Below are 57,120 nucleotides of genomic sequence, written 5' to 3'. Positions count from 1 at the left end.
CCAGTGTTACGAGTTTAGCTCGTACCCACGCTGCCCGTGCACCGCTGTGTCCAAGCCTTCCAATTCAGTCGCTTCATCGACGCGGATGCCCGTCACGCCCTTGCAAAAGAACACAACGACCAGCGTCATAGCGATGGTGTACACGCCGATGATGGCGATGCCACCCAATTGAACCCCCCAAGACGCGGCGCCTACAGCTGCCATCATCAACGATCCAAATATACCCCCTGCCCCATGCACGGCAAAGACATCCAGTGAATCGTCGACATTCAGCTTGTCGCGCAAGAAGTACACTGTTTCCTGGCACAAGATACCGGCGACAAACCCAATCATCAAAGCATATCCCGGTCCGACATATCCGGATGCAGGTGTGATCGCGGCCAGTCCCGAAATGGTGCCTGTGACCATCCCCACTAGCGTGAATTTCCCGAACTTCCACGTCTCCCAGAACATCCATGTCAGCGACGCCGCAGCAGCAGACATCACGGTCACTGTCATCGCCATGGCCGCACTTGAATCGGCAGCCAAACGTGATCCACCGTTGAACCCAAGCCAACCCACCCAAAGCATCGCAGCCCCGATCATCACCATTCCGGGGTTGTGTGGTCCACGCGTGCGGTCAAGGCGTGGGCCAATGATGATGGCAATGATCAAAGCCGCAATCCCGGCTGTTTCGTGCACCACCAGTCCGCCTGCAAAGTCCCGGACACCAACCGCGCCAAATATGCCGCCGTCCGACAAAAAGCCGCCGCCCCAGACCCAATGAGCCACTGGCGCGTAAACCAGAATCATCCAAAGGCCGGAAAACATGATCACAAACCCGAATTTCACCCGTTCCGCATAAGCCCCGATAATCAAAGCCGGTGTGATGATGGCAAACATCATCTGGAACGCAAAGAACAGGATTTCAGGCAGCGTGCCAACGTTACTGTCCAGTGTCACACCAGACAAAAGGGCTTTGCCAACGCCTCCCCACACGGCGTTTGCATCGCCATAAGCGATTGAATACCCAATGAGATACCACAAAATCGCCATAACGCAGGCCACCGCATAGCATTGCATAAAGACACTGATCACATTGCGTGACCGCACCATGCCGCCATAAAACAATGCCAGCCCCGGCAATGACATGAAGAACACCAGCACCGTCGCGACCAGTACCCAAGCTGTATCCGCTTGTTCCATTGAACCCCCCAGTTCCATTTTTATCCCTTTAATTGGCCGGACCCTATCCCTGCGCAAGCTGCATGAAAAGAGATATTGCGCCGCGAATGGCGTGAAACACATCATATAGGGGACGGACCCTTAGTTTTGGGGGATTTGCGCATGACTGCGCCCCGCACCTGTCTTTCACAGTTACAGGACCGTTTTTCATGCATGTTTGACGCAACACACGACACCTCTTTTTGGTTGTGCCGCCCATTTATACGCCAACCCGTGTTCCCGCCTTGGTTTATCAGCTTGCGCCTTTTGCCCGCCCCGTCCTATGAAGGGCCGTCCTATAAGTCTGGAAGCCACGAAAAGGAGACTGCTCATGCGCCGTGTTGTTGTGACAGGATTGGGCATTGTTTCATCGATCGGAAACAATGCGACAGAAGTCCTCGCCTCTTTGAAAGCCGGAACCAGTGGGATTGAAGCCGCACCCTCTATGACAGAGCATGGTTTCCGGAGCCAAATTGCAGGCACCCTCAAGATAGATGTTACCGAACATGTCGACAAACGCACGTTGCGGTTCATGGGCGCGGGTGCCGCATATGCCCATATCGCCATGGGGCAAGCCATTGCGGATGCGGGTCTGACCGAAGATCAGGTTGTCAATGAACGCACCGGGCTTGTTGCCGGATCTGGCGGACCATCCACATCTGCAATGCTGACGGCACACAACGTGGTTGAAAAGACCGGTGCCACAAAACGTATCGGCCCATTCGCTGTGCCGAAATGCATGTCGTCCACAATTTCAGCGAATCTGTCGACGGCCTATAAGATCAAAGGCATCAACTATTCCATCACGTCCGCCTGTTCCACATCGCTGCATTGCATCGGCAACGCGGCAGAACAGATCATGATGGGCAAACAGGACGTGATGTTTGCCGGCGGCGGGGAAGAGCTGGATTGGACATTGTCATGCCTGTTCGACGCGATGGGCGCGATGAGCAGCAAATACAATGATACACCCGCCGAAGCCTCACGCGCGTTTGACGCAGACCGCGACGGGTTTGTGATTTCAGGCGGCGGCGGCATGGTTGTGTTGGAAGATCTTGACCACGCCTTGGCGCGGGGCGCCAAAATCTATGCCGAAGTTACCGGTTACGCTGCCACATCCGATGGCCACGATATGGTGGCCCCTTCGGGCGAAGGCGGCGAACGCGCAATGCGCCTTGCGCTGCAAACCCTGCCAGAGGGCCGCAAAGTGGGCTATATCAACGCGCATGGCACATCGACACCCGTGGGCGACGTCGGCGAAATCGAAGCGGTACGGCGTGTCTTCGGGCAAGGCAGCACACCGCCTGTGTCCTCGACCAAATCAATGACCGGTCACGCCCAAGGGGCCGCTGGTGCGCTGGAAGCCATCTTTAGCCTGTTGATGTTGGACAATGACTTTATTGCAGGCTCCATCAACGTCAAAACGCTCGATCCCGCGCTGGACGCGTCCGAGATTGCAACTGAAACCGTCCTGGACGCGGGCCTTGATTCTGTGATGACGAACTCCTTCGGGTTCGGCGGCACGAACGGGTCCATGATCTTGTCGAAATATCACGGGTAAGAGAACACAACATGTCGAACCAACTTGCAGGAAAACGCGGCCTGATTATGGGCGTCGCCAATGACCGGTCCATCGCTTGGGGCATTGCAAAAGCTATGGCCGAAGCGGGTGCGGAACTGGCGTTCACATATCAAGGCGAAGCGTTTGGCAAACGGCTTGAACCGCTGGCGGCCTCGGTTGGATCTGACTTTATGGTTGATGTCGATGTGACAGACGACGCATCGCTGGATGCTGCGTTTGACGCTTTGGGCGCGCGGTGGCCGACGATCGATTTTGTAGTACATGCCATTGCGTTTTCAGACAAATCTGAGCTGACGGGCCGTTTCTTGAACACCAGCCGCGCGAATTTCAAACATTCGATGGACATCTCGGCTTATTCCTTCATCGAAGTGGCGCGCCGCGCCCATCCTTTGATGATCGACAATGGCGGCACGCTGATGACGCTGACGTATCTGGGGTCAAACCGCGTTGTGCCAAACTACAACGTCATGGGTGTGGCCAAAGCCGCGCTTGAAAGCGCCACACGTTATTTGGCCAATGATCTGGGACCAGAGGGTATTCGCGTCAACGCCATTTCCCCCGGCCCGATGAAAACACTGGCGGGTGCGGCGATCGGTGGTGCGCGCAAAACCTACAAACATACCGACCAGAACGCCCCCATGCGCGGCAACGCAACCCTTGAGGCAGTGGGTGGCACGGCTGTCTATCTCGCGTCTGATGCAGGGGCCTGCACAACGGGCGAAATCATTCGCGTGGATGGCGGGTTTCACGTGCTTGGCATGCCGCAGCAAGAGCATCTCTGAGCCACTCGACGCAACGGACCAACCGTTGGCCCTGCCGTTAACCTTGTCAAAAAGTTGTCATGATCCCTTCATGCTCAGGCCCAAAAGCCGGTGCAAAGTGTCTACATGTTTGGTTCTGATGATTATAAAAACAAAGTGTTGGCCCGCCGCGCCGCGCGTGCCAGACGGTCGCGTTGGCTGTCAAAAGTTACGCTTTTTGCATTGGGCTTAGGGGCTGCGTTCTTCATACGCACGCAACCTGAAGCGACGGCAGAAATCATGGCGTGGGTGCAACAAAGTTCGACGCAGTACACCCGCCATGCTGACCTGACCGTGCCAAAAGTGCGCGCGATGCCGCTGGACAAGGTAACGGTGAACCGCGGTGGCGCCCTAAACCCTCAAACCTCGTCACAGGGAGAGACAGCTCAAGGGCAAGCCGACGCGCTTGGCCGCGCCTTGAAGCAGATGAAGGTGGGTGGATGAAGCCGTGCCAAGGCACAGCTTACACTTAGTCTAAACCCTTCTTGACGCGAACAGCGCCCAGACGCCCTAGTTAACGCTGACGATTTCAATATCGAAGGTCAAATCCTTGCCCGCCAAAGGATGATTGGCGTCCAGCGTCACGGTCGCCTCGTCCATCGCGACCACTGTCACGGGCATCGGCTGACCGTTTGGCGTTTGCATATGCAGCTGTAGACCCAGTTCCAGCGGAATATCATCAGGAATACCTTCGCGTGGTACGGCCTGCTGCATTTCAGGGTTGATCGGCCCATACGCTTTTTCGACCGGTATTTGCACCTTCTTGGTGTCGCCAATGTCCATACCAGGCAAGGCTTCGTCCAGACCAGGGATGATCTGGCCTGACCCTACAGCAAATTCCAGCGGATCACGCCCTTCGGAGCTGTCGAACACAGACCCGTCCAACAATGTGCCTGTATAGTGAATGCGCACTGTGTCGCCGTCTTTGATAGCTGCCATGGTTCCCGTGTCCCCGTTTCTTTCCGCCCACCGTCTACGATGCCGCTGGTCATTGCGCGCAGTTTGCCTGTTCGCGCAGGCGGGGTAAACCCCACCTTACCCCTTTTCGCCAGCCTCGCCCCATGCAACTGTGTTCGCAAACAGGAGCATGACGATGGCAATCACAACATGCGTCTTCGACGCCTACGGCACCCTTTTCGACGTGGCAGCCGCAGCCCGCCAAGCCGCAATCGAACCGGATTTTTCCCAAATCAAAGACAGTTGGCCGCAGTTGGCTGACCATTGGCGCCAGAAGCAGTTGCAATACACATGGTTGCGCGCGATTTCTAATGCCCACGCCGATTTCTGGGAGGTCACCCAAGACGGTCTGGATTGGGCTTTGGAAAAGATGGGCGTCGCTGATGACCCTGCTTTGCGCACGCGTTTGCTGAACCTCTATTGGGAATTGCAGGCCTATGCAGAGGTTCCCACCATGTTAACCGTCCTGAAAGCCGGCGGCATGAACACCGCCATTTTGTCCAACGGGTCGCCCAAAATGCTTGAGGGCGCGGTGCAATCGGCAGGTATCGGAAACGTTCTGGACATTTGTTTGTCTGTTGAAAGCGTCGGTATTTTCAAGCCTGATACGCGGGTGTACGACCTTGTTGGCGCCCATTTCGGCTGCGCAAAAGACGAAGTTTTGTTTGTGTCTTCAAACGGTTGGGACGCGGCTGGTGCGGCGGGATACGGATTTACCACCGCGTGGGTCAACCGCGCAGGCGAACCTATGGACCGGCTGCCATGGACACCGCAACATGTGCTGCCTGACCTGACCACAATTCCAAAGCTGAGTGGTCTGTAGATGGCAAAATTCACCACCTCCGATGGCCTGTCGTTGCATTACACGGATGAAGGCGCAGGCCTGCCGCTGCTGTGTTTGGCGGGGCTGACCCGCACCGGTGCCGACTTTGACTATGTCGCACCGCACTTGAAGTCTGTGCGCCTGATCCGGATGGACTATCGTGGGCGCGGCCAGTCTGATTGGGACCCGAACTGGCAGAACTATGTTTTGCCTGTGGAATGCCGCGATGTGATCGAATTGCTGGATCATCTGGGCTTGGACGCTGTGGCGATACTGGGCACCTCACGGGGGGGATTAAACGCCATGGGATTGGCCGCAACTGCACCCGATCGGTTGCTGGGTGTGGCGTTAAATGACGTAGGCCCCGAACTGGACCCCGACGGCCTAAGTGGCATCATGGACTATTTGGGTCGCAACCCGGTCGGCGCCACATTTGACAGCATCGCCAAAGCTTTGCCCCATGTTCTCAAAGGCTTTGAGAATGTGCCTGAAAGCCGCTGGCAACAAGAAGCGCAAAAGCACTACGTCATGCGCGACGGCCAACTGCACATCACCTACGATCCGAAACTGCGTGATGCGGTGGAGGCTGGCGGCGACGTCCCCGATCTGTGGCCTTTCTTTGATGCATTGGCAGGCAAACCGCTGTTGTGCCTGCGCGGCAGCGGCTCGGACCTGTTAAGTGCGCAGACCTTTGACAAGATGCAGGCCCGCAATCCCGCGATGATGGCACATACTGTGCCCGGACGTGGGCATATCCCGTTTCTGGACGAACCCGAAAGCGTCACAGCGTTGAACGCATGGTTGGAGACTTTACAATGAATATCGAGATGATCCGCGCCGCCGCCAAACGTCTGGAGGGCAAGGCGCGACGCACCCCGTTGCTGAATTCCCCGTTTCTGGACGACATTGCGGGACGTCGCGTTTGGGTGAAGCCCGAATGTCTGCAACATACTGGCAGTTTCAAATTTCGCGGCGGATGGTCGGCCATTTCGGCGCTTGATCCGGATGTGCGCAAACGCGGTGTCATCGCGTTTTCCAGCGGCAACCACGCCCAAGGCGTGGCGTTGGCAGCCCGCGAACATGGCATTTCATCCGTTATTGTGATGCCTGCGGATGCCCCCGCCCAGAAGATCGAAAACACCAAAGCGCTGGGGGCTGAAGTGGTCTTGTATGACCGCGCCACAGAGGACCGCGATGAAATCGGGGCGCGCCTGTCCAAAGAACGCGGCCTGACATTGATCAAACCCTTTGATGAGCCGCAAGTCATCGCAGGCCAAGGCACTTGCGGCCTAGAGATCGCCGCCCAAGCCGCGCAAGTTGGTGTGGAACAAGCAGACGTTATCGTATGTTGCGGCGGCGGGGGCCTGACCAGCGGCATCGCTTTGGCGCTAGAGGCAGACGCCCCACAGATGCGTGTCCGCCCGGCCGAACCCGAAGGATTTGACGATGTGGCGCGATCCCTGAACACAGGTGCCATCCAACGCAACGCCGCAATGTCCGGCAATATTTGCGACGCCATCATCACGCCACAACCGGGCGACATCACCTTTCCGATCATGCAGCGTTTGTGTGGTCCGGGCCTTGTCATCAGTGAAGACGAAGCGCGTCACGCAATGGCCTTGGCCTTTTCCCGTTTGAAGGTTGTGGCGGAACCCGGGGGCGCAGCCGCCCTTGCTGCGGCCCTCTTTCGCAAAGACCAAATTGCAGGCGATGACGTGATCGTCACCATCTCGGGCGGCAACGTCGATGCGGCTATGTTCCAGTCTGCCCTTACCAAGTTCGGATCCTGAAATGACCCAATTCACCATCGCCAGCTTCAACGTAAAAAATCTGATCGGGCCGGATCAGGAATATTACCGCTTTCAAAAATACACGCCCGAAGAATACGCTTGGAAAGCAGACTGGCTGGCTGAGCAACTTCAGACGATGGACGCCGACATTGTGGGCTTTCAGGAAATCTTCGACGAGCCGTCCCTGCGCGATGTGATCGCCGAGGCCGACGCCGAAGGGATCGAAGGCAACGCGGCCCATATTCCGGGGCGCAACAAACGCTATCGCCGCAAAGCTATTTTTCGCAAGCTGGCCTATACCCCCTACACCGATGCAGCTTTGGCTGTGGCCCCCAATTTGAACGATGGCGGCCCTGGCGCGCGCCGCCCCGGCGTCGCGATCCTGTCGCGTTTCGGGTTTGTTGGAGAACCCCAGATCATTCAGGACTTGTCAGATGCGCCGATCACTTGGGCGGGGTCGTCTCAGGAAGGGTCCTATGTGTTGCGCCGCTTGTCACGCCCCATCCTGAAGGTGCGCGTGCCTGTGGGTGGTCAGGTGATTACGGTGTTCAACTGCCATCTGAAATCCAAGCTGGGTGAATTTGATCGCCCCGAAGGCGCATCTTTCCCGCCCGAAGCGGACTTGACGCAATACGATCCTGTCGGCCGCGCCATGGGGGCGATGCGCGCAGCCATGCGCCGCATGGCAGAGGCTTGCGTTTTGCGGCGTTTGATCGTCGAAGAACTACACGCAGGCAATCCCGTCATGGTTATGGGCGACTTCAATGATGGCGAACATGCCGTCAGCTCGGAAATTATCAGCGGCGAGGTGCCATTCAAGAACTACGCATGGATGCTGCGCCATGATGCGCAGACCCCGCGTGACCGTTATTCTGACGCCGAGAACCTGCAAATCACAGAAGATATCGAACGTGTGCGCCTGCATTCGGCCGAAAAGCAATTCGTGCGCAAATCCGCACGGGATATGGTGTATACCTCTGCCTTTGGCGGCACGTTCGAAAGTATCGACCAGCTTTATATGTCGCGCCACTTTATGGCGGACGCCCCGGGCAGCATCGGCGAGATGGAGTATTTCAGCGTCTTGAACGACCACCTGACCGACGGCAGCCACCCAGAGGCACCCTACAACAAACTGGCCTCGGATCACGGCCAGATCATCGCTCATATGCGCATTGGACCTGCGGAGGATGCGCGTGGCTAAGCCACGCCCCGCCCTTGTTAATCCTGCGCTTTTACGGCGGTTCCGTCTGAAAAATCCGATGTTTGTCACGGAAACAGGTATTGCCAAAATTTGGCGCGTGACACGGGCCAACGGCGATCAGGCTGCTTTGAAAGTCTATCATCAGGGCCGCATGGGCAACGAGACCCACGGGGTTGCGTTTTTGCGTCATCTGAACGGCACCGGTGCCGCCATGATCTACGATGAGGCGCCCGGTATCATCCTGTCAGAATGGTTAAGCGGGCCACATCTGGGGGATTTAACCCGGTCCGGACAAGACGCCGTCGCAGCACATCATCTGGTGGATGTTGCACGGCGTTTGCATGGTGCACCCGGCATGTCCCCCAAAGGGCTGCCCTTGGTGTCAGACTGGCTTGATGCGCTGTTTCAACTGAAATTTGCCCCCGATTGCCCCGCACCGTTGAAAATCGACATGCTGAAATGCCAATCCATCGCCAGAACCTTACTGTCGGCGCCCCGCGATACATGCGTTTTGCACGGCGATCTGCATCATGACAACATACGCGGAACATCACGCGGCTATTGTGCGTTTGATGCCAAAGGCGTCGTCGGCGACAAGGCCTATGAGCTGGCCAACGGCTTTCGCAATCCAAAAGGTGCCGCGGCCATTCAACGCGATCCCCAGCGCATCGTATTTTTGGCACAGACTTGGGCCAGTGCTTTTGGCGTAGCCGAAGACCATCTACGCGCATGGGCCGCAGTCAAATGTGCATTGTCCATCGCATGGCGCAGCAAAGGCCATTTACGCGACGACTTGGAAAGCGACCTGCTTTCGTTGCTCTTGAAAGACGTATAACTGGTTAGCAACGGGATGCGATAAGACCACGGAAAGGAACAGACTATGGAACTGGCAGACTTGGGCGATGTGCGCCTGCACTACCGCATTGATGGACCTGCAGACGGTGCACCGGTGGTCTTTGCCAATTCTCTGGGCACTGACATGCGCCTGTGGGATCCTATTCTGCCTTTGCTGCCCGAAGGGCTGCGGATTTTGCGCTTTGACAAGCCCGGCCATGGGCTAAGTTCCTGCCCCCCCGCGCCCTACACGATGGGATCGCTTGTGCGGCACACCGAAGCCCTGATGGATCTGCATGGCTTTAAAGACGCGCTGTTCGTCGGATTGTCTATCGGGGGCATGATCGCGCAGGGTCTGGCCGTGAAACGGTTGGACCTGATGCGTGCCATGGTGCTGTCCAATACGGCTGCGAAGATCGGCACCAAAGATATGTGGGCAGACCGCATTGATGCCGTGAAAAAAGGCGGGATCGAAAGCCTTGCCGATGCCGTGATCGAACGCTGGTTCAGCCGTGCTTTTTGTGCAGGCCCACAAGTTGAGTTGTGGCGCAACATGCTGGCCCAGCAAAGTGATACCGGATACGCCGGTTGCTCTGCTGCGATTTCCGGCACTGACTTTTTCACCCCGACTTCCGGTTTGCGCCTGCCCACCTTGGGCATCGCAGGGGACGAAGATGGATCGACGCCCCCGGATATGGTGCGCGAGACCGTGAATTTGATCCCCGGCAGCCAGTTCCACCTGATCCGCGGCACCGGCCACTTGCCTTGTGTCGAAAAGCCCGAAGAATTCGCCAAGGTGTTGACCGACTTTATGCGTGCCACAGGGCATATCTGAACAATGGCTGCTTCAGTTTTCGACAGCCCGCTTTACGCGCAGCTTTTCCCAAGCGCGGACGCAGGCCGCCTGTTCACCGACAGCGCCGAAGTGCGCGCCATGGTTCTGGTTGAGGGCGCATTGGCCAAGGTTCAAGGGGCCATGGGTGTCATTCCGGAAATGAGCGGCGCTGCCATTCACCGCGCCAGTCTGGAAGTCCAACTGGATCCCGGTGCTTTGGCGCAGGCCACGGGCCAGAACGGCGTCAGTATTCCCGGGCTGGTCGCCTTGTTGCGCAGCGAAATGCAGGCCCCCGAACACAGTGCTTACGTTCACTGGGGCGCTACCAGTCAGGATATCATCGACACAAGCTTGATGTTGCGACTGCGTCAGGCACTTACCGTGATTGAAACTGACATACGCGCCATTTTGTCCGCTTTGGCGGAACACGCAGAGACCCATGCCCGCACGCCAATGCCGGCACGCACCTATGGTCAACACGCGACGCCAACCAGTTGGGGCGCTGTGGTTGCCGCGTTCGGCCATCCGCTTCTGGACGCCTTGGCAGAGTTGGACAATTTGCGCGGAACGTCGCTTTGGGTGTCGTTAAGCGGTGCGGCGGGCACAGCCAGCGCCTTGGGGTCGGACGCGGCGCAAATGCGGGCTGATCTTGCCAAAGCGCTTGGGTTGCAAGACCCGCGTCGCAGTTGGCACACGGACCGCACCCCAATTTTGCGTATCATGGACTGGATGGTGCGGGTTGTGGCAGCGTTGGGGGCAATGGGACAGACGTTGCTGGGATTGACCGCCACAGACGTGGGCGAGGTGCGCTTGGGCGGCGCCGGATCGTCCTCAACCATGCCGCAAAAACAGAACCCTGTTGTGCCGTCTGTGCTGGTGGCCTTGTCGCACCATATCACAGGGTTGCGGGCCACCATGCAAACCGCAGCCCAACACCAGCATCAACGCGATGGGGCAGCCTGGTTTGCAGAATGGCTTGCTTTGCCGCAAATCGTTCTCAGCACAGCTTCGGCTGCAACACAGGCAAAAGGAATGGTGCAAGGATTTGAACCCGATGTCGCAGCGATGGCGTCACATTTTGATCCCATCGGGCTGATTCATGCAGAGGCCCTGAGCTTTGCGTTGGCGGCCCACATGTCACGACCCGAAGCCCAAACCGCAACCAAAGAGCTATGTGCCGCAGCGCGTGCGCAAAACATACCGTTGCGGGACTTGGCAATCAAAGCCCACCCGCAGCTGGACAAAGCATTGTTCACGCCACACGAGAATTTGGGGCTTGCCCCGACGGATGCCGTGACTTTTGCACGTGCTGTGAGAGATTTGTAAGATATGCGCCTGCCCCTTGTTTTCATCATGATCACCGTTGTCATCGACGCCATGGGTATCGGATTGATCATGCCGGTCATGCCGGATCTTCTGACTGAAGTGCAAGGCGGATCGCTGGCCAATGCCGCGATCTGGGGGGGTGTTTTGTCCACATCATTTGCCGTGATGCAGTTCTTGTTTGGACCGGTCATCGGCGGGTTGTCCGACCGTTTCGGGCGGCGGCCTGTTTTGCTGGTGTCGTTGGTGGTGATGGCCGCGGACTACATTGTCATGGCAGTGGCCGGATCAATCTGGTTGCTGTTGGTCGGGCGAATTGTGGGCGGAATTACAGCCGCGACACATTCCACAGCAAATGCCTATATTGCCGACATCTCGAAGCCTGAAGACAAGGCTGCCAATTTTGGTTTGATTGGTGCAGCCTTCGGCATCGGTTTTGTGTTGGGACCGATCGTCGGCGGCCTGCTGGCAGAATTTGGCACGCGGGCACCGTTTTACGCAGCCGCAGCTTTGGCGGCTTTGAATGCTGCATTCGGGTATTTTGTGCTGAAGGAAACGGTCACGGATAAGATCAGACGCCCTTTTCGCTGGGCGCGTGCCAATCCGTTCGGCGCATTCAAAGCGTTGGGGCAGTTCCCGGGCATTCGAAAGCTGTTGTTTGTCTATTTCATCTATCAAGTTGCCTTTGGCGTCTACCCCGCAATCTGGAGCTATTTCGGCAAAGCCCGCTTTGATTGGGATCCTGCCATGATCGGCCTGTCGCTGGCCTTATTCGGGATCATGCTGGCCATTGTTCAAGGCGGTTTGATCCGACCGATTCTGCGGATTTTCGGAGAGCGGGGCACCGTCATTTACGGCCATATCTTCGACGTCATGGCCTTTACCGCGCTGGCTTTCGTGACCTCCGGCACACTGACACTGATCCTGATACCCTTGGCGTCGATTGCGGGGGTGATCACTCCGGCCTTGCAGGGCATCATGTCCAAAGCCGTCGGCGACGACCAGCAAGGTGAGTTGCAAGGGGCGCTGACGTCTGCCTCAGCGGTTGCAATGATTTTGTCCTATTCGGTCATGAGCGGGACGTTCGCCTTTTTCACCCGCGATGGCGCGCCCGTGTATATGCCTGGCGCCCCCTTCTTGTTGTCGGCTGTGTTGATGGTGCTGGCTTTGATTGTTTTCATGCGCTCAAACATGGCACGCCGCGTCACGGACGATTAACGGCACATCCTGTCGCATTTCATCTTGCAGATCACACTCAGTACGGCCAGCCTAAGTCTAACGCAGACAAAGGACCTGACATGCAAAAGATCAAAGCCGCCGTGTGCCACGCATTTGGCGAAGCGCTGACCGTAGAAGACATCCACATTCGCGCGCCCCAAATGGGTGAAGTCGAAGTCACTTTGGATGCTGTGGCCATTTGCCATTCCGATATCTCCTTTGCGGGCGGTGCGTGGGGGGGATCGTTGCCCGCCGTTTATGGCCATGAGGCCGCGGGCATTGTCACAGGCTTGGGTGATGGCATCAGCGGGCTTTCAGAAGGCGACAGCGTCGTCGTCACCTTGATCCGCGCCTGCGGCACTTGCCCCAGCTGTGCAGGTGGTGCCCCCACCAATTGCGAAACGCCTTATGATGGTGACCATGGGCCCATTCAAACCGTTGAGGGCGGCAAACTGCATCAGGCTATGGCCACCGGTGGCTTTGCGGAAAAAGTTGTGGTGGATCAAAGACAAGTTGTCAAAATCTCGCCTGACATTCCCAAAGACACTGCCAGCCTGATTGCCTGCGGTGTCATCACAGGCGTAGGTGCTGTCGTCAATTCTGCGGGCCTGCGGGCTGGTCAGGATGTGGTTGTCATTGGTGCAGGCGGCGTAGGACTGAACGCCATCCAAGGTGCGCGCATTGCCGGTGCGCGGCGCATCATTGCCGTTGATATGTCCGAAGAGAAACTGGACGTTGCCACGGAATTCGGGGCAACCCATGGCATCTTGGCGACCTCAAGCAAGCCGTGGCGTGCGTCCTACAAAGCCCTCGGCGGGCGTGGCGCGGATGCTGTGATTGTGACCGTGGGCGCAATACCGGCCTATAATGACGCGCCCAAATATTTGGGCAGAGGCGGCAAAGTCATTATGGTTGGCATGCCCCATTCCGGTGCGACAGCCGAATTTGAACCCGTCATGCTGGCCGCTGTTGGCCAGGGTATGATCGGATCAAAAATGGGAGACGTCGTTATTCAACGCGACATTCCATGGATGGTTGACCTGTATTTGCAGGGGCGCCTGAAGTTGGATGAACTTATTTCGGGACGGTGGTCTTTGGATCAGATCAACGAAGCAATCGCTGACACAAAGACCGGTGCTGCGCGGCGCAACGTCATTGTGTTCGACCGCTGACGCGTCCGATCCGCGGGGGCAAGCCCCCACACTATTTTTATCATGGGGGCTCTGCCCCCAAACCCCCGAGGTTTATCCAGCGAGATGAAAAGGGATGTGTTTTGAAGCTTGTTGATCTGGACGTGATTGTAACAGCCCCCCCTGCCCCCGGTTGGGGCGGGCGGTATTGGATATTGGTCAAGGTGACGACAAACACCGGTATTGTTGGTTGGGGTGAATGTTACGCATCCACCATTGGGCCTGTTGCGATGACAGCTGTCATAGAAGATGTATTTGACCGTCATATGCGTGGCGAAAATCCAGAAAACATCGAACTGATGTTTCGCCGGGCATATTCCTCCGGTTTCACACAACGTCCCGATTTGACCGTTATGGGTGCGTTTTCAGGTCTTGAAATCGCTTGTTGGGACATATTGGGCAAGGCCCGTGACCGTCCGGTCTATGCCCTGCTAGGCGGGCGCATGAACGACCGGATACGGGCCTACACTTACCTTTATCCACTACCACATCATGATCTGGCAGAGTTTTGGTCCTCCCCTGAAATAGCTGCTGAATCCGCCGCCCATTGCGTGGCTCGAGGCTTTACCGCCATCAAATTTGACCCCGCAGGCCCCTACACCCTGCGCGGTGGTCATATGCCTGCCATGTCTGACATTTCCCAGTCTGTGGCTTTTTGCGCGGCCATTCGTGGCACAGTCGGCGACAAAGCCGATTTGCTGTTTGGCACCCATGGTCAATTCTCCACCGCAGGCGCAATCCGCTTGGGCAAAGCGCTAGAACCTTATGCGCCGCTTTGGTATGAAGAACCCATTCCTCCGGACAATGTCGCCGAGATGGCAAAGGTTGCGGGCGCAGTGTCCATTCCCATCGCCACTGGTGAACGTTTGACCACCAAGGCAGAATTCGCTCCGGTCTTGCGCTCTGGCGCCGCCACAATTCTGCAACCCGCTTTAGGTCGGGCTGGCGGCATTTGGGAGATGAAAAAAGTAGCGGCCATGGCCGAGGTGTATAACGCCCAAATGGCGCCGCATCTTTATGCAGGTCCCGTTGAGTGGGCTGCAAATGTCCATTTGGCCGCATCCATTCCCAATATTTTGATGTGCGAGACCATCGAAACGGACTTTCATGATCAACTGATAAAAGGAACCATTCGTGTGGAAGACGGGTACATTACCCCGCCACAGACGCCAGGGTTGGGGATTGATGTGGACGAAGATCTGGCGCGTGCACATCCCTATACTGGCGATCATCTTCATCTGGAGATGCGTGAGGACCCCTGTGATTACACCAACGGGAACAATTTCGAGGGCGGTGCCCCCGCGCCGCGCGACTAGCGATAAAAGCGGATCTGCGACACCGCTACATCCGCTTTGAAGTCGCGCCCGTAAGCCAGCACACCGATCCGGCGCAATCGTGCCGGATCAAAAGTTGCATCCGTTTTGTTGGCTTCAAACGAAGTGAATGGCACCTGCACAGTCGTCCATTGCCGTGGTGCGTTAAAAGTGGCGCGAAACGACTGCCATGGCCGCGTCAATTGATCCGTACGCAAGCGTATGTCGTAGACTTCATCGTTTCCGAAAACGTCGATTTCTATTCCAGTCCAAGAGCTTGCATCGAACACCTCCGCATCTCCGAGGTCAAAAGCCATCTGAATGAAGCCACCGTTGTTTTGTGTCGATACGTCCCCTGCTAAACGGTGCGCACGGCGGCCACCCACATCATCAACCTGCAAAGCCCCTGCGCTGACCCCGCCCATCACACGGTCAGCCACATATTCCCAATCTGCGTCGATGTTCATCGTGGCCTCCTGTCCTGTGACCCATGTTGCGCTGGCAGCCAGACTTAGTGACAACAGTGCGCGACGCGTTATGTGCATGGCTTCAGCCCCAAAGCATTACGTGCGTGCAGCTTCAAATGCAGCCCAAGCGGTCTCAAACTCTGCGAATGTGATTTGTTTGCCTTTGACGGCATCGAATACAATCTTTTCCGCCCGCATCATAGACGCAATTGCATCGGCCAGCTTTGGGATCACATCTGTTGGCACCACTACACCACCGTGGCGATCAGCATGGACCAGATCGCCGGGGGCCACATCCATGCCGTGGATGCGCACCGGTGCATCAAAATCCACCACATACACAAACCCGTGGCTTGGTCCGATGGACCCCGCCACTACAGGATAACCTTCGGCCACATCGCCAAGGTCACGCATGACACCGTCTGTCAATGTGCCCGACAGCCCGAACGCTTTGTGCACGTTGGTATTGACCTCGCCCCAATAGGCGCCGATGGCCGCGGGCACGTCCAGATCCTGCACAACACACACACCGGGGCGTGGTCCTTCGGACATGTATTTGTAATAGGCCATGCGCCGCGCCCGGATGACATCCGGTGCTTCTTGCGGTGGGGCCAAAGCGCGAATGCGGGCAGTGCGGGCGTACCCGACCATGACGCCGGCAGGATCAGACGCCAGCATTGTGCCCCGTGTGAACGCGTTGAACCCGCGCTGGCCTTGGGCCGTTTCAATTGCATTGCAAACCGTCGGCGTATCGACAGAGCGCAAAAGCTCAACCAGCGCGGCATCCATCAGCGGGCTGCGGCCAAAGCCGCCCCTTCGGACAATGAATTCAACTTGGCATAGGCGATTTCGGGATCAACCGCACCGTACCCTGCAAATGTGCCAAAACCGCAGTCAGAGCCTGCAATCACACGGTCCTTGCCAACAATCCCTGTAAAGCGCTCGATGCGCTGGGCCACGACTTCTGGGTGTTCAACAAAGTTGGTGGTGGTGTCGACGACGCCTGGCACCAGCACCTTGCCATCGGGAATATCGCCCTTGCGATCGCGGAACACAGTCCATTCGTGGGCATGGCGCGGGTTCGACGTTTCAAACAACACATAGCGTGCCTTGGCGGACATCAGGGTATTGAACACCTTGTCCATGCCAATGTCGCAGACATGCGGCCCTTCATAGTTGCCCCAGCAGATATGGATACGCACTTTTTCTTCCGGCACGTCTTGTAGGGCGTGGTTCAGGGCCTCGACATGGCCGTTGGCGATTTTCAAGAACTCCGCGTCCGACAGGTCGTTGAACAGCATGTGGCGTGACAAGGCCAGATCGGGACAATCCAACTGCAAATCAAGGCCCGCCGCCACGATCGTTTCGTATTCCTGTTTCATCGCATCGGCCAAGGCGGCCAAATACGCATCGCGCGTTTTGTAGTGATCGTTTTGCAAAAACAGCGAAATAACACCGGGGCTGGCTGCGTTCATAAATCCGCGCTGCGCCCCGTGCTCTGCCATAGCAGCTTTCAGGTTTGCGATGTCCTTATTCAGCTCGTCCTGCCCCTTGGACACGACATCCCCCGTGCACATGGGGCGTGCATATTGGGGGGTGCCGCCATCATCGGCCAGACGTTTCAGAAAGGTCGGAAATTGTTTGAGGTCGGCTGGCGCGTTGCGGGGGCTGTCCCCGGAAAAACCTGTGTAGCGGTCCTTGACGTAGGTCGCATAAGAGATCTTGGACGTTTCGCCATCGCTCACGATATCGACGCCAGACGCCACTTGGCGACCCACGGTTGCCGACACGTTGCGCGTCATACAGGCGTCAAATGCGCCTTGATCAAAGGTTGTGCCATTTTCGCGGGCGAAGATGAAATCCACCACCTCTTGCGCGCGTGGCATGGACCCTACGGAAGTTGTAAGAATTGTCATGGTGTGTCCTTCAAGTCTTGCGTGCCATCAATACAGTGTGGCGGTTCGTTTCTGGGTCTTCTGCCAAAAATCCGGTTAATCTGAGGCCATTGTCTTCCAGACAAGTCGCGTAACCTGCCGGGGACAACGACGCGTGGTAGACGGTTTCGCCCCCCACCGTTCCTGACGCTTCGCCGACATCGGGTCCCACAGTCAGCATCAACGTCCCGCCCGGTTTCAAATGTCGGGCCATACGCGCGATGCAGGCAATTTGGTCGTCTGCCGTCAGGTGGAAAAAGCTGTCCCACGCCACGATACCATCAAAGCGTTCCACCAATTCAAAGCTGCGCAAATCGCCAATGCGCCAGTCGCCGTCGGGCCAACGTTTTTTGGCGATGTCCAGCATGGCGTTGGAAAAATCCACGCCGGTGACATCAAACCCTTCAGCCATAAACCAGCGGGCAATCGGCTCGCCCGTGCCGCTCCCAAGGTCCAGAACCTGCCCACCAGCGGGCAAAGCCGCGGTAAATCGCGCCAGCCAGCGCGCCTCGAACAGCGCCTTTGAGCGCTGCGCATCATAAAGCGCCGCCTGCCGTTCGTAGACGCCGTGGGTGTCGTTCGGATCCGCGTCTAACCCTGCCATGTCAGCCCCGCAGGATCACCGGTGGCCACAATGTGATACAAGGATGCTTCGCCCGTCATGGACGGCACAGCCGAATGTGCCACGTTTTCTGGAACACTCATCGTGTCGCCGGGGGCCAAGGTCGCACTGCCACCGTCCCAGTCCACACGCCAGTGCCCGCGCATGGGCATCAACACGGATGGCACTTTATGCGTGTGCTTTGCCGCTGTCGCGGAGCCGCGCGTGATGAAATCTACCTCAAAGCCCGGCTTGTCACGCAGCAGCCCGTGTTCTCCGATCACTTTGACCGGTTTGCGGTCTGCCAGCGCCATCATGTCCAGATAGCGCGCCACATGATTGGGCAAGACATCGCGTGTTGTGGGTTCGGGCCGCTTGGCCAATTCCGCGTCCGACATCACCGCCATTGGGCCAACACCTGCTGGCAGTTTCTGTTGGCGCTTGGTGTCGTAAAGTTTACCGTCTTCCCCCAAAACCAGACCGTGTTCAGCCGCATCCTGTATGACCTGAGGCGCCCACATGACCCCGCCACCTGCGTCATCACCGCCAAGGATGGCCATGATCATGCCGTAGTCGGTGCCGATGTTTTCAAAGCCGCGAAAAATACCCGTCGGGATATTAAAAATGTCGCCTTCTTCCAGCGTCACCTCACCTGCATCGCCGTACCGGCCCCAAAAGAAACGCCACCGGCCTTTTAGCACAAAAAACGCTTCGGCAGTGTGGTGGTCATGCAAGGAATTGCGGCATTTGGGTGGTTGGCCTGCAGCACCGATGTTGAAGCCGTGCGGGATGCCGATGTGCACATGCTGGTCCGGCGATTCCGACACCCCACCGCCAATGATCGTGAAGTTTTCCTTTTGATCGGACCCGGGCGTATGCGCATCAATAAAGGCGGTTTTGCAAGGTTGCAGATCGCCGTAACGCACGATGCGGGTTTCCATTTCGGCTGGGGTCATTTTTGGGGTCCTTCATTGCGCAAAGCAGCGTTTTCCGCCTCAAGCTCTGCGATACGGGTTTCAAGGCGGCTGATTTCGGGGCCGATCAATTGTGTCATCTCGCCTGTGTCAAAACGGGGCGTGATGTATTTGGGGCAATTCCAGTCGTAAGAGGCGATGTCGATCACCATCAGGCGTTCGGGCGCAGGGTGATCCATCAAAGTCAGCTGCGCGGCCAGTTCGGGGTTGTCTTCAACACTCAGCATCTGCGCATGCCCTTGCAGCTTCAGGCGGTTTTTACGGGCATAGTCCATAGCAAAAATCGACACGCGATCATCCTTGTCGAGATTGCCCGCCGAAATCAGCTGGCGATTGCCGCGGTAATCGGCAAAGCCCACCTGTGTATCACCCAATTGCTTGATGAACCCCAACGGCCCGCCACGATGCTGAATATAGGGCCACCCCGTTTCTGAGACCGTGGCGATGTAAAGCGTGGTGCGTGACAACAGAAAATCCATTTCATCCGCGCCGACATTAAGGCGTTCAGGCTGTCCGTAACGCGATGCAAACTTGCCTTTTGCGCCAATACCGGCTTGGCGCGCTTCCACGGCAGGGGTGAACATCATTTCGTCGTAGCGTGACATTCCAGCTTACCCTGTGTGCATCAGGATCTGTTTCCAGATCGAGATTTCATCATAAAGGGCCGTCTCGCGCCGCAATCCCCATGGGCCAAATTCTGCATGGCTTAAGCCCATGACATGCACCGGCGCCCCTGTTGGTTTGCCAAATGCCCCCCAACCGGAATGGGTGCCTGTCAACGACCAGCGCAATGCAGCACGCGGTGACATCATCGGATCTTCGCGGCCTATCTGGTGATGAATTTCAAATTTGGCATCCGGAAAAGAGGACCGCAGCCCCATCCACATCGCCTCAACCCCGCCCGTGCCGCGCACTGTCGTGGCCCCTGGGTATTCCGCCAGAACCGCACGGTCGTATTCGTCGCGGATCACATTGAAATCAAACGCCATGATACGCGTCAAAAGGTCGGCATATCGTGCCCCATAAGCGTTGTCGTTCCCGCGCCCATGATAGCCGCCGTCAATGTCCTGATCCGGCGTGAAGGGTTTAACGCAATCCTCTGCCCCTCCTTCATCCTCGATGCTTTGACGTGCAAATTCCTTTTGATCAAATCCAAGCTGTTTGACCAAACCGCCGTAGTCGCGGATCAACCATTCGTCGAAAATGGTGTTTTCCTTGGCAGCGCAATCCGCAATGACCGAAATGGCAAAGCGTTTTCCCGTTGGCGCACCAAAGACGCCGTGGCCTGTATGTGTACCTGTGGTCACGATGCGATGCGAGCTCAGATATCCTGTGTCCGCGTCCCCCGACCAGATCACATCCTCGCCCAGCAATTCACGGTCGGGAAATTCCACCAACGTGGCCATCGTGCCTGACATCACCGCCGCGTTCCCTGTGACCAACGCGTTGGGAAAGCGCATCACCACATCTTTTGCGTAATAGTCGTGCAAAGTGCCTATCCCGCGCCCTTCCCAGATTTCCGAGGTGATCCCCAGAATATAGTCAGGAAAATCTGCCCAGCGCTGGGAAAACCCGTCAAAACTTTCAGTCATCATGCAATCCTGTGTGCAAGTGGATCTGCTTCCAGATCGCGGTGTCATCTATCAGTGTATGTTCTTGCCGGATGGTCAAATCGGCGGCCCCCAGACTGCCAAAATCCGCATGGCTGATCCCCATAACGTGGACCTGCGCCCCCGTTGGCGCACCATAAGCCCCCCATCCTGAATGGGTTCCATTCAAGCTCCAACGCAGCGCCGCACGCGGCGGCATGGACGGATCATGCCGCCCGATGGCGTGGTCGATTTTGAATGTGGCGTCTGGAAAACTGGCACGAAGAGACATCCAGAATTGATCCACAGGATCGCGGCCATACCCCACATCCCCACCGGGATAAAATGACATCACGGCGCGGTCGTATTCGCGCGAAACCGCCGCCATATCCGCCCCCATTATGCGCGTCAAAACATCCGCGTAGCGCCGCCCCAATGCATCATCGTTTCCCGCGCCCTGATAGGGTCCGGCCACATCATTGGCCGCAGTATAGGGTTCCACACATGATTTTGCGCCCCCCTCTTTGGCAATCAACCTGCGTGCAAAGCTTGGGGCATCCGTGCCCAATTGGCGCACAATCGCTGCTTGATCACGTACCAGCCATTCATCATCAATGACCCCATCGCGCACATGGCAATCCGCCAAAATACGGTAGCGTATGGTTTTACCCGTGGCCGTGCCATAGACGCCGTCTGCTGTGTGACGCGCTGTTGAAATCAAACGGTGAGACGACAAATAGCCGTCAGCGCCATCCCCGCACCAGATGACATCTTCCCCCAACAAAGCACGGTCCGGAAACTCTGCCAACGTGGCCATGGTTGCGGCGATCACATCCGCGTTGCCCACCACCACAGACGCAGGGGACCGCACCACAATGTCCGCCCCGTAGTAGTCGCGTAGCGTGTGGATGCGGCGGTCTTCCCAGATCTCTTTGGTGACGCCCAGAATATAGTCCGGTACATCCGCCCATTTCCCACCAAACAAACTCATGCTTTTGATCCTTTTGGTACGCGCGCAGACCCGCGCACCTGCAATGGTCCGTCCAAAACAATTTGCCGCGCAGTGTCCGAATGGCCCTGCAGCCGGTCCATCAAAATTTCCACTGCGGCTTCGGCCATTCGTGTTGCGGGTTGGCGCACCGTGGTCAGCGCATAGCTGGGCCATGCAGCCAGCGTCACATCATCATAGCCCACCACAGATACATCTTCCGGCACACGCAATCCCAGTTCAAAACGCAACACATCCATCACCGCAAATGCCATATGATCGTTGGCTACAAACACTGCATCTGGAATTATGTCTTGGGTGAACATATCGCGGGCGCAGGTTTTCGCCTGTTCAAAGTTGAAACCGCCAACACTGCGGGCAAACAGTTTTTGCCCTGCCTCCTGAAGCCCTGCCAAAAATCCGGCTTCGCGATCGCGTTGTGTGGATGCCTCTTCCCAGCCTGCGATATGGGCGATGCGGGTGTGCCCACCGGCAACAAGAAATTCGGCCAAACGCCGCCCGCCTGCATGGTTGTCCGACGTCACCGAAGACAAACGTGCATCGTTTTGATCCCGGTTAAATAGCACAATCGGAATGCCTGCGGCCTCGCAGCGGCGCGTCAGATCATTGGACATGCCAACTGACGCCACGATTATGCCATCCACCTGATAATCAAGGATTTCTTCCATCACCTCATCGGTTTCCGCGCCCGAGTTTGCAGCCATAAAGACCAACACATGATAGCCGCGTTCCTGCAAAGCGCGGCTTAGGCGTTCGATGGCATCAGGGTAGAACTGGTTTTCAAGATAGGCCACCACCAGCCCGATGATCCGCGACCGCCCCGTAATCAGGGACCGCGCCAGAACATTCGGACGATACCCCAGTTCACGGGCTGCCAGACGCACCTTCTCCGCCGTTGTTTTGGACACCGAAGCACCCGGCGTAAAGACACGGCTGACAGCCGACCGTGACACGCCCGCTTTAGCCGCAACATCGAATGAGGTGACTTTTTCAGGCATCAGTCGGCTGTCCAACCCCCGTCAATCAACATCGAGGTGCCTGTCACCATGGCAGAGGCGTCAGACGCCAGAAACAACGCAGCCCCCATTATGTCCGACACCTCACCGACGCGGGGCAATTTGATCTTCGACATAACCCACGCCAACCGGTCCGGATCATCAAAGGTGGGGGCTGTCAGGGGCGTTCTTATAAAGGTCGGGCAGATTGAATTGATGCGTATGCCTTTTTTGCCCCACTCGATCGCCATCGATTTGATCATGCCCTCGATGGCATGTTTTGAGGCGCAATAGACGGCGCGTTCCGGCCCGCCCACATGTCCCATCTGGCTTGAGATATGGATGATAGACCCCGAACGACCCGCCGCGATCATGGCACGGGCGGCATAGCTGGATAGAAAATAAGCAGCCTTTACGTTCACATCCATCACGGCATCGTAGTCGTCTGGCGTGGTGTCCACAGCCGCCGAATGACGCGCCAGTCCGGCAGAGTTCAAAACGACATCAAAGGGGTCTTCCATCGCCGCGCTCAACGACGCGAGATCGACCTGATCCAGGGCAACAGCGTCCGCAGACCAACCTTGCGTGCGCATCGCATCAACAGAGGCTTGCAAGACATCAGCGCGCCGCGCCGCACACACAACATGTGCACCCGCCTCGGCCAGCGCCACAGCGCATCCAAGTCCAATGCCAGAGGATGCGCCCGTGACCAAGGCACGCTTGCCGGACAAATCAAACGAAGGGGTACGGGGAAGCTCGGTCATAGGCTGCGTCCTGTCTGCGGATCAAATCCAATCCGCGCTTTGTTGAATTCCCGCATGCGGGCAAAAACATCTACACCGATCTGATCATACAGGCTTAGCAAATCAACCAAGACCCAGTTTTCACGGATCAATCCCCTCTCGATACGCCAAAAATCAAGACTGCGCAGAGATATCTTGGCGCCCGCAGGCGCAATTCCCATCCAACCGTCGCCAGTCAGGGTCTGCACCATGTTCGGCCACCCGGTCACCGCCACGTAAGGGCCATCACCGAAAAAGTGAAAATGCGCCTCATCAGGGTATTGTCCGCGATCCGGCATGGCGGCCAGAAAGGGGATCTGGTGCCAATTGCGAAAGGCTTCAAAGCCCCGTGAGGACCCAATGCCAGCAGGCCCGTACCAGTTCATATTTGGATGCCAGAAGCGATCAGCTTGCATAACTTCCGGCCCACCCTCACTGGGGTGCTTCACCAGAAACTCAAGCATTTCAAGAACATGGCGGCAGCTGTCTTGCGACGTTTCAGAGACATAAGGCCCAGGTCTTAATCCATCTTGCGTGGCAGGACCCGGCACATGCCAATGACGCCCCAAACCCGGGGCCATGGGCCATGCCTGCGCTTGCATCATCAATTCGGGAAGGTCCCAAAGCGCTTGCACCTCAACCACTTTACCACCTTCGAAGCGGTAGAATTCATGATACCGCATATGGGCCAAATGCCTTGTGGCGGGAATATCAAGCCAAGGCTGACAAAACCGCCCCATGATAGACCCCGCACACCCGACCCAGTGTGCGCCTTCGTCTGTTGGGCCGCCCACACGAATATAATCCCGGGCTTCCAGCCCTTCAAATGCTGCAGCCAACGGAACAAACACACGATCGAAAAAGGCATCAACACCGTGGATCGTCTCAAAAGGAAAAGACAGATTGAACACGACATCAGCATCACAAAGCCTGTGCAAAGCTGCACGTGCACCCACCAAGTCAAAATCATAAAGAGCCGCCCGCCAAGGCGCGATAAGATCTTTATGAAGTGTCACAGTATCCATGTTTTCTTCTTGCCTAAAATATCCCGGGGGAAAGAGGGCCACAGGCCCGACTGGGGGCAGAGCCCCCTTGGGGCATCATTCCGCAGCATCACGCGCAGGGGCACCTTCACCGTATGGAACATTCACACCACCATACCGACGCACACGCACGTTGCATTGCTCTGCATGACCCACAAAACCCTCCAACATGCACAATCGCGATCCATAGGCTCCGATTTCAGCCGCAGCCTCATCCGTTGTGATCTTTTGATAGCTGTGCGTTTTCAGATATTTACCAACCCAAAGGCCACCTGTATAGCGCCCTGCCTTTTTGGTGGGCAATGTGTGGTTGGTGCCAATCACTTTATCACCATTGGACACGTTCGTGCGTGGCCCGAGAAACAATGCCCCGTAACAGGTCATATGTTCTAAAAACCAATCATCGCGGTCTGTCATGACTTGAACATGCTCGGATGCGATATCGTCGGCCACGGCCAACATCTCGTCGTAGGTGTCGCACAGGATCACTTCGCCGTATTCATCCCAAGACACGCGGGCCGTATCGGCGGTGGGAAGAATTTTCAAAATTCTTTCGATCTCCAGCAGCGTTTCATCTGCCAGTTTGCGCGAATTGGTCAACAAAACCGCAGGTGAATTGTAGCCGTGTTCGGCCTGCCCCAATAAATCTGTAGCACATAGTTCGGCATCGACCGTGTCATCGGCAATCACCATCGTTTCTGTTGGGCCTGCAAACAAATCGATGCCGACGCGCCCAAACAACTGTCGTTTGGCTTCGGCCACAAAGGCGTTGCCCGGCCCGACGAGCATATGCACGGGATCAATGGTTTGCGTGCCCAAAGCCATAGCACCGATCGCCTGAATGCCACCCATCACGTAAATCTCATGAGCACCGCCCATGTGCATGGCGGCGATCACGGCAGGGTTTGGTTTGCCTTTGAACGGAGGTGTGCAGGCAATGATGCGCGGCACCTTGGCCACGGACGCCGTGGCAACGGACATATGTGCAGACGCGACCATCGGGAATTTACCGCCAGGCACATAACAGCCCACGGATTGAACCGGAATATTCTTGTGCCCCAAAATCACGCCCGGCATCGTTTCCACTTCGATATCAAGCATGGAATCGCGTTGAGCTTGCGCAAAGTTTCGCACCTGAGCTTGGGCAAACTTGATATCCGCAAGTTCGCGTGGTGTCAGTTGCGCAATCAGATCATCGATCTCTGCTTGGGACAATTTGAACGATGCTGGCGAATAATTGTCGAATTTCTCAGACAGCTCACGCACAGCCACGTCGCCTCGCGCCTCGATATCGGCCAATGTCGCCTCTACAGTTGCGCGCGTTTTGGCATCGTCTTGTGCCCGCTCGGCATCCGATTTCGCCGTTTTTAAATGTTGAATTGTCATCTCACACCTCCTCGGGGCGGGGCGGTGTTTTTTCACCGCGATCATAGGCTTCCCAGCCCATCCCGTTGAATACATCGACGCCAAGCTGCGCCATCACATGTGGAAAATCGACCATCACGTAGTTGTCCGTGATGCGCCCGTCTTCCACTTTCCAAAAGTCCATGTAGCGGATTTCGATGCGCTTACCCGAAGCTTTCACCCCCATAAAGTCACCACCATGGGTTGCCTCCTGCCGCCCGAAGGCCGCAGCCCATTCACCCATGTATAGTCGTGCCTCATCGACACAAACCTTGTCTTTGAAGGCGGCCTGAAACGGGCGTTGCCAATTGTCTTGAAACTCCTGCAGACCCGTTTTAGACCCGCAGCCTGTGTTCCCCATCCAACGAAACGTTTCTGCAAAGAATTGCCCAATGTCGTCGATACGGTGATCGTTCAGACCATCCACCATGCCTTCGATCACAGCGCGGGTTTCGTCCGTTTTGGACATGTCAGTGTCGCGCGTCAGCACGGCTTGTTCGGGTCTTGTGCCTTTCATGCGGCATCCTCGCTTATGTATTTGGCACCTTTCCAGCCGATCATCATCGACGGTGCATTTGTGTTGGCGGATGTGACTTGCGGCATCACGGATGCATCAGCGACCCATAATCCGCGCGTGCCATGCACCGCCAATCGGTTTGAAACCGGACCACCAAGGCGCACAGTGCCAACAGGGTGATACGCGGTTCCCACGGAATTACGGACGTGTTCACGCAGCGCATCGCCCGTCATATCGACACCCGGATGCACCTCGCGGCCACGTCTTGACCCAAAATCAGCAAGCGCCAGCAAAGCCCGCAAGCGTGTCAGGCCCGCCACCAGCGTATCGAGGTCACGCGGATCGGACAAAAGCCCAAGATCGATAAACGGCGCAGCTTTGGGATCTTTGGACGTCAGGCGAAGCTGCCCGCGCGACTTTGGCCGACACACACATACATCTGCAAAATAGCCAGATTTTAACGCATAGCGTTTGCCGCGACTGTCCAGATGAAACGGGATGAAATGGCTTTGCACATCCGGCATCGCCCCCGTGCCACGCGCGTTGAAAAACGCACCGCCTTCGCAGGTCGGGGACGCAAGGCGTCCACCGTTTCCGTTGTAGTATCGCCAAGGGGCCACAGCCCAACTGAGCCATTGGCGCGGTTCAAGCCCGTAGCCTGTGCCAGCCCCTTCAAAGTGCAGCCCAACGCCCGGATGGTCATGCAGGTTTTGGCCAATCTCTGGCGCATCGACGCGTGTGTCGATGTCATGCTGGTTCAGCTCATCTTGTGGCCCGACACCGGACCGCATCAGGATTGCGGGTGTCGCCAATGACCCTGCACACATAACCACACCTTTGCGGGCGCGGATTTCCGTGCCATCCACCAAAAGGACGCCAACAGCATGATCGCCGTCCCAAATCAGACGATCCACTTCGACGCCGGTGACAATCTCAACGCCGGAGGGTCGCAAATAGGCATCGGCCGCCGAATGGCGTCGCGTGTGCAGCATGTTGTGGGCCAGAACGCCTGCGCTTTCGTATTCCGGGGTGGGTACAGCGTCGCGATTAGAGCCAAGCATCGGGGCCAGCCCTTCCGCCAACGGATGTGCGCCTTGCATGCGCGTGGGTTGCAGACGTGCTTCAACCGCTTCAAACGCGTGTTCCACATCGGCAAAGGACCAGCCCGAAATGTCCCAATTGTCGAAGTCGCTTTTGCGCCCTCTGAACCAAACCATCGAATTGATCGACCCGGATCCACCCACTATTTTTCCCCGTGGAATGTTGATCTGGCGTCCCCCTGCATCGGACAGCCGCGCGGATTTATACCGCCAGTCACGCGCGCCCCCCATCAGCCAGACCAAACCAAAAGGCATCGACACCAGCGGATGACGCTCGGACGGGCCCGCCTCTAGCACAGCCACCGACCCTGCCCCGCGCCGCGCAAGCTCAGCCGCAAGGACACAGCCGGCGGAACCGGCACCTATGACCAAAAAGTCTTTCATTACCCTTTGACAGCGCCAGCCGTCAGACCAGACACAATCTGGCGCTGGAAAAACATGACAAGAATGAACAATGGCACCGTCGCCGACACAACAGCCGCAACCGCAAACATCACGTTGCCTTCGGTTTGGGTGGTTCCCAGAAAGCTTGCGATTTTCGGCACCATTGTTTGGTTTTCTTTGCTTAATAGCATCGTTGTCACCGCAAAGTCGTTGTAGGCCAGCAGAAAGCTGAACAGCCCCGTGGTGATCACTCCGGGCCACATCACCGGCATGATGGCATGGCGGAAGGCTTGGAATTGCGTGCAGCCGTCGACTTTGGCGGATTCGTCCAAATCTTTCGGGATTTTCTGGAAGAAGGAATGCAGCATCCACAATGTGAAGGGCTGGTTGATGGCCACCAGCACAATGATGGATGTGGGCAGATACCCCCAAAGGTTCCATTCAAAGAACGGCAGAAGGTAGCCCGAAACCAGCGTGATCTGTGGCATCGCACGTGCAATCAATGCCGCCATCAGCAGCCAGAACGTATAGTTGTGGCCCGATCGCGACAGCGCGTAGCCACCCAATGTGCCAAACGTCAGCGAAATCGTCACCACAAAGAAGCACACGATAAAGGTGTTCAGAACCGCTTTCCAAAATCTTTCTTGCACCCACGCGCCCTCATAGCCGTCGCCGGTGAAGGCAGACCCATGAACCTCTTGCGTGCGTTCCCCTGTCAGCGCGTTTGTCCAATCCGCAATCGAAAAGAAGTCCAGCTCGACCTTGAAGGACCCCCAAAGCGTCCAAAGGAAGGGAAACGCCGCAATGATCAGCCAGAACGCCACAAAGGCATAGACCAGAACACGCATGTATGTCGGTTGTTGTGTGGCTTTGGATGACATTTATTCAGCCTTCGAATGAAAGTCGCGCCATGTGCGCACAAGAACGGGTGACAGCAGGATCGACACCCCGATGATCGTCAAAACAGATGTCGCGGCGGCAGAAGACAAAAGACGTGTTTCGCCACCAAGATCGTTCAGGATAATCCAACTCAGCGAGGTGGCATGGGCCTCTGCGCTGAACCCCACGATGGGTTCAAGCACACGGAAGTTGTCCATCAACTGGATCAGCATCACAAAAGTGACAAGCGGCATCAGATGTGGGATCACAACATAGCGGATTTGTTCCCAACGCGACGCCCCGTCGATCATGGCGGATTCCAGCGTGTCTTTGGGCAACGTTTGCAGACCTGCGTAAAAGACAACAAAGGCAAAGGGCGCTGAATGCCACACACCGTAAACGATCAGCATCGCCCATGTCAGTCCCGTTGAGGCCTTAAGCGAAAGCGTCGGATCGTCGGCAAGCCATTGGATGGCAGATCCTAAAATACCCCGGCTGTCGATCATCCAGAACAGGATCAGTGACCCGATCAGCGGCGTCACAATCATTGGCAGCAACGAAAAGAAGATCACAAGGCCTTTAAGGTGGCGGTGTAGGGAATTCACACCAACGGCGATGGCAAATCCAAGCATGATCAGCAATGGCGTCACCGTGAACGTATAAACCAGCGTGAAGGACATCGCGCGGTAGAATGGCAGATTGTTGATCGTGGCCAGAAAACTGCCAAGACCCGAACGCGTGCGCCATGCGTCCGCGACTTCGGCGGTGGCAAGGTGGCCGCGATTGAAATAGATATCCAACCCTGCAAATTGCCCCAGCGGGCTGGCCGCGCGCAAAGCTTCGGTTGCGGATTGATCAATTGTTGTTTCCTGCTTGCACCCGAACGGGCCGCAATTCTCGACCACGGCCAATACGGCTTCGTGTTCCACAAACAGCGATTGCAGGACCACCGACACAATGGGAAGGGCGATAAACAATAGCATCGCAAGGCCCGTGGGCAGGAAGAACCAAAAGAATGTCTTGTGCTTCATGTGCCTTGTTCCATCAAAGGTCGGTTGAAATCATAGTGAGGGAACGGAGGGCCGTTACAGCCCTCCGCGTAAGGCGTCTTACTTCAAGAAGCCCTGTTCTTTTGCTGCCGCCGCATAGGCCGCTTCAACATCAGCCAAAGTTTTGGCCGCGTCTTCTTTGCCTGTCAGGAAGTCAGGCAATTCCGCCCCCAAAGCAGTGTGCAACAAGCCTTGGTATGGCAACATCGGGTAAGGCACAGAACCGGACTGTGCGGCTGCGAAGACGCCTGCCGCTTGGTCTGTTGGCTCGTAACCGTCCAACAACCAAACCGCCTGAGATGACGTTTCTTCGTTCAGGATGCTTGGGTCAATTGCGGCTGTCAGCGCCTGAAATGTTGCGGACGCATCTGCATCAGAGATGTTTTTGGACACTGTCCAGCCGTCCCACCACAGTGTTGTTGCCGGTGTCGATCCACCTGCTACTGTCATTGGGCCTGCGACTTTTGTTGTGTTTGCAACACCGTCTGCGGCACCCTCAGGATCTTGCAAAGGACCAACACGTGATCCCCACATGTTCATCATCGCCACATTGCCAGCTTTCCATTCCGCGCTTGTCGCGTTGGAATCATGTGTCAGATAGTCGGGGTTCATGTAAGCCGTCAGCGACTTGAGCATTTCCAGCGTGGCGATGCCTTTGTCGTTATTGATTGTGACTTCGGCAGACCCTGCTTTGAAAAACTCACCATCGTGACCGATGTACATGTTCGTGAATTCTTGCGCCAGGTTCCAGCCTGCTTTGTACGCGCCACCCAACGGGTTTTCCATCAACCCCATGGATTTGATTTTTTCAGCGCCTGCCAGCATTTCTTCATATGTGGTTGGCACAGCAACGCCGGCTTTTTCCAGAACGTCTGCGCGATATACAAGGTGCTGCGCGTTCGCCATGAAGGCCACAGCCATCACTTGACCGTTTACCGTGATCAGCTGGTTTTTCTTCAGGTTTTGGCCGTATTTTTCGACCAGATCATCCAATGGGCGCACAACATCTTCGTTCATCAACGCCACAATGGACGAATTCGCAACGATCGCAGACGTGTATTCAGCAGGTGTTGTGGACATGCCCGCCAGATTAATCTTTTGGTGATCCGCTGTGAGGTTTGTTTTCACTTCGACGTTGTCGTTTGCACAAGCAACCGCACCCGCACCAACAGTCTGGATGGCTGGGAATTCGTTGCCCACGATGCTGACGCGGCCTTCGGCGATGTCACATTTCGCGTGACCGTCCGCCATTGCAGCCGACGCTGCGATTGAGAGTGCGACACCAGCCGCAACTTTTTTCAGAAACATTCAAGTCTCTCCCTGATTTAAGTGATGTGTCTTGCAAGGCCACATCGTTTTTGACCCGCTGTTACGGGCCGTTGATTTGGGGTTAGTCCCCGATCCGCTCACCTGATGTTGCATCGAACAGGTGGCAAATTTCTGATGGAACGCTGTAGGACACAGCATCGCCGATTTCAGACCGGTACTCCTTGTGGGCTTTGACACTGAGCATAGCACCCCCTGCCCGGATCGTGACCATGGTCGCATCGCCCAGCAGTTCCATCGAGTACACATTGGCGTTCACTTGCGCGGGTCCGTCGCTGACGCTGGCGTCTTCGGCGCGGAACCCCAAAGTCACGGGGCCGTCAGGGCCTGTGAGCCCGCTGATTTCAATGTCTTTGGCCGTAAATGTGCCACCCGACAGCGTGCCATCCACAAGGTTCATAGCGGGTGAGCCGATGAAGCTGGCCACAAAGGTGTTTGCCGGCATGTCGTAGATGTCGGTTGGGGTGCCAACCTGCTGCACGATGCCTTTTGACATAACCACCACGCGATCGGCCAGTGTCATGGCTTCGATCTGGTCATGGGTCACATAGACAGTTGTGACCTTCAATTCGTGGCTCAGGTTCTTGATCTGTGCGCGGGTCGACACGCGCAGCTTGGCATCCAGATTGGACAGCGGTTCATCCATCAAGAACACATTGGGTTCACGCACGATCGCACGGGCCAATGCCACCCGCTGACGTTGACCGCCGGACAGTTCTGCAGGCTTGCGGTGCAAAAATTCGTCCAGCTCCACCATAGCAGAGGCCCGGCGCACCCGTTCGTCATGGGTGGCAGGATCTACTTTGCGCACCTTCAACGGAAATCGGATATTTTCATAGACGTTCATATGCGGGTAGAGGCCGTAGGATTGGAACACCATGGCCACGTCACGGTCCTTGGGCTCCAGATCGTTCACAACTTTACCGTCGATGATAATCTCGCCTTCGGTGATGTCTTCCAGCCCCGCAATCATACGCATGGTAGTGGTCTTGCCACAGCCCGAAGGCCCAAGCAGCACCAGAAACTCTTCGTTGCCGATGGTCAGATCAAAGTTTTGAACACCAACAAAACTGCCCCAGCGTTTGGACAGATTGCGCAATTGGATCTCGGCCATGATTCCCCCACAGTTAACTTGAAAGTTAGGCTAAACGGCGCTGCGACAATCTGGCAAGACATTTTTGCACACGTTTGCAAAATGGATGAAAAAGCAAAACTGCTTTGGCTTTTTCGATTGCCCGTTTCAAGAAGGGGCTCTGCCCCCGGTGCGCAGCACCTCCCCCGGGATATTTTGAGCGAAAAGAAACATAAATCCAACGACCCTTCCCCTTTGGGTGACCTTTGGGTATCTGAACCCCAACTCTGTTCAACGTGAGGCCGCACGCCATGGCACTGGAAAAATCTTTTGATGCAAAAACCGCCGAACCCCGGCTTTATGCCGCTTGGGAAAAGGCAGGGTGCTTTGTCGCCGGTGCCAATGCCAAACCCGGCGCCTCGGCTTATTGCATCATGATCCCGCCCCCCAACGTCAACGGCCGTTTGCACATCGGCCACGCCTTCAACAACACCTTGCAAGACATTATGGTGCGCTGGCACCGGATGCGCGGCTTTGACACGCTGTGGCAGCCCGGACAGGATCACGCAGGCATCGCCATGCAACTGGCCGTCGAAAAAGAACTGGCCGCAGAGGGCAAGCCGGGGCGCAAGGAAATCGGGCGCGATGCGTTTATGGACGTGGCGTGGGATTACAAAGGCCGCACTGCAAATGGCATCATTGACCAGCTTAAGCGCATCGGCTCGTCCTGCGACTGGTCGCGCAATGCCTTCACCATGTCGGGCGCACCAAACGCCCCCGAAGGTGAAGACGGCAACTTCCACGACGCAGTTATCAAAGTCTTTGTCGAGATGTACAACAAGGGCCTGATCTATCGTGGCAAGCGTCTGGTCAACTGGGACCCCTACTTTGAGACCGCCATTTCTGATCTGGAAGTCGAAAACATCGAAACGCCGGGCCACATGTGGCACTTCAAGTACCCGTTGGCAGGTGGCGAAACCTACACCTACGTCGAGAAAGACGAAGAGGGCAACGTGACCCTGTCGGAAGAACGCGACTACATTTCCATCGCCACCACCCGCCCCGAAACAATGCTGGGCGATGGTGCCGTGGCCGTGCATCCATCTGACGAACGCTACGCCCCGATCGTGGGCAAGCTTTGTGAAATTCCAGTAGGCCCCAAAGAACACCGTCGCCTGATCCCCATCATCACCGATGAATACCCCGACAAGGACTTCGGGTCCGGCGCTGTGAAAATCACCGGCGCCCACGACTTTAACGACTATCAGGTCGCCAAACGCGGCGGCATCCCGATGTACAACCTGATGGACACAAAGGCCGCGATGCGCAGCGATGGCAAGCCTTATGCCGAAGAAGCCGCCATCGCCCAGAAGATCGCCAATGGCGAATTGGACTTTGACGAGGCCATGATTTCCGCCATGAACCTTGTTCCCGACGACTACCGCGGCATGGACCGGTTTGAGGCCCGCAAAAAGGTGGTCGAGGACATCACCGCCGAAGGTTTGGCCGTGCTGAAACTGGTGCCCTATGTGGACGCCGAAGGCCAAGAAAACCTGCGGCTTGAGCCTTTTGTGGAAAACAAGCCAATCATGCAGCCCTTTGGGGACCGCTCAAAGGTGGTGATTGAGCCGCTGCTGACAGATCAGTGGTTTGTGGACACAGACCAGATCGTTGGGCCTGCTTTGGATGCGGTGCGCAACGGCGACGTCAAGATCATGCCCGAGAGCGGCGAGAAAGTGTATTACAACTGGCTAGACAACATCGAGCCATGGTGCATCTCGCGCCAGCTGTGGTGGGGGCATCAGATTCCGGTTTGGTATGGGCCCGACGGAAAATCATTTTGCGCAGCTTCGGAAAAAGAAGCACTTGCACTTGCGACTACCGCATATCAATCGACCAACCCGGATGTATCAATCCAAGTTTTTGTAAGCACCGACGAAAAGTCGCGTGTTGAAGATAATCTTGGAAATACCGTTCCCGATCCAGCTTTTCTTTTTGACCACACAAGCCAGCACTTGAACGGTGATACACTGTCCGAAACGGATCACTTCGTAGTTCAAATTGCTCGCGACCCCGACGTCCTCGACACATGGTTCTCCTCTGGCCTCTGGCCCATCGGCACGCTCGGCTGGCCCGAAGATACGGCAGAGCTTAACAAATACTTCCCCACTTCCGACCTTATCACAGGTCAGGACATCCTGTTCTTCTGGGTGGCGCGTATGATGATGATGCAATTGGCGGTGGTCGACGACATCCCGTTCAAAAACGTCTATCTGCACGGGTTGGTGCGCGATGCAAAGGGCAAGAAAATGTCCAAATCCGTGGGCAACGTGGTCGATCCTCTCGACATTATCGACGAATACGGCGCCGACGCGCTGCGGTTCACCAATGCGGCGATGGCATCGTTGGGCGGTGCGCTGAAACTCGACACCAAACGCATCGAAGGCTACCGCAACTTTGTCACAAAACTGTGGAACGCCGCAACCTACGGCGACTTCAAAGGGACGTTTGACGTGTCCCACAGCGATACGGCCCCCGACACAAAACTGCCGCTGAACCAATGGATCAAAGGCGAGATCGGCAAGACGCGCGAAGCCGTGGACGCGGCATTGGACACCTACCGGTTCAACGATGCGGCAAGCACGCTTTACAGCTTCGTCTGGAACACGTTCTGCTCACAATATCTGGAATTTACCAAGCCTGTTCTGGACGGTGACGACGCAGGTGCGGCGGCCGAAACAAAAGCAACCTATGCTTGGGCGCTGGATCAGATCCTGATCCTGACACACCCGATTATGCCCTTTGTGACAGAGGAAATCTGGGGTGCAAAAGAACGGCCCAAGATGTTGGCGCACGCGGATTGGCCCACATACACCGCCGCCGATCTGGTGGTACCAGAAGCGGATGCGGAACTGTCGTGGACCGTGGCAATGATTGAAGCAATCCGGTCAGCCCGTGCGCAAATGAACGTCAACGCAGGCGATTTCATACCGCTTGTGGTGCAAGGCATGGACGGTGCGGCCCGCAGCGCTTGGGCGCAAAACGAGGCGTTGATCAAACGCTTTGCGCGGGTTGAAAGCCTTGAAGAAGTGGACGGGATGCCAAAAGGCACCGTGACGCTGGCAGCAAGCGGGGGGACCTTCGGGCTGCCTTTGGACGGGGTGATTGATGTGGCCGCTGAAAAAGCGCGTTTGGAAAAAACGCTGGGCAAGCTGGGCAAAGAACTTGGCGGGCTGCGTGGACGGCTCAAAAACCCTAAATTTGCCGACAGTGCGCCGCCAGAAGTGATCGAGGAAACAAAGGCGAACCTCGCGCTGCGCGAAGCGGAAGAAGCCAAATTGAACGAGGCGTTTTCCCGCCTTGCGGAGCTGGGGTGACACTCTGGCGCAGCTTAGCGCTGCGCCAGACACCAGTCACGCATTAGGTCGCCCGAATTAGGGTCAGGACCCTAGGTCGCAGGAAACAGTGTTGCCGAATAAATCGCCCCGCCACCGGACAATTGAGGCGCATTTTCAATTGAAACCTGAGGAAATTGCGCCGGAATACCGGTGCCACCGTAGGTGTCGAACAATTTTTGATAGGCATCAAAATCATCCGGATTGACATTATTGGCACTTAAACTCGGCGCTTTGATCGTATGTGCGATAAAAAGCTGCCATTGCACAAAGGTCTGATTTGCCGGTGCTGTGATCTTTTCCGTAATGGTCGAGGATGAGGTCAGCACTGTTTTGCTTTGGGTGCTATGGCCTGTATTGTAAGCCGCTGTCAGCTTCACATCGATCCCTTTGAACAGCGGGATATTGGTGCTGGCCTCGGCACTCAGAACACGGCCAAAGGTTTTAGACGCCTCTTCCGAAGTTTGCACGCCTGTGACAAAGCTTTTTTCCTGCGCATAGCCGCCAGCGGTGTTCAATTCTACAATCACGGCGCGCCACTGATAGCTCATCACGATTTCACGGACCACGCTCATGGTCTTGTTGACCTGTGGCACTGAGTCCTTGCGAAAAGTGCCATCGACATGACCTGCAGCACCAATCGGCTCTTGAGCGCCAGTGTAACTTTGGACCAGAACCAACGGCGTGACTTTGGGATAGATAAAATCATAGACCAGATAGGACGACACAATCGGCGTGCCTTGCGCGTTGGGCCAGACATTGCCAATGGCCGGGACGTCTTGGTTGAATTTACCCTTTGGTGGGACTTTGATTTTGTAGCCGTTAAAGTCAAAAATGGATGGGTCAGACATGGTATTCCAATCAGTTAAAAAAATTTGGCGGTGTGTTTGACCGGAAAGTGGTATGCGAAAATAACTTGGGCTGAATAAATAAAAGACGATCAAACGTGCGCTCGACGACAAAGCCGCGTCCAAGGCGTCACGTCAAGCCAATTGACGGCACAGATGGCCGCCTACTTTGTTCTCAAAATCCTCGGAAGCGTCCCAAAGGGCCGCCCTTTAGGCGCCTTACTTAAAGACTGCGGGTCGTTTTTGCATGGCAGCTGCGACAACTTCCATCTGGTGTGGTTTGCCGATCAACTCGGCCTGTTCGCGGCTTTCCGCAAGCAAAACCTCGGCCTCCGATGCGGTTTCAGCAAAGGCACACAACCGCTTGGCCGTGCGGATTGCCGATGGGCTTTTACCGGCAATTTCCTTGGCCAGCTCTGTCGCCCGCGCCAGTGCATCATCTGCCAGTTCAGTAACCAAACCACACGCCAGCGCTTGGGCAGCGTCCACAGGGGTGGCCGTGTAGGTCATCTGGCGCATGACGTCAGGGCGTACCAGTTTGGGCAATAACACCATGCCGCCCATATCCGGCACGATGCCCCATTTCATTTCCATAACCGCCACCCGGGTGTCAGGGGCCGCAATGCGGATGTCTGCGCCCAACGCCAATTGGCATCCCGCGCCGAAAACAGGGCCATGCAAGGCCGCGATAACCGGCATCGGGGCGCGTTGCCACACCATGGCAACCTCTTGCCACTGGTTTGTGGTGCCTTCGCCATGGGTGCGCGGCATCAATTGGCCCGCCGGATCAACGCCCACCATCTGGCCAAGGCTGCCAATGTCGATGCCGGCACAAAACGCTTTGCCTTCGCCAGACAGAACCACCGCCCGTGCGTCAGAGGCCGCTACCTCTTCGCCTGCGGCGATAATGGCTGTGATCATATCCTGATCAACAGCATTCATTTTGTCGCTGCGCGTCAGGCGGACGTGGGCAATGTGATCTTCATAGGTGACGGAAACGCGGGCCATGGGGTTCTCCAAATGTTTGATACATTTGGTCCGAATATGCCCGCTTTGAAAAGCAAAACGCTACGGCACCCAACGCTCAACCGCGCGCATCATACCCATGGACTTGTCGTACACCAACGTCAAAATCCGCCGTCCTCCCAGTTTGGCACCCGCAATTGGAACGGCCCGCACAGCACCTGCAGCGGCCAGACTGGCCATAAATCCGCGTCGTGTCAGTTTTGTCATGTCACACCTCCAGTTGCGAACGATTCTCATATATGTGTTCCACACCTACTTTGCAAACTCTGTTCCCATGCAGTACGCAACGGGTATGACTGATTTTCGCTTTACCCCGCTGACCACCACCTTGCCATCCTCCGTGCCATTTGTGGGCCCCGAAACCCAGGAACGGGCACGCGGCGGCGCGTTTGATGCCCGCCTTGGTGCCAATGAAAACGTCTTTGGCCCCTCCCCCAAAGCGATCCAGGCTATGGCCGAAGCCGGACACTGGATGTACGGCGACCCAGAGAACTTTGATCTGCGGCACGCGTTGGCCGCCCACCATGGATGCACAATAGAGCACATTGTCGTGGGCGAAGGCATCGACGGGTTGTTGGGATATCTGGTGCGTCTGTTCGTGGCACAAGGCGATGCTGTGGTTACATCGGATGGGGCTTATCCCACCTTCAACTATCACGTCGCAGGCTTTGGCGGAACATTGCATAAAGTAGATTATGTCGACGACCACGAAGACCCGAAGGCCCTGTTTGACAAAGCCCGGGATGTCGGCGCAAAGCTGGTGTATCTGGCCAACCCCGACAACCCCATGGGCACATGGCACGACGGCACAACCCTAAGCCACGCATTGGACAACCTACCGGATGGCTGCCTGTTGGTTCTGGACGAAGCCTATGTCGAATGTGCCCCAAAAGGCACTGCGCCAGAAATCAGCCCGGACGATCCCCGCGTGATCAGGTTACGTACCTTTTCAAAGGCTTACGGCATGGCAGGTGCGCGCGTAGGATATGCCATCGGACATCCGGATCTGATCGTGGCCTTCAACAAAGTGCGCAACCATTTTGGCATGAACCGCGCGGCGCAAGCTGGCGCATTGGCGGCCCTGTTGGACACAGATTACACTGCAGATGTTTTGGGAAAAATCGCAAAAGCCCGCGACACAATCGCAAGCATAGCTGCCAACAACGGATTGAAAGCAGTGCCCTCCGCAACAAACTTTGTTGCGATTGATTGTGGTCAGGACGGCGCCTTTGCCAAACGCGTTCTAGAGGCATTGATTGCACAAGGCTTGTTTGTGCGTATGCCCTTTGCGGCCCCTCAAAACCGCTGCATCCGCATCAGTTGCGGCACGGACGCGCAACTGCAGCTGTTTGCCAAAGCCTTGCCAATTGCACTGGATGCTGCAGCAAAGGGCTGACAGACGCAAAACTTTCGGTAAACTTTCGCATGATATGGAGATCACATGCGACACCACAACATGCCGTCAGCGCCCGATTTCACCAAAGCCTGCATCGTGATGTTTGGCGTAAACCTGTCTTGGGTTTTTCTGCTGCTTTGGGCCTTATGGGGTCTTCTTGCAGTCGCGGCCCTGGGATGGAGCCTGAACCGCTGGATGACCTGGTTGGACATGCGCCGCACCGCGGAATTCGAACGCTTCAGCCCCCGGCAATGACTTTGGCGGCTGCATCCAATGCGCCCGTCCCATGTTCAATGTCCAAAGCACACAGTCCCGTTTCGACACCGCCCAAAAGCCCCATAATCATCTGACCGTTCACGTGTCCCATGTGCCCAAACCGGAAAAACGCGTCTGATTCCCGGCCCTCGCCCATGCCCAACCCAATTCCAAGCGTCAACCCAAGGTTATCTTCCACCCAATCGCGCAACCGCGTGCCATCCGGCGCATCCAAACGCAAAGATGTGACGGCGGTGCTGCGGTGGGCGGGGTCGGCGACGTTCATACGCAAACCGCCTTTGCTGGCCCACACATCACAAGCTGCCCAAATGGCACGCGCCAAACGCCTGTGCCGCGCCCAGACCTGATCCATCCCCTCGGCATGTATCATATCAAGCGCCACGCGCAGACCGTACAAATGGTGGGTCGGGGCTGTTCCGTTGAAGTACTGCCAGAACCCGTCGGGATTTGCCCGTGGCACCCAATCCCAGTAGCGACTGACCCTTGGCATTTTCGCGCGAGCTGCCCCTGCCCTATCATTAAAAAACACAAATGACGTTCCCGCAGGCACCATCAAGCCTTTTTGGCAGGCCGTAACCATCACATCGACGCCCCATGCGTCCATCTCGAAGGTGTCGCAGCCAAGCGATGCAATGCAATCCGCCATCAGCAATGCGGGGTGGTTCACATCATCCATCGCTTTGCGGATCGCGGCGATATCGTTTCGGATGGAGCTGGATGTGTCCACATGCACGGCCAGAACTGCTTTGATTTCATGTGCTGTGTCCGCCTGCAGTGCGTCTGCAATGCGGTTCACGTCAAACGGGCTTTGCTTGCCAAATTCCAGAAGATCGACTTGTGCGCCCAAACCTTCGGCCATGTCAGCCCAGCCATGGGCGAAATGTCCAGAGGATGGCACCAACACGCGGTCCCCCGGCGCGATCGTGTTGCTTAACGCGGCTTCCCACGCTGCATGCCCGTTGCCGATGTAAATCGCCACGTCATGTTGCGTGCGCGCAACCCTGCACAAATCACGCGTCAAGTCCGGCATCATGTCAATCAAAGCGCCAGCATAGATGTTTGGCGACGCACGATGCATGGCCTGCAACACAGCATCAGGCATGACGGATGGACCGGGAATGGCCAAATATCCGCGGCCGTGTGCAGTGTTGGGGGGCGCGGTATTGGGGGGCAATGACATGGAAAACCTCTTTCGCTTTGCACGCAACCTACGGACCTTGGGTGCGACGTCAACTGCCCTAACACTTGCTCTGACTGTTGCGGCACCGTACATAGGCGAACTATCTGATTTTCCCAACGGCGCAGGCGCACCGCGTGACAGAACACACCCCGACACCCGAGACCCCCACTACCCCCGTTCCGTCGTCCAACGATGAAACCTTCAGCTCGCGTGAGTTGCTGGGGTGGCTGTGGCGCACTTATATGCGCAAACACCTGCCCGTTTTGGCCATTGCCGTTGTGTTCATGGCACTGGAAGGCTCCACGTTGGGTGCTCTTAGCTACATGATGCAGCCTATGTTCGATGACGTCTTTGTGGCGGGCAGTTCGGATATGTTGATTTGGGTCGGGCTGGTTCTGATTTCGGTGTTTGTGGTCCGTGCTGTGTCTTCAGTGGTGCAAAAGGTACTGCTGACGAAAATTGCGCAGAAAACCGCCGCTGCCCTGCGGATCGACATCCTTGAACATATGATGAAGCAAGACGGGGCGTTCCATCAAACGCATCCGCCGGGCTTTTTGATCCAGCGTGTGCAATCGGATGTGAATGCGGTGGGCGATGTCTGGCGTGCCGTCATCACGGGGGCCGGGCGTGACTTGATGGGGCTGATCGTGCTGCTTGGTGTTGCCATCAGTGTCGATCCGGTCTGGGCCTTGCTGGCCTGCGTTGGCATTCCCGTTTTGGTACTACCTGCGGCCATGGCACAACGATATGTGCGCGTGCAGGCGCGACAAGCCCGTGATTTGGGGGCTGATCTTAGCACCCGCCTAGACGAGGTTTTTCACGGTATCGTGCAGATCAAGTTGAACGCGCTGGAACAGTACCAATCCCGCCAGTACCGCCATTTGACCCAGATGTTTGTGCGCACAGAAGTCAAAACAGCTTTTGGTGGCGCGGCAATTCCCGCGATGATCGACATCATGTCCGGAATCGGTTTTATGGCTGTGATTCTGTACGGTGGCTCCGAGATTATCGCAGGTGAAAAGTCCATTGGTCAGTTCATGACGTTTTTCACAGCCATGGGGTTTACCTTTAACCCCTTGCGCCGTTTGGGCGGTATCAGCGGACTGTGGCAAGTGGCCGCTGCCGCGTTGGAGCGGGTCAAGGCGCTTCTGAATGCACCTTTGGTTTTGGCGTCTGCCGAAAACCCCGTGCCAGCCCCCGAAGGTACCCCGGAAATCGCACTGGACGGCGTCAGCTTGTCTTATGGTGAATCGGCTGTTTTGCACGATCTGTCGTTGGTCGCGGAACCCGGCAAAACAACGGCTTTGGTCGGTGCATCCGGCGCCGGGAAATCCACAATTTTCAACCTGTTGACCCGCTTGGTTGATCCCCAGACAGGGACCGTCAAGTTGGGTGGTGTTGAAACCCGCGACATGGCGCTGGACGATTTGCGCGACTTGTTTTCAGTGGTGACGCAAGAAGCCTTGTTGTTTGACGAGACCCTGCGCGAAAATATCGTTTTGGGCCGCGAAGACGTCACAGACGAACAATTGACCAAGGCACTGGACGCGGCCTTTGTCAGTGATTTTCTGGACAAGCTGCCTGACGGTTTGGACACGCGCGTCGGACCGCGCGGCTCTGCCCTGTCTGGCGGGCAACGCCAACGGGTTGTGATTGCACGTGCATTGCTGCGCGATACGCCAATTTTGTTGCTAGACGAAGCAACATCCGCATTGGACGCGCAATCTGAAAACGTGGTGCAGCAAGCTTTGGACAAACTGTCGACGGGGCGCACAACCTTGGTAATCGCACATAGACTGTCGACCATTCGCGAGGCCGACAAGATTGTTGTGATGGACCGTGGCCGTGTTGTGGATCAAGGCACCCACGAGGACTTGTTGGCGCGCGGCGGCATGTATGCCGACCTGTACCGCCTGCAGTTCAAGGAAGGCAAAGCCGTGGTCGATCTGGACCCAAGTGCAACCAAGCCGCCCCATTTTGACGCGGCCCCCAGCCCAAGGGCCGGTCTTTTGGCACGGATACGCGGACGCTTGTTCGGCTAGGGTCAGGACCCCAAAAGCTTCCTGCTATTTCCGATAGCTTCGGGCCAGTGTTTCAACGTCGGCGCCAAAACTATATCGCAACAAAACCAACAGGTTGCGCCCACCACGGCGCATCCACCCTTGAGACTGGTATTTTTGGGCACTGGTGATGGCCACGACATCAATCGGTGCCAATTGCCCCTTAAGCGCCCGTGCCATAGCGACGTCTTCCATCAGTGGCTGATCGACGTATCCCCCCACCACCTCGTACATGTCCCGCAACAGAAAAAGCCCCTGATCGCCATAAGGCAACCCGCGCCTGCTGCGCCAATTGGCCCAACCCGCAACAATTTTCGCAGGCAACCCACCTTTGTCGAATGCCAACTGAAACCAACCCGCCTTGCGCCCTTGCATGTGCCGCATGACTGGTCCGACCCATCCCGGTGACAGCTGTGTGTCTGCATGCAAAACCAGCAACCAAGCCCCTTGGGCCGCAGCACATCCGCGTTGCAATTGCCCCCCGCGTGACGCCGGCCCCGACACAATTTCCGCGCCCCAGTCTTTTGCCAATGCTATCGTTTGGTCTGTTGATCCACCGTCGCTGATGATGACCTCGCGGATCACGCCGGCTTCGACCCCTTCCATCAGACACGCCAAACTCCCATGCAGCGATGCGCCTGCGTTCAGGGTTGGAATCACCACGGATATCGGTGCGCGCATCATTGGCCCCTTTTGTCTGCTCTCACAGACGCTATATGTCAGATAAGCGCCCATGAGGACCACATAACATGACCCAACGCCGCATCTTTTGCCTAACGGGCAAAGACACCCGTGATTTTCTGCAAGGTTTGATCACAAATGATATCGCAAAGGTAGACAATGGCCTGGTCTACACAGCCCTTCTGACGCCGCAGGGCAAGTATATCGCTGACTTTTTTGTGTTTCTCTCAGGCGGTGACATTCATCTGGACGCAGATGCCGACCAAGCGGATGCGTTGGTGCAAAGACTAAGCATGTATAAATTACGCGCCGACGTGTCGATCCAAGAGGTCCCTTTGCACCTGCACCGTGGCACAGGCGATACGCCCGAAGACGGATTCGCCGATCCGCGTCACAGTGCCATGGGATGGCGTGCCTATCGTGACACCGAATGGCGCGAAGACACGGATTGGACTGCCCTTCAGGTAAGCCATCTGGTGCCGCAGTCTGGCGTCGATTTGACCCCCGACACCTTCATTCTTGAAGCTGGGTTTGAGCGTTTGAATGGCGTGGATTTTAAAAAAGGCTGTTACGTGGGCCAAGAAGTGACAGCCCGCATGAAGCACAAAACCGAACTGCGCAAAGGGCTGGCGCAAGTGACCGTCACCGGTGACGCCCCGTCCGGTACTCAGATCACGGCGAATGGCAAATCCGTTGGCACTTTGTTAAGCCGCGCAGGGGACTTGGCCATTGCCTATTTACGCTTTGATCGCGCGAAGGGTCCAATGCAAGCGGGCAATGCCACCGTCACATGGGACGCGCCCTAAACTCAGCCTCTAGGGTCAGAGCCCTAGACACTGGCCCACCAGTTTTGGAAATCTTCGCGGGTGATGTGGCCCTTTAGTCCGATGCCCACCAGTTGCGTTTGGGTGTTTTCGGATACCGGAACCGGTTTCAGGCTGTGGCTCGGACCTACGCAATGCAGCTCGGTCATTCCGCGTTCGCTGGCCACGAACCCTTTGATCCGAAGCGCTTTTGCGGGCCTGTTGCGGATCAACGCATCCAGTTGCGCCCGCGACAACACCCGATCCTCCCGTGTGTTCCACGACACATAGGCAGGGTGCACCTCTGCCACGGCTTTGGGGCCTGACCCAAGCGCGTCACCCAATATCAGAGGCGCTGTTACATCCAGCGTCGCCAAATCCAGAACCTGCGCCTCAGGCACCCCCAAAGCGGCAGGCACCTGGCCTGCGTCCGCCTTGCTGATCAACACCAGATCCGCCACATCCACCTGCCCGCGCAACTGCGCCCCGATTTGAATGTCAGACGCCAAGGCATCGTAGTTTTGCGCATCAACCACCGTCACCACACCCCCATAGCTTAGGTCTGGTTCCGCCATGGCCACCTGTGCAATGCGCGCAGGGTCCGCGATGCCCGAAGCCTCGATCACCAGATGATCGGGGCGCGGGGTGCGGTCCAAAACATCGCCCACAGCCATGAACAAATCCGCCCCCATGGTGCAACACACACAGCCGTTGGACAGCTCGACCATATCGTCGCTTTGGCTTTCGATCAGAGCTGCGTCAATGTTGATGGCCCCGAAATCATTGACCATCACCAACACACGTTGTCCGTGATCTTCTGCCAGCAAACGGTTGATCAAAGTGGTTTTTCCAGCCCCGAGGTAGCCCCCGATAACTGTTAGAGGCAAACGGTTCACAGCAAATGCACCTGACCGCCATGCACCGTTCCCAACACAGGTACATCTTTTAAAGCCATCGGATCAACCGCCGTGGGATCATCTCCCAAAATGGCAAAGTCGGCTTGTTTGCCCGCTTCGATACTGCCGATTTCAGCGTCCAGTTTCAGCGTATACGCGGCCCCCATCGTGATCGCATACAGCGCTTCATCCACGGTGATGCATTGCGCAGCCCCCAAGGTCTGGCCCGTCATCGTTTGACGGTTCACGGCGCACCACGCCGTAAACAACGGCCCCAATGGGGTCACCGGCGCGTCAGAGTGAAGGGCTACGGGCACACCTTCATCCAAAGCTGTGCGGGCGGCATCCATACGTTCAGCGCGATCGCGGCCCAACGTCAATTCAACGTGCTGATCGCCGAAATACCATATGTGGTTGGCAAAAATGTTGGTGCAGCACCCAAGTTCCTTGGCACGCTGATACTGGTCGCGGCCCATCATCTGGCAGTGCTGCAAAACATGGCGATGGCCCGGTGCTGGATGGTTGCGCAAGGCGGCCTCAATCGCGGCGATGGACACTTCGGCGGCCTCATCCCCATTGACGTGGATGTGCATTTGAATGCCACGTTTTTGCATCTCGTCACACAACGCATAAATCTGTTCCGGCGCTGTGTTCCAAATGCCATTGGGCTGACCGCCAACATAATGGGGCCATTTCACCCGAGCCGTCCACCCCTGGATCGACCCGTCTGTCATCAACTTCACAGCCCCCAACCGGAGCTTGTCGGTGGAAGATTTTGCAAGGGTTTCAGCCCTGTCGGCGACCTGAACCGGTTCGCCCATCGCCCCCAACACAGGCACAATACGCAACGGAAAAGTGTCGCGGCCGGTGATGTCCAACATCACTTTCAGATCATCATCTTCCATGGATGAAAACAAATCCGTAATCGTGGTCACGCCAGCGCGCTGCGCCACCTCTGCGAAGTCGGCAATCGCTTCCGGAGTCTGTGACAACCCCCTGAAATCAATCCCCAAACGGCGCATGATAGGAAACATGGCCGCCATTTCCTGTAGCTCTCCGGTGGGCGCACCGTCCGGGCCTTTGATAACGCCTTCCGCATTCGTGCCTCCGTCATACCCCGCCATTTCCAAAGCCTTGGAATTCACACACATCAAGTGGAAGTTGGAAAAGATAATTGCGATGGGGCGGTCGGTGCTGATCTGGTCCAGGTGTTTGGCGCTTAACCTTTCGGACGTCAGAAAAATCGGGTCAAACCCCCACCCGACAAGCGGGTCATCAGGGCCAAGACCCTGCGCATATGTGGTCAACCCGTCCACCACCGCGTCGATGTCTGTCATGCCTGTCCAAAGCTTGCCTTGCGGGTCAATACGGTCGTGATAGCCCGCATACGCATAGCGCCACATGGCCCCCGCCATCATGTGCGCGTGGCCTTCGACCATGCCGGGCATCAAGGTTGCATGGGCAAGAGTTTCGTCATGGGTCACAGCGCCCCATTGATCGGCGCAGGTTGCACCACCAACAGCCAAAACTTTACCGTCGCGCACAGCCACATGCGTGGCATCCCGGCGATTCGGGTCCATTGTGATAATCTTTTTCGCTTTGAAAACAGTAATTTGGGTCATGCGCCCCTCCCCTTCGTTGCATAATTCAGTAACGTAAGACGATGCACCGATAAATGGTGTTGTGGGGCGCGGCGGATCAGGAATAGGCAGCAGTAAAGCGCCTTTCAAAAGGCAGCCTCAAAGTATTTAACATATAAACTAATAACTTACGCCTCTTTGGGGGCTTGAAAATACATTTCATTTTCCTGCGGAAAGCGAAAAAACTGTAACGCCTACGTAAAAAACTGTTCCCAAATGGCCAGATTTGGCTAGCCTCAGATCAATAACACCCAAAAAAACAATTCTAAGGGAGTCCAACATGACAGTAATGACACGCCTTCTGGGCGCAGCCGCGATCGTCGTGGCAGGCATGGCATCTGCCCCGCTTGTCCATGCCGAAGGGGGAACTTTGGTGATCGCCTCGACCCAAGTTCCACGCCATCTTAACGGTGCAGTGCAGTCCGGGATCGCCACAGCCGTGCCATCCACCCAAATTTTTGCGTCACCCCTGCGCTACGACGAAAATTGGGAACCACAGCCCTATCTGGCCGAAAGTTGGACGGTCGCAGACGACGGCATGTCGGTAACGCTGAACCTTGTGCAGAATGCGACCTTCCACGACGGTAAGCCTGTAACATCCGAAGACGTTGCGTTTTCCATCATGACAACCAAGGAAAACCACCCTTTCAAATCCATGTTCGCGCCCGTGTCCACAATCGATACACCCGACGCGCACACCGTCGTCATCAACCTTGATAAACCGCACCCCGCGTTGCTTTTGGCCCTGTCGCCTGCATTGGCGCCGGTTTTGCCCAAACACATCTACGGCGACGGCCAGGACGCGAAATCGCATCCAGCCAACTCTGCGCCTGTCGGGTCCGGCCCCTTCATGCTGGAAGAATTTACGCCCGGCGAAGCTGTGATCATGAAGAAGAACCCCAACTTCTTTATCGACGGACGCCCAAAACTGGATGAGATCATCATCCGCATCATCAAAGATCCATCCGCCTTGCTGATCGCAATGGAAAACGGCGATGCGGATATGTATCCGTTCATGGCAGGCAGCCAGGAAATCAAACGGCTGGAAAAAGTTGACGCGCTGTCCATCACAACCGACGGCTATGCAGCGGTTGGTCCGATCAACTGGCTGGCCTTCAATACGGCTTCCCCAAAACTGAGCGACGTGCGCGTGCGTCAGGCCATTTCCTATGCGGTGGACCGCGACTTTATCACCAAAGCGCTGCACCGCGGTGTTTCAACGGCCCAGCGTGGTCCGATCATCGAAAGCTCGCCCTACTTTGACGAGACAATCCCAAGCTACGATGTCGATCTCAACAAGGCCAACGCCTTGATGGCAGAGGCAGGGTTCGGCGACGGGATGGAGCTGACAATCGACTATATTCCGGGACCAAAGGAACAACAGCAGTCCATTGCGGAATACATGAAGTCGCAGCTCAAGAAGATAGGTATCGCGCTGACCGTTCGGGCGGCACCTGATTTCCCGACATGGGCGGGCCGCGTTGGCGGACATGACTTTGAACTGTCGATGGACATCGTCTTCAACTGGGGGGATCCTGTGATCGGTGTGCACCGCTCATATCTGAGCGACAACATCAAAAAAGGCGTGATCTGGTCAAACACGCAGCAATACAGCAACGCCAAAGTTGACGAATTGCTGAATGCGGCCGCGGTCGAATTGGATGATGCCAAACGCGCATCTTTGTATGCAGAGTTCCAACAACAAGTGGCTGCAGATCTGCCCGTCTATTGGATCAACGCGCTGCCTTACCACACGGCCTACAACAGCAAGTTGAAGAACGTGCCGACAGGCATCTGGGGTACAATGCACCCGATGGATATGATCGAATGGGGCGAATAAACCTTTAAAATCAGTCGGGCGGCGAACCCAAAGCGCCGCCCGATCCCTTCATCTCGCGAAATAAACCTCCGCCGGAGGCATCTTGCATTTGCAACACGCAACCCGGCCAGAAAGCTTACCCCATGACCGCCTCTTACATCCTACGCCGCGTCGGATACGGACTTTTGCTGATGCTGGGCGTCGTGGTTTTGAATTTCCTTCTGATCCGTTTGGCACCAGGTGATCCAGCAGTCGTCATCGCGGGCGAAATGGGCGGCGCAACGGAAGAGGTGCTGGCCAGCATCCGCGCCGACTACGGCCTTGATAAACCGCTATCAACACAGCTTTGGATCTACATCTCGGGCGTTGCCACAGGCGATCTTGGGGATAGTTTCTTTTTCAACCAGCCTGTATCGTCCTTGATCGCATTGCGCGTCGGACCAACCATCCTTCTGGTGATTACAGCGCAAATCCTGTCCATCGCATTGGGCGTTTTTCTAGGCGTCATTGCTGCACGCAAACCCAATGGTATCCTGTCAGGGTTTGTGTCGGTTTTTGCCACGATCGGTTACGCCGTGCCGGTGTTCTGGACAGGGATCATGCTGATCATCCTGTTTGCTTCCGTCTTGCCCGTTTTTCCTGTGGAGGGCATGCAGTCGGTGAAACTGCGCGATGCCAGCCTTTGGATCAAAACGCTGGATATCGCCCACCACCTTGTTCTGCCCGCCTTCACGCTGGCGATCATCTATTTGGCACAATACGCACGGCTGTCACGGGCCTCTATGCTTGAGGTGCTCAGTTCGGATTACATCAGAACCGCCCGTGCCAAAGGTGCGTCCGAAGGCAGCGTTTTGTTCAAACATGCTCTGCGCAATGCGGCGCTGCCCATCCTGACGGTTGCAGGTTTGCAATTTGGCAATCTGATTTCTGGCGCTTTGCTGGTAGAAACAGTTTTCAACTGGCCCGGAATGGGGCGCTTGGCGTTCGACAGCATTCTGCGGCGCGACTATCCGACCATTCTGGGTGTGTTATTTTTTGCCTCCGCGATGGTTGTGATTGCGAACCTGATCACCGATCTCAGCTATCGCTGGGCTGATCCACGCCTGCGGGGACGATGACACCATGACCGAAAATACCGAATTCACAGCCGAAAGCCCAGGGCTAGAAGCATGGCGGATGTTCCGGCGCAATATCCCTGCGGTGTTCGGACTGGTTCTGTTGATTGCCATTATTCTCGCCACACTTTACGGCGCATTGCTTTATGGTGGCGACCCTTTCGACATTGTTTGGGCCCCCCATGAGCCCCCCGGCGCGACACCCGAATTTCCATTGGGCACCGACTATTTGGGCCGTGATTTGATGGCAGGCATTTTGACAGGCGGCGGGCCAACACTGACAGTGGGGGCCGTGGCGGCGGCAATCACCATGGTCATTGGCATATCGCTGGGGGCTTTGGCGGGCTTCTATGGCGGTTGGATCGACAACCTTTTGATGCGCTTCACCGAATTCTTTCAGGTCTTGCCAGCATTGCTGTTTGCCATGGTTTTGGTCACACTCTTTTCGCCCTCGATGTGGACCATTGCCATCGCCATCGGTGTTGTAAGTTGGCCCCAAACCGCGCGATTGACGCGGGCCGAGTTTTTGAAAATCAAAGAACTGGAATACGTCACAGCCGCCCGCGCCATTGGCGCACGCAACAAGCGCATCATCTGGAAGGTAATTTTGCCCAACGCGGCACCCCCCTTGATCGTTTCGGCCACTTTGACCATCGGCGTCGCCATATTGTTTGAAGCGGGCCTGTCCTTTTTGGGCCTTGGCGATCCCAATGTGATGTCATGGGGGCTGATGATCGGCGCCAACCGCGAATACATCCTTGACGCATGGTGGCCAGTGACCTTTCCCGGCCTTGCCATTTTTCTAACAGTCTTCGCTGTATCCCTTGTGGGCGACGGGCTGAACGACGCCTTTAATCCGAAACTGAGACAACGATGAGCCCGCTTCTGGAAATCAACGATCTGGCCGTGACCTTTGCGACACGGCACGGCGAAGTGACGGCTCTTGATTCCGTGTCCCTGCACGTCAATGAGGGCGAAACACTGGGTATCGTCGGTGAAAGCGGCTGTGGAAAATCCATTACAGCCTTGTCGGTTATGGGGCTGATCCCACAGCCACCGGGCCGCATCAAAGCCGGGTCAATCAAACTGGCAGGCGAAGAATTTGTCGGCGCCCCGCAGGCCCGATTGCGCCAGATGCGCGGCGGTGAAGCGGCAATGATTTTTCAGGAACCCATGAGCTCTTTGAATCCTGTGTTCACTGTTGGCGCCCAGATCGCCGAAGCGATCATGCTACATCAAAACACCACACGCGATCAGGCCATGAAAGACGCCGTGGCCCTGTTGGACCGCGTCGGCATCCCCGAACCTGACAAACGCGCACGTGACTATCCACACCAGCTTTCAGGGGGCATGCGCCAACGGGTTATGATTGCCATGGCTGTGTCCTGCCGCCCTAAGTTGCTGATTGCGGATGAACCCACAACCGCGCTGGATGTCACGGTGCAGGCGCAAATCTTCGACCTTCTGAACGAAATCCAACGTGATTTTGGCGCTGCGATCCTTCTGATCACCCACGATATGGGCGCGATTGCCGAAATGGCAGACCGCGTGTCCGTTATGTATGCAGGCCGCGTCATTGAAACCGCCAGCGCCGACGCCGTGTTGGACACGCCGCAACACCCCTATGCACGGGGTCTGATCGACTGCATTCCCGCTTTGGGCAAAGCGGACGGCGGGTTAAAGGAAATCCCCGGCGTCGTGCCGCCCTTACATCTTTTGGGGAACGGCTGCGCCTTTGCTGCACGCTGTGCGCATGCAGATGCGCGATGCTTGCGCGAAAAACCGGCCCTTCTGGATCATGGCCATCACCCCGCCGCCTGCCACGGCGTCGAGGAGGCACGGCTATGACCACTTTGCTGGACGTCCAAGACCTGACAGTACGCTTTGCGCTGCCCCGCCCCCGCATGTTCGCACCGCGCCCCCATCTTGAGGCGGTGCGCGCCGTTTCCTTTACCTTGAAAAAAGGCCGTGCCCTTGGGATCGTCGGCGAAAGCGGATCGGGCAAAACAACCGCCGCGATGGCGGCAATCCGGTTGACACAATCCACGTCCGGCAAAGTGTTATTTGAAGGCGACGACCTGCTGAAGCTTAGCGACGAAGACATGCGTGCGCGGCGACGCGATGTGCAGCTGATCTTTCAAGACCCGTATTCGTCACTGAACCCGCGTGCACGCGTAGGTGACATCGTGCGCGAACCCTTGGACCTTCTGGACATCGGCACCCCTGCGGACAGGATGGAACGTGTCCGCGAGTTGTTCGCATTGGTGGGCCTGCGCGAAGACCAACTTAGCCTGTTTCCACACCAGTTTTCCGGCGGACAACGCCAGCGTATCTCGATTGCTCGGGCATTGACCACCAATCCCAAACTCTTGGTGTGCGACGAACCGGTATCCGCATTGGATGTCGCCATCCAAGCCCAAATCCTAAACCTTTTGGCAAAGCTGAAACGTGATTTGGGATTAAGTTATCTGTTCATCAGCCACGATCTGGGCGTCGTGCGCCACGTCTGTGATGATGTGGCCGTGATGTACTTGGGCAAAATCGTCGAGCAGGCTCCGGTCGAGCAATTGTTTGACGCGCCGCAACACCCCTACACGCAAGCTTTGTTATCGGCGGCACCCTCTTTGAAACGGCGCAAATCCCAAGGATACACGCGGCCATTGAACATCTCGGGCGACCCGCCAAGCCCCATCAACCCGCCCCTTGGTTGCGCCTTTGCACAAAGATGCCCCAAAGCGGCAGCCTTATGCACTGAAAAACGCCCCCAATTGGAAAACGGAGTGGCCTGCCACTTTCCCGGTTAGAAAAGTCCCCGATTAGAAGCATCCGCCACAAAGAAAAACCCGCCGTCCCGAACACCCCCTGCGGATACCGCATGGGGCTTGGGACTGGCGGGTTCCATATTGGATAGAGACGCAGAATTAGGCGCGCTCTGAATATTCCATGGTTTCGGTGTTCACCACGATGTCTTCATCCTGACCTACAAACGGCGGTACCATGACCTTGACGCCATTGTCCAAAATCGCAGGCTTAAACGAGTTGGCCGCAGTCTGGCCTTTGACGACAGGCTCTGTTTCCACAACCTTGCAGATCACCTTTTGCGGAATTGTCGCGTTCAGGGCTTCGGCTTCGTGGAATTCCACAACAATGGTCATGCCGTCTTGCAAGAACGGGCGGCGTTCGCCCAACAGGTCTGCCGGCAATTGGATCTGCTCGTAGGTTTCGATGTCCATCACAACCAGCATGCCATCGTCTTCATACAAGAACTGTTGGTCTTTTTGTTCAAGACGCACGCGTTCAACTTTGTCGGCGCTGCGGAAGCGTTCGTTCAATTTGGATCCGTTGCGCAGATTGCGCAGTTCGACTTGTGCAAAGGCGCCGCCCTTGCCGGGTTTGACGTGGTCTACCTTCACAGCAGCCCAAAGGCCTGCGTTGTGCTCAAGTACGTTACCTGGGCGAATTTCGTTTCCGTTAATTTTGGGCATTGTGGCAAAACCGTGTCTAAAGGTTGATGAAAGATTTACTGACCCTATATCTTGTTGTGATGAGCCGAACAAGACAACGAAATATTGCGCTGCGTCGCGGCGAGACTTGCGTAAAATGCAACGGAGCTATGCAAGATTAGGGTATCCGAATCGGAGAAAACCAGTCATAAGAAGCTTCACGCCGAAAACACAAGAGCAAGAATAATTGAAAGGACGACGAATGAAAGATTTTGTCGACGGCACTGCCTTTAACAACGAACAAGGCAATCGTGCACGTAAACTATTCGCAGCCGTGGTATTGGCTGCATTGGACGACGCCATTGCGGATGACAAGAAATATGGCAATGGTCCAGAACAAATCGCACGTTGGGCACGGTCCCGCGATGGGCGTGAAGTTCTAAGCTGCGCGGGTATCGACCCCAACGAGCGGGTTGTGACCGGCTTGATGGAATTTGTTGGCAAAGGTGTGCGGACTTCCGTTGCTTTGTCACGCGAAGAAAGCGAACGCCGCAACGCGGCACAGCAGGCCGAAGCCGCCTGATCGCAATCGTTTAAGACTGCTACGTAAAACGCGCCCTCTGCTCGGGCGCGTTTTGCGTTTCAACCTGTTGGTTTTTGACGTCACGCTGGCTTTTGCGGGCATACACCGCACGGGTAGGGTTCAACCGCCAAAGACAAACAGCCATTGGCGCACCACCCAAAGCTCTGCCACCAGCAACGCCCCTACAAGCGACGCCGCCCAAACTGGCAGTTGCCGTTTCCAAAGCACCCCGGCACTGACTGTTGCTGCTGCCGCCTCTATTGGCGCCACCCAATGCGCCCCATGGTGCCTGTCCCAGTAGCTGTAAGGGCTTTCAAACACCCAAGACGTCAACGGCCAAAAATGGGCACGCCCGTCATCATGATGGAGCGGGAAATCCAGCGCCAGATGCAAAATGGCGGCCCCGCATATCGCAATCGCCCATGCCTGCCGCGACCACAAGGCCGCCGCCAGCAAAGCGGCCCAAACCACAAACGAATTGTCCACGGCGAAAATGCTTTGCCACAGTTCCGAAAAATACAATTCGCCAAAAACGTAAGCCGGCGGCAAATCGAAAAGGAACAACGCCCCGCCTGCCAACACATACAACGACAGGTCAGGTAAAACCGCCCCGAACATCGCGGCAAGCAATAGTTTTGATGTAGCCGGACGGGCAAAACACGCCGCGCCCAATAGAAGATGCGCCGGCGTATTCATTCAAATGGACCAAAATGCACCAAGACGCAGACCTGTTCCAGCCAACGTGCGCAGGCAGGCACCTACTCTAGATCTTGTGCGGCTATTGCGCGATGAATTTCGCGGCGCACCAGCTTACGGACATTGCGTGTGATGCGTTCGCCCAAAGCGCCTTGCAGCTCTTCGCGGACAATATCACTGACCATTTCACGCAAGGTTTCTTCATCCAGGATGTCTGCAATATCCGACGTTTCTGCAAAATCATTCGCGCCCTGAACGACTGTTGCGTCGATCGCTTCAGGTTCCGCGTCATCCCAAGTCATGGAAGGCGCTTCGGTGCCGGAATAATCGCTGTCACCGGTATCATCCGGTTCCCATTCATCGTCCCGTTTTCCAATCACGGCTTCCAGCGCTGCAATCTTGGAAGTCAGTGTTTCTGCTTGCGCCGCGTGTCCAAACGGCTCTTCAGGACCCATCAATTCGGCCTCGACAACATCTTGAGTGCCATCATCGGCGTCAAGATTGTCAGTCTGCGCAGTGTCAGTGTCCGCAGTGTCAGTGTCCGCGACGGCGTCATGTCCTTCGAACTCAGGCGTGTCCTGCGTGTCCGCGTCACGTGATGGCGCATTATCCGTTTGTAAGGCTTCGGGCGCAGATTCACTGTGGTCTTGATGCTCTGTCGTCTCGGTATCCTGCACGTCGGCGTCACCGGAACGCGCTGCGAAATCAGCCATCCGCTGATCCCAATCCATCACCACCCCGTCATCGTGTGAATTTTCGTGCCCTTCTTGGCTGCCATCTGCGTGGCGGCCTGCGTGGTCGTCCTCCACGTTGACAAACGGGGCTTCATCGTCGGCCTTGCCTTGTAGATCGTCCCCATGGTCAGCGTGGTTTGCGTGATCTTCGGCGTCAGCTTGGTGTGGTGTTTCTGACACATCTTCGGGCGCATGTGCCCATTCGTCATCGCCGTTTTGCGCAGGCGCAGTGTCACCATCGTCGGTTTGAACCGTCGACAAAGACGCCACAGGATCACTGTCTTGCGATGTTTCGGAAGCGTCCATGACCCGCAATGCAGGCGTCAAAACAAGCCGATCCTGCGTGACAGGCGCTTGCACAGCAGCCGCTACAGCGGGTCGATCTTCGGAAACCAAACGGCGGATAGAGGACAGAACGTCCTCAACTTCCACGCTTTTCACGGGGTCTGACATTTTTATTTACCACTCTTGCCTCACGGACACCTTACAGAGCGCCCGAGATTCGGACAACAGGTGCTTAAAATCCGTCAGTCTTTTTGCAAAGCCCGCAGAACCTTGTCCAATTGGCGTCCTTGCTTGCTGCGTACGGCGACACCATCCTTGACCAGCTCATAGTAAGCTGCAGGATCATATTGCTGTACAGGCAGGTTCATGTTCTTGGCAGTCAAAAGCCCCATCGAAGCCAGCACCGTATAGGCTGCCACATACTGCTGGCTTTGGGCTGTGATACGAGATGCTTCGGCATCAAGAAGTTCCTGTTCCGCATCCAGAACATCCAAAGTGGTCCTTGAGCCGACTTTGACCTCTTCGCGAACGCCACGAAAGGCCACACGCGATGCACGGATCTGGCGTTCGCTGGCTTCAAGACTTGCGCGTGCAATCCCTACGTCCGCAAAGGCGTTGCCAACTTCCTGTTGCACGTTGTGGCGCACCACATGCAAATTACCGCGTGCCGCATCCCGACGCGCGATTTCACGGCGCACAGCAGATGACAAAGCGCCACCCTGATAGATCGGGCCCTGTACTGTCACGCCAACTGCGGCCCGTGTGCTTGATGTATCTGCATTGTAGGTCTCAACGGCACGTACAGACCCGTTCAACGTATAAGTCGGATCCATCGCGGCTTTGGCTGCGAAAATGCTATGTTCTAAAGACGCAACCTGATGTTGGACCTGCGCCATATCCGGGTGGCTGCGCACAGCCAAGGATTTGGCGCGTTTCAGGTTGGTTTCGACTTTTGGAAGCTTGGGCACATTCAAACGGCCAGGCTTACGTCCGACAACATTTCGAAATTCCTCGACAGCTTTGATCTGGTTGCCTTCGGCAGTGGCCAAACCACTTCGCGCCTGAGCCAATCGGGCTTCCGCCAAGGCGACGTCCGTGCGTGTGATGTCGCCCAGTTCGAACCGGTCGCGTGCCGCCCGCAATTCTTGCGTCAACAAGCGTAAATTGTTGCGACGCAACGCAACGATTTCACCGCTTTGACGCAAGTTGAAGTAGGCGGCAACTGCGCGCAGCATAATCTGCTGTTCGATGGAAACAAGGCCCGCACGCGTCGCCAGAACCGTCTCTTTCAATGCGTCGATGCTCGCTTTGGATCCACCGCTATCATACAAAAGCAAGCTGGCTGTTATCTGTGCTGTGACGTCCGTCACCGGATTTCGCGGGGAAAAAAACGATGTCGGAGAGGTGTCGCGGTATTCCGCGGTCACTGACCAGTTCAGGATCGGTTTCAAAGCGGCCGCCGCGGATGCAACATTTTCGTCAGCGACACGCAGCAATGCGCGGTTTTGTTCCAAAAGTCCGCTGTGGTTGTAGGCGCTTGTCAATGCATCGCCCAAAGTGTCAGAGTGCGCCGCCATCGGCACCAAAGCAACCGGCGACAAAACCACAAAGGCTGTGGCCATCCGCATCCCGATTTTCCGCATTTGCCCAATTTTCCGCATTTGATTGTTCAAAACTCGCATACACCGCACTCCTTCTGTCGTGGGTAGGTTCGGCACGGCACAAAAGGCCGCGCCAATTGCATTAGCTTACAATTGAAACTTGGCGTGGCTTTCAAAACCGGGCAAGACAGGCGCCCCTGCGTTGAAAGCAAGACGCCAAGTGATCTTGCCATCCATTTTGTAGCCGATACGCGCTTCGCCCAATGCACCATCCATGAACAACGCGGCAATGCGTCCGCCTTCTTTCAACTGGTTCAGGATTGTATCCGGGATATGGGCAACCCCGCCCTGAACAACAATCACGTCATAGGGCCCGTGTTCTTGTGCGCCTGCCGTCAAAGGACCGACATGTGGCACCACATTGTCGATGCCTGCGGCGCTCCATGCAT

The 57,120-nt window shown here is 56.4% G+C and carries 56 protein-coding genes (1 of these 56 cut by a window edge); 24 read left to right on the top strand and 32 right to left on the bottom strand.

Going from position 1 to position 57,120, the window contains the following annotated elements; translation table 11 throughout:
- Positions 1-6: 6 nt before the first annotated feature.
- The gene (locus ASD8599_RS05965) at positions 7-1,185 is read right to left on the bottom strand and encodes an ammonium transporter (RefSeq protein ID WP_108830028.1); all 1,179 of its coding nucleotides are present in this window, start codon (positions 1,183-1,185) and stop codon (positions 7-9) included.
- Between the two features lie 349 nt (positions 1,186-1,534).
- Here ASD8599_RS05965 and fabB point away from each other — a divergent pair, with 349 nt between their 5' ends.
- The 3 genes from fabB (at position 1,535) to ASD8599_RS05950 (ending at position 4,029) form a co-directional block, all read left to right on the top strand.
- The gene (gene fabB / locus ASD8599_RS05960) at positions 1,535-2,764 is read left to right on the top strand and encodes a beta-ketoacyl-ACP synthase I (protein ID WP_108827689.1); all 1,230 of its coding nucleotides are present in this window, start codon (positions 1,535-1,537) and stop codon (positions 2,762-2,764) included.
- Between the two features lie 11 nt (positions 2,765-2,775).
- On the top strand, positions 2,776-3,567 hold the full coding sequence (locus ASD8599_RS05955; RefSeq protein ID WP_108827688.1) for an enoyl-ACP reductase FabI: 792 nt from the start codon (positions 2,776-2,778) through the stop codon (positions 3,565-3,567).
- A gap of 105 nt (positions 3,568-3,672) precedes the next feature.
- Positions 3,673-4,029: a hypothetical protein gene (locus ASD8599_RS05950; RefSeq protein WP_108827687.1), complete on the top strand. Its 357-nt coding sequence runs from the start codon at positions 3,673-3,675 to the stop codon at positions 4,027-4,029.
- Positions 4,030-4,095: 66 nt separating this feature from the next.
- On the opposite strand, the gene ASD8599_RS05945 is transcribed toward ASD8599_RS05950, so the two are convergent.
- Positions 4,096-4,524: an FKBP-type peptidyl-prolyl cis-trans isomerase gene (locus tag ASD8599_RS05945; RefSeq protein ID WP_108827686.1), complete on the bottom strand. Its 429-nt coding sequence runs from the start codon at positions 4,522-4,524 to the stop codon at positions 4,096-4,098.
- A 154-nt stretch (positions 4,525-4,678) separates the two neighbouring features.
- On the opposite strand from ASD8599_RS05945, the gene ASD8599_RS05940 reads away from it, so the two are divergent.
- The 10 genes from ASD8599_RS05940 to ASD8599_RS05895 all read left to right on the top strand — a co-directional run bounded on the left by ASD8599_RS05940 (position 4,679) and on the right by ASD8599_RS05895 (position 15,072).
- A complete protein-coding gene (locus tag ASD8599_RS05940; protein WP_108827685.1) occupies positions 4,679-5,365 on the top strand; it encodes a haloacid dehalogenase type II in 687 nt (228 codons plus the stop codon).
- Complete coding sequence (locus tag ASD8599_RS05935; protein ID WP_108827684.1) at positions 5,366-6,184, top strand: alpha/beta fold hydrolase; 819 nt, start codon at positions 5,366-5,368, stop codon at positions 6,182-6,184. It abuts the gene before it with no gap.
- A complete protein-coding gene (locus ASD8599_RS05930) occupies positions 6,181-7,155 on the top strand; it encodes a threonine ammonia-lyase (protein WP_108827683.1) in 975 nt (324 codons plus the stop codon). The genes ASD8599_RS05935 and ASD8599_RS05930 overlap by 4 nt, the downstream gene beginning before the upstream one ends.
- 1 nt (position 7,156) lies before the next feature.
- Positions 7,157-8,356: an endonuclease/exonuclease/phosphatase family protein gene (locus tag ASD8599_RS05925; protein ID WP_108827682.1), complete on the top strand. Its 1,200-nt coding sequence runs from the start codon at positions 7,157-7,159 to the stop codon at positions 8,354-8,356.
- Positions 8,349-9,191, top strand: coding sequence for an aminoglycoside phosphotransferase family protein (locus tag ASD8599_RS05920; RefSeq protein ID WP_181364417.1), 843 nt, complete (start codon positions 8,349-8,351; stop codon positions 9,189-9,191). The genes ASD8599_RS05925 and ASD8599_RS05920 overlap by 8 nt, the downstream gene beginning before the upstream one ends.
- A gap of 45 nt (positions 9,192-9,236) precedes the next feature.
- Positions 9,237-10,025, top strand: a complete 789-nt coding sequence (gene pcaD / locus ASD8599_RS05915) for a 3-oxoadipate enol-lactonase (protein WP_108827680.1) — start codon at positions 9,237-9,239, stop codon at positions 10,023-10,025.
- A gap of 3 nt (positions 10,026-10,028) precedes the next feature.
- Positions 10,029-11,351, top strand: coding sequence for a lyase family protein (locus ASD8599_RS05910; RefSeq protein WP_108827679.1), 1,323 nt, complete (start codon positions 10,029-10,031; stop codon positions 11,349-11,351).
- 3 nt (positions 11,352-11,354) lie between these two features.
- Positions 11,355-12,566, top strand: a complete 1,212-nt coding sequence (locus ASD8599_RS05905) for a TCR/Tet family MFS transporter (protein ID WP_108827678.1) — start codon at positions 11,355-11,357, stop codon at positions 12,564-12,566.
- 80 nt (positions 12,567-12,646) lie between these two features.
- The gene (locus ASD8599_RS05900) at positions 12,647-13,738 is read left to right on the top strand and encodes a Zn-dependent alcohol dehydrogenase (RefSeq protein WP_108827677.1); all 1,092 of its coding nucleotides are present in this window, start codon (positions 12,647-12,649) and stop codon (positions 13,736-13,738) included.
- A gap of 101 nt (positions 13,739-13,839) precedes the next feature.
- Positions 13,840-15,072, top strand: coding sequence for a mandelate racemase/muconate lactonizing enzyme family protein (locus ASD8599_RS05895; protein ID WP_108827676.1), 1,233 nt, complete (start codon positions 13,840-13,842; stop codon positions 15,070-15,072).
- Here the strand turns inward: ASD8599_RS05895 and ASD8599_RS05890 are convergent.
- From ASD8599_RS05890 to ASD8599_RS05805, 18 genes are all read right to left on the bottom strand, one after another.
- A complete protein-coding gene (locus ASD8599_RS05890; protein WP_306418865.1) occupies positions 15,069-15,614 on the bottom strand; it encodes a CIA30 family protein in 546 nt (181 codons plus the stop codon). The genes ASD8599_RS05895 and ASD8599_RS05890 overlap by 4 nt on opposite strands.
- An 18-nt stretch (positions 15,615-15,632) precedes the next feature.
- Positions 15,633-16,325 carry an RraA family protein gene (locus ASD8599_RS05885; RefSeq protein ID WP_108827674.1) on the bottom strand — a complete coding sequence of 231 codons (693 nt, stop codon included), beginning with the start codon at positions 16,323-16,325 and terminating at the stop codon, positions 15,633-15,635.
- Complete coding sequence (locus tag ASD8599_RS05880) at positions 16,325-17,452, bottom strand: cobalamin-independent methionine synthase II family protein (protein ID WP_108827673.1); 1,128 nt, start codon at positions 17,450-17,452, stop codon at positions 16,325-16,327. The genes ASD8599_RS05885 and ASD8599_RS05880 overlap by 1 nt, the downstream gene beginning before the upstream one ends.
- Positions 17,453-17,462: 10 nt before the next feature.
- Positions 17,463-18,074, bottom strand: a complete 612-nt coding sequence (locus tag ASD8599_RS05875) for a class I SAM-dependent methyltransferase (protein WP_108827672.1) — start codon at positions 18,072-18,074, stop codon at positions 17,463-17,465.
- Positions 18,062-19,027 carry a cupin domain-containing protein gene (locus ASD8599_RS05870; protein WP_108827671.1) on the bottom strand — a complete coding sequence of 322 codons (966 nt, stop codon included), beginning with the start codon at positions 19,025-19,027 and terminating at the stop codon, positions 18,062-18,064. Before ASD8599_RS05870 ends, ASD8599_RS05875 begins: the two co-directional genes overlap by 13 nt.
- Complete coding sequence (locus ASD8599_RS05865) at positions 19,024-19,650, bottom strand: pyridoxamine 5'-phosphate oxidase family protein (protein WP_108827670.1); 627 nt, start codon at positions 19,648-19,650, stop codon at positions 19,024-19,026. Before ASD8599_RS05865 ends, ASD8599_RS05870 begins: the two co-directional genes overlap by 4 nt.
- Positions 19,651-19,656: 6 nt before the next feature.
- On the bottom strand, positions 19,657-20,637 hold the full coding sequence (locus ASD8599_RS05860) for an ester cyclase (protein ID WP_108827669.1): 981 nt from the start codon (positions 20,635-20,637) through the stop codon (positions 19,657-19,659).
- Entirely contained in the window at positions 20,630-21,625 is a 996-nt protein-coding gene (locus ASD8599_RS05855; protein WP_108827668.1) for a nuclear transport factor 2 family protein, read from the bottom strand. Before ASD8599_RS05855 ends, ASD8599_RS05860 begins: the two co-directional genes overlap by 8 nt.
- Complete coding sequence (locus tag ASD8599_RS05850) at positions 21,622-22,641, bottom strand: LacI family DNA-binding transcriptional regulator (protein ID WP_108827667.1); 1,020 nt, start codon at positions 22,639-22,641, stop codon at positions 21,622-21,624. Before ASD8599_RS05850 ends, ASD8599_RS05855 begins: the two co-directional genes overlap by 4 nt.
- Positions 22,641-23,402, bottom strand: coding sequence for an SDR family NAD(P)-dependent oxidoreductase (locus tag ASD8599_RS05845; protein WP_108827666.1), 762 nt, complete (start codon positions 23,400-23,402; stop codon positions 22,641-22,643). Before ASD8599_RS05845 ends, ASD8599_RS05850 begins: the two co-directional genes overlap by 1 nt.
- A complete protein-coding gene (locus ASD8599_RS05840; RefSeq protein WP_108827665.1) occupies positions 23,399-24,445 on the bottom strand; it encodes an ester cyclase in 1,047 nt (348 codons plus the stop codon). The genes ASD8599_RS05845 and ASD8599_RS05840 overlap by 4 nt, the downstream gene beginning before the upstream one ends.
- 75 nt (positions 24,446-24,520) lie before the next feature.
- Positions 24,521-25,849 carry a histidinol dehydrogenase gene (gene hisD / locus ASD8599_RS05835; protein ID WP_108827664.1) on the bottom strand — a complete coding sequence of 443 codons (1,329 nt, stop codon included), beginning with the start codon at positions 25,847-25,849 and terminating at the stop codon, positions 24,521-24,523.
- Between the two features lies 1 nt (position 25,850).
- Complete coding sequence (locus ASD8599_RS05830; protein ID WP_108827663.1) at positions 25,851-26,384, bottom strand: ester cyclase; 534 nt, start codon at positions 26,382-26,384, stop codon at positions 25,851-25,853.
- Entirely contained in the window at positions 26,381-27,868 is a 1,488-nt protein-coding gene (locus tag ASD8599_RS05825) for a GMC family oxidoreductase (RefSeq protein ID WP_108827662.1), read from the bottom strand. Before ASD8599_RS05825 ends, ASD8599_RS05830 begins: the two co-directional genes overlap by 4 nt.
- Positions 27,868-28,749 carry a carbohydrate ABC transporter permease gene (locus ASD8599_RS05820; RefSeq protein ID WP_108827661.1) on the bottom strand — a complete coding sequence of 294 codons (882 nt, stop codon included), beginning with the start codon at positions 28,747-28,749 and terminating at the stop codon, positions 27,868-27,870. Before ASD8599_RS05820 ends, ASD8599_RS05825 begins: the two co-directional genes overlap by 1 nt.
- Positions 28,750-29,778 carry a carbohydrate ABC transporter permease gene (locus ASD8599_RS05815; RefSeq protein WP_108827660.1) on the bottom strand — a complete coding sequence of 343 codons (1,029 nt, stop codon included), beginning with the start codon at positions 29,776-29,778 and terminating at the stop codon, positions 28,750-28,752.
- Between the two features lie 78 nt (positions 29,779-29,856).
- A complete protein-coding gene (locus ASD8599_RS05810; protein WP_108827659.1) occupies positions 29,857-31,104 on the bottom strand; it encodes an ABC transporter substrate-binding protein in 1,248 nt (415 codons plus the stop codon).
- 82 nt (positions 31,105-31,186) lie between these two features.
- Positions 31,187-32,236, bottom strand: a complete 1,050-nt coding sequence (locus ASD8599_RS05805) for an ABC transporter ATP-binding protein (RefSeq protein WP_108827658.1) — start codon at positions 32,234-32,236, stop codon at positions 31,187-31,189.
- A 269-nt stretch (positions 32,237-32,505) separates the two neighbouring features.
- Between ASD8599_RS05805 and ASD8599_RS05800 the strand changes: the two genes are divergently transcribed.
- On the top strand, positions 32,506-35,571 hold the full coding sequence (locus ASD8599_RS05800) for a valine--tRNA ligase (protein WP_108827657.1): 3,066 nt from the start codon (positions 32,506-32,508) through the stop codon (positions 35,569-35,571).
- A gap of 71 nt (positions 35,572-35,642) precedes the next feature.
- Here ASD8599_RS05800 and ASD8599_RS05795 read toward each other — a convergent pair whose 3' ends face one another.
- From ASD8599_RS05795 to ASD8599_RS05785, 3 genes are all read right to left on the bottom strand, one after another.
- Positions 35,643-36,440, bottom strand: coding sequence for a hypothetical protein (locus tag ASD8599_RS05795; protein WP_108827656.1), 798 nt, complete (start codon positions 36,438-36,440; stop codon positions 35,643-35,645).
- A 216-nt stretch (positions 36,441-36,656) separates the two neighbouring features.
- On the bottom strand, positions 36,657-37,445 hold the full coding sequence (locus ASD8599_RS05790; protein ID WP_108827655.1) for a crotonase/enoyl-CoA hydratase family protein: 789 nt from the start codon (positions 37,443-37,445) through the stop codon (positions 36,657-36,659).
- A gap of 60 nt (positions 37,446-37,505) precedes the next feature.
- Positions 37,506-37,670: a Tat pathway signal protein gene (locus ASD8599_RS05785; protein WP_108827654.1), complete on the bottom strand. Its 165-nt coding sequence runs from the start codon at positions 37,668-37,670 to the stop codon at positions 37,506-37,508.
- A gap of 85 nt (positions 37,671-37,755) precedes the next feature.
- On the opposite strand from ASD8599_RS05785, the gene ASD8599_RS05780 reads away from it, so the two are divergent.
- Both ASD8599_RS05780 and ASD8599_RS05775 read left to right on the top strand, forming a co-directional pair.
- Positions 37,756-38,859: a pyridoxal phosphate-dependent aminotransferase gene (locus tag ASD8599_RS05780; protein WP_108827653.1), complete on the top strand. Its 1,104-nt coding sequence runs from the start codon at positions 37,756-37,758 to the stop codon at positions 38,857-38,859.
- A 45-nt stretch (positions 38,860-38,904) separates the two neighbouring features.
- Entirely contained in the window at positions 38,905-39,114 is a 210-nt protein-coding gene (locus tag ASD8599_RS05775; protein ID WP_108827652.1) for a hypothetical protein, read from the top strand.
- Here the strand turns inward: ASD8599_RS05775 and ASD8599_RS05770 are convergent.
- Complete coding sequence (locus tag ASD8599_RS05770; protein ID WP_108827651.1) at positions 39,098-40,315, bottom strand: pyridoxal-phosphate-dependent aminotransferase family protein; 1,218 nt, start codon at positions 40,313-40,315, stop codon at positions 39,098-39,100. The two genes, ASD8599_RS05775 and ASD8599_RS05770, sit on opposite strands and share 17 nt — an antisense overlap.
- Before the next feature lie 242 nt (positions 40,316-40,557).
- On the opposite strand from ASD8599_RS05770, the gene ASD8599_RS05765 reads away from it, so the two are divergent.
- Entirely contained in the window at positions 40,558-42,357 is a 1,800-nt protein-coding gene (locus ASD8599_RS05765; protein ID WP_108830027.1) for an ABC transporter ATP-binding protein, read from the top strand.
- A gap of 24 nt (positions 42,358-42,381) precedes the next feature.
- On the opposite strand, the gene ASD8599_RS05760 is transcribed toward ASD8599_RS05765, so the two are convergent.
- Positions 42,382-43,056, bottom strand: a complete 675-nt coding sequence (locus ASD8599_RS05760; protein WP_108827650.1) for a TIGR04283 family arsenosugar biosynthesis glycosyltransferase — start codon at positions 43,054-43,056, stop codon at positions 42,382-42,384.
- Between the two features lie 68 nt (positions 43,057-43,124).
- Between ASD8599_RS05760 and ygfZ the strand changes: the two genes are divergently transcribed.
- A complete protein-coding gene (gene ygfZ, locus ASD8599_RS05755) occupies positions 43,125-43,862 on the top strand; it encodes a CAF17-like 4Fe-4S cluster assembly/insertion protein YgfZ (protein WP_108827649.1) in 738 nt (245 codons plus the stop codon).
- Positions 43,863-43,885: 23 nt separating this feature from the next.
- On the opposite strand, the gene ASD8599_RS05750 is transcribed toward ygfZ, so the two are convergent.
- Complete coding sequence (locus ASD8599_RS05750; protein WP_108827648.1) at positions 43,886-44,755, bottom strand: CobW family GTP-binding protein; 870 nt, start codon at positions 44,753-44,755, stop codon at positions 43,886-43,888.
- Complete coding sequence (locus ASD8599_RS05745) at positions 44,752-46,377, bottom strand: amidohydrolase (protein WP_108827647.1); 1,626 nt, start codon at positions 46,375-46,377, stop codon at positions 44,752-44,754. Before ASD8599_RS05745 ends, ASD8599_RS05750 begins: the two co-directional genes overlap by 4 nt.
- Before the next feature lie 298 nt (positions 46,378-46,675).
- On the opposite strand from ASD8599_RS05745, the gene ASD8599_RS05740 reads away from it, so the two are divergent.
- The 5 genes from ASD8599_RS05740 to ASD8599_RS05720 all read left to right on the top strand — a co-directional run bounded on the left by ASD8599_RS05740 (position 46,676) and on the right by ASD8599_RS05720 (position 52,133).
- On the top strand, positions 46,676-48,235 hold the full coding sequence (locus ASD8599_RS05740; RefSeq protein WP_108827646.1) for an ABC transporter substrate-binding protein: 1,560 nt from the start codon (positions 46,676-46,678) through the stop codon (positions 48,233-48,235).
- Between the two features lie 122 nt (positions 48,236-48,357).
- Positions 48,358-49,332, top strand: coding sequence for an ABC transporter permease (locus ASD8599_RS05735; RefSeq protein WP_108827645.1), 975 nt, complete (start codon positions 48,358-48,360; stop codon positions 49,330-49,332).
- A gap of 4 nt (positions 49,333-49,336) precedes the next feature.
- A complete protein-coding gene (locus ASD8599_RS05730; RefSeq protein WP_108827644.1) occupies positions 49,337-50,206 on the top strand; it encodes an ABC transporter permease in 870 nt (289 codons plus the stop codon).
- Complete coding sequence (locus ASD8599_RS05725; RefSeq protein ID WP_108827643.1) at positions 50,203-51,177, top strand: ABC transporter ATP-binding protein; 975 nt, start codon at positions 50,203-50,205, stop codon at positions 51,175-51,177. The genes ASD8599_RS05730 and ASD8599_RS05725 overlap by 4 nt, the downstream gene beginning before the upstream one ends.
- Positions 51,174-52,133 (top strand): ABC transporter ATP-binding protein, encoded by a 960-nt coding sequence (locus ASD8599_RS05720; RefSeq protein WP_108827642.1) that lies wholly within the window; start codon positions 51,174-51,176, stop codon positions 52,131-52,133. The genes ASD8599_RS05725 and ASD8599_RS05720 overlap by 4 nt, the downstream gene beginning before the upstream one ends.
- 117 nt (positions 52,134-52,250) lie before the next feature.
- Here ASD8599_RS05720 and efp read toward each other — a convergent pair whose 3' ends face one another.
- Positions 52,251-52,814 (bottom strand): elongation factor P, encoded by a 564-nt coding sequence (gene efp / locus ASD8599_RS05715; RefSeq protein ID WP_108827641.1) that lies wholly within the window; start codon positions 52,812-52,814, stop codon positions 52,251-52,253.
- Between the two features lie 220 nt (positions 52,815-53,034).
- Between efp and ASD8599_RS05710 the strand changes: the two genes are divergently transcribed.
- A complete protein-coding gene (locus ASD8599_RS05710) occupies positions 53,035-53,355 on the top strand; it encodes a DUF6280 family protein (protein WP_108827640.1) in 321 nt (106 codons plus the stop codon).
- Positions 53,356-53,475: 120 nt separating this feature from the next.
- On the opposite strand, the gene ASD8599_RS05705 is transcribed toward ASD8599_RS05710, so the two are convergent.
- From ASD8599_RS05705 to ASD8599_RS05690, 4 genes are all read right to left on the bottom strand, one after another.
- A complete protein-coding gene (locus ASD8599_RS05705) occupies positions 53,476-54,051 on the bottom strand; it encodes a cobalamin biosynthesis protein CobQ (protein WP_108827639.1) in 576 nt (191 codons plus the stop codon).
- Positions 54,052-54,113: 62 nt separating this feature from the next.
- Complete coding sequence (locus ASD8599_RS05700; RefSeq protein WP_108827638.1) at positions 54,114-55,238, bottom strand: hypothetical protein; 1,125 nt, start codon at positions 55,236-55,238, stop codon at positions 54,114-54,116.
- 74 nt (positions 55,239-55,312) lie between these two features.
- Entirely contained in the window at positions 55,313-56,752 is a 1,440-nt protein-coding gene (locus tag ASD8599_RS05695) for a TolC family outer membrane protein (protein WP_245925939.1), read from the bottom strand.
- Between the two features lie 66 nt (positions 56,753-56,818).
- Positions 56,819-57,120, bottom strand: partial view of a protein-L-isoaspartate O-methyltransferase family protein gene (locus ASD8599_RS05690; protein WP_108827637.1) — the final stretch only. 352 nt of this gene lie beyond the right edge of the window; 302 of the gene's 654 nt are visible here — the last part of the coding sequence; the start codon falls outside the window, past its right edge — the gene reads right to left on this strand; the stop codon is at positions 56,819-56,821.

Origin of the sequence: Ascidiaceihabitans donghaensis (assembly GCF_900302465.1) — a bacterium.
Classification (GTDB): Bacteria; Pseudomonadota; Alphaproteobacteria; order Rhodobacterales; family Rhodobacteraceae; genus Ascidiaceihabitans; species Ascidiaceihabitans donghaensis.
The sequence above is the reverse complement of the archived record's forward strand: the minus strand, read 5'-3'. Positions and strand labels throughout refer to the sequence as shown.

Coding starts and splice junctions, on each gene's coding strand:
- ASD8599_RS05855 (WP_108827668.1), bottom strand. CDS start 21,625: ATGAGTTTGTTTGGTGGGAAATGGGCGGATGTACCGGACTATATTCTG.
- ASD8599_RS05945 (WP_108827686.1), bottom strand. CDS start 4,524: ATGGCAGCTATCAAAGACGGCGACACAGTGCGCATTCACTATACAGGC.
- ASD8599_RS05735 (WP_108827645.1), top strand. CDS start 48,358: ATGACCGCCTCTTACATCCTACGCCGCGTCGGATACGGACTTTTGCTG.
- ASD8599_RS05795 (WP_108827656.1), bottom strand. CDS start 36,440: ATGTCTGACCCATCCATTTTTGACTTTAACGGCTACAAAATCAAAGTC.
- ASD8599_RS05785 (WP_108827654.1), bottom strand. CDS start 37,670: ATGACAAAACTGACACGACGCGGATTTATGGCCAGTCTGGCCGCTGCA.
- ASD8599_RS05955 (WP_108827688.1), top strand. CDS start 2,776: ATGTCGAACCAACTTGCAGGAAAACGCGGCCTGATTATGGGCGTCGCC.
- pcaD (WP_108827680.1), top strand. CDS start 9,237: ATGGAACTGGCAGACTTGGGCGATGTGCGCCTGCACTACCGCATTGAT.
- ASD8599_RS05695 (WP_245925939.1), bottom strand. CDS start 56,752: ATGCGAGTTTTGAACAATCAAATGCGGAAAATTGGGCAAATGCGGAAA.
- ygfZ (WP_108827649.1), top strand. CDS start 43,125: ATGACCCAACGCCGCATCTTTTGCCTAACGGGCAAAGACACCCGTGAT.
- ASD8599_RS05745 (WP_108827647.1), bottom strand. CDS start 46,377: ATGACCCAAATTACTGTTTTCAAAGCGAAAAAGATTATCACAATGGAC.
- ASD8599_RS05930 (WP_108827683.1), top strand. CDS start 6,181: ATGAATATCGAGATGATCCGCGCCGCCGCCAAACGTCTGGAGGGCAAG.
- ASD8599_RS05820 (WP_108827661.1), bottom strand. CDS start 28,749: ATGTCATCCAAAGCCACACAACAACCGACATACATGCGTGTTCTGGTC.
- ASD8599_RS05815 (WP_108827660.1), bottom strand. CDS start 29,778: ATGAAGCACAAGACATTCTTTTGGTTCTTCCTGCCCACGGGCCTTGCG.
- ASD8599_RS05720 (WP_108827642.1), top strand. CDS start 51,174: ATGACCACTTTGCTGGACGTCCAAGACCTGACAGTACGCTTTGCGCTG.
- ASD8599_RS05925 (WP_108827682.1), top strand. CDS start 7,157: ATGACCCAATTCACCATCGCCAGCTTCAACGTAAAAAATCTGATCGGG.
- ASD8599_RS05775 (WP_108827652.1), top strand. CDS start 38,905: ATGCGACACCACAACATGCCGTCAGCGCCCGATTTCACCAAAGCCTGC.
- ASD8599_RS05880 (WP_108827673.1), bottom strand. CDS start 17,452: ATGACAATTCTTACAACTTCCGTAGGGTCCATGCCACGCGCGCAAGAG.
- ASD8599_RS05875 (WP_108827672.1), bottom strand. CDS start 18,074: ATGGCAGGGTTAGACGCGGATCCGAACGACACCCACGGCGTCTACGAA.
- efp (WP_108827641.1), bottom strand. CDS start 52,814: ATGCCCAAAATTAACGGAAACGAAATTCGCCCAGGTAACGTACTTGAG.
- ASD8599_RS05805 (WP_108827658.1), bottom strand. CDS start 32,236: ATGGCCGAGATCCAATTGCGCAATCTGTCCAAACGCTGGGGCAGTTTT.
- ASD8599_RS05940 (WP_108827685.1), top strand. CDS start 4,679: ATGGCAATCACAACATGCGTCTTCGACGCCTACGGCACCCTTTTCGAC.
- ASD8599_RS05700 (WP_108827638.1), bottom strand. CDS start 55,238: ATGTCAGACCCCGTGAAAAGCGTGGAAGTTGAGGACGTTCTGTCCTCT.
- ASD8599_RS05865 (WP_108827670.1), bottom strand. CDS start 19,650: ATGTCACGCTACGACGAAATGATGTTCACCCCTGCCGTGGAAGCGCGC.
- ASD8599_RS05740 (WP_108827646.1), top strand. CDS start 46,676: ATGACAGTAATGACACGCCTTCTGGGCGCAGCCGCGATCGTCGTGGCA.
- ASD8599_RS05965 (WP_108830028.1), bottom strand. CDS start 1,185: ATGGAACAAGCGGATACAGCTTGGGTACTGGTCGCGACGGTGCTGGTG.
- ASD8599_RS05710 (WP_108827640.1), top strand. CDS start 53,035: ATGAAAGATTTTGTCGACGGCACTGCCTTTAACAACGAACAAGGCAAT.
- ASD8599_RS05730 (WP_108827644.1), top strand. CDS start 49,337: ATGACCGAAAATACCGAATTCACAGCCGAAAGCCCAGGGCTAGAAGCA.
- hisD (WP_108827664.1), bottom strand. CDS start 25,849: ATGACAATTCAACATTTAAAAACGGCGAAATCGGATGCCGAGCGGGCA.
- fabB (WP_108827689.1), top strand. CDS start 1,535: ATGCGCCGTGTTGTTGTGACAGGATTGGGCATTGTTTCATCGATCGGA.
- ASD8599_RS05760 (WP_108827650.1), bottom strand. CDS start 43,056: ATGCGCGCACCGATATCCGTGGTGATTCCAACCCTGAACGCAGGCGCA.
- ASD8599_RS05935 (WP_108827684.1), top strand. CDS start 5,366: ATGGCAAAATTCACCACCTCCGATGGCCTGTCGTTGCATTACACGGAT.
- ASD8599_RS05885 (WP_108827674.1), bottom strand. CDS start 16,325: ATGGATGCCGCGCTGGTTGAGCTTTTGCGCTCTGTCGATACGCCGACG.
- ASD8599_RS05825 (WP_108827662.1), bottom strand. CDS start 27,868: ATGAAAGACTTTTTGGTCATAGGTGCCGGTTCCGCCGGCTGTGTCCTT.
- ASD8599_RS05860 (WP_108827669.1), bottom strand. CDS start 20,637: ATGACTGAAAGTTTTGACGGGTTTTCCCAGCGCTGGGCAGATTTTCCT.
- ASD8599_RS05705 (WP_108827639.1), bottom strand. CDS start 54,051: ATGAATACGCCGGCGCATCTTCTATTGGGCGCGGCGTGTTTTGCCCGT.
- ASD8599_RS05905 (WP_108827678.1), top strand. CDS start 11,355: ATGCGCCTGCCCCTTGTTTTCATCATGATCACCGTTGTCATCGACGCC.
- ASD8599_RS05725 (WP_108827643.1), top strand. CDS start 50,203: ATGAGCCCGCTTCTGGAAATCAACGATCTGGCCGTGACCTTTGCGACA.
- ASD8599_RS05840 (WP_108827665.1), bottom strand. CDS start 24,445: ATGGATACTGTGACACTTCATAAAGATCTTATCGCGCCTTGGCGGGCG.
- ASD8599_RS05770 (WP_108827651.1), bottom strand. CDS start 40,315: ATGTCATTGCCCCCCAATACCGCGCCCCCCAACACTGCACACGGCCGC.
- ASD8599_RS05910 (WP_108827679.1), top strand. CDS start 10,029: ATGGCTGCTTCAGTTTTCGACAGCCCGCTTTACGCGCAGCTTTTCCCA.
- ASD8599_RS05780 (WP_108827653.1), top strand. CDS start 37,756: ATGACTGATTTTCGCTTTACCCCGCTGACCACCACCTTGCCATCCTCC.
- ASD8599_RS05890 (WP_306418865.1), bottom strand. CDS start 15,614: ATGCACATAACGCGTCGCGCACTGTTGTCACTAAGTCTGGCTGCCAGC.
- ASD8599_RS05765 (WP_108830027.1), top strand. CDS start 40,558: ATGCGCAAACACCTGCCCGTTTTGGCCATTGCCGTTGTGTTCATGGCA.
- ASD8599_RS05800 (WP_108827657.1), top strand. CDS start 32,506: ATGGCACTGGAAAAATCTTTTGATGCAAAAACCGCCGAACCCCGGCTT.
- ASD8599_RS05830 (WP_108827663.1), bottom strand. CDS start 26,384: ATGAAAGGCACAAGACCCGAACAAGCCGTGCTGACGCGCGACACTGAC.
- ASD8599_RS05950 (WP_108827687.1), top strand. CDS start 3,673: ATGTTTGGTTCTGATGATTATAAAAACAAAGTGTTGGCCCGCCGCGCC.
- ASD8599_RS05870 (WP_108827671.1), bottom strand. CDS start 19,027: ATGACCCCAGCCGAAATGGAAACCCGCATCGTGCGTTACGGCGATCTG.
- ASD8599_RS05790 (WP_108827655.1), bottom strand. CDS start 37,445: ATGGCCCGCGTTTCCGTCACCTATGAAGATCACATTGCCCACGTCCGC.
- ASD8599_RS05850 (WP_108827667.1), bottom strand. CDS start 22,641: ATGCCTGAAAAAGTCACCTCATTCGATGTTGCGGCTAAAGCGGGCGTG.
- ASD8599_RS05900 (WP_108827677.1), top strand. CDS start 12,647: ATGCAAAAGATCAAAGCCGCCGTGTGCCACGCATTTGGCGAAGCGCTG.
- ASD8599_RS05810 (WP_108827659.1), bottom strand. CDS start 31,104: ATGTTTCTGAAAAAAGTTGCGGCTGGTGTCGCACTCTCAATCGCAGCG.
- ASD8599_RS05845 (WP_108827666.1), bottom strand. CDS start 23,402: ATGACCGAGCTTCCCCGTACCCCTTCGTTTGATTTGTCCGGCAAGCGT.